Below are 57,671 nucleotides of genomic sequence, written 5' to 3'. Positions count from 1 at the left end.
TTGAAAAACAAGGACGCCCACTAGAAGAAGTGCTTAAATCCATGGTTAAGAACTTCGGTGGTCGCAACAAAATCTTTGCATCTTGGGGGCGAGATGACCTCATTCTTCTAGAAGAGTGTAAGCAAAAAGGTATTGAAGCACCGTTCACAGAGTTCATCAACTTAGCGACACTCTACCGTATTCAAAATCGTCTTAAAGATAAACGTATAGGCCATCGAGCCGCTCAAGAAGCAAAAGGAATAGACTGGGAAGGGCGTCAACACTCTGGCTATGTAGATGCATATAACTTAGCTAAGCTTGCTTTGACCATGTTTTAGTTATTCGAACCTAGCTAGCTTGTAATTAAATAATCATCCAACCATTGTTGTTTTGTCATGCAGTCTGTTTAGTGTGGAAAGAGCTAAACACATACCTTGACCAGTATTTTAATAACAATGTCGTTGGCTTATTGAAAAACGCGCAGAGTGCGCGTTTTTTTATGGCTACAGAAGCGATATCTGTTGTCATTCTAGGGGTAGCTTAGAGTTAGCCAGCGACTTATATACTCATCTCGTCACTTTACTGAGACTGTAACTTCGCTCGAATGAACTCGCTGTGATCAACATAGAGTAGCTCTGCTGTTTTACGGATCACCGCGTCTTCTAGCGGGTCAATTTCGCCGTCTGCGTAAGCGACTTCCCACATGCTTTTGATTAAGTTGTAACGAGTTTCTTGAGTCAGTTCTCTTAGTTGAGAGGTAAAGTCGTACAGCGAAGCGGAATCTTTTATTTTCTGTTGCGCTTGCTCTAACAAAGTATTTGATTCCTCTTCATTTAACGAAAGCAGTTTCATCAATAAAGAGCGCTTTGTTTCTTGTTCTCTATCATCGACACTATGGTCTGCGCCAGAAACTTCACAAAGCAAACACGCGATAGCCATGTTAGGGGAAAGTGTGTTGGTTTGGCTTAAATCAGAGCCATCAATGAGTTGTTTAAATAATGATGTGAGAGAATTAAACATAATGAACACCGAGCTATTGTTTATTTGGTTAACATGGTAATAAATACGGAAGATCTCAAGGTGCGATACCAAATTTAGCACGCCGTTGACATTTAAGAACGGCCACTTTCTCCCCAAAAAAACCTAAACTCCTGAGTTAGTTCAAGGTGACTTGCCTCTTACAAAGGGCAAGTCATTTTGGGATTGATACTCAGCTTTCAGCACGTGTCGGTGGAAAATGAACTTCGTCACCATCACTCGTCAGAATACTAATTTGACTTGGTTTGCCTTCATCATCAAGGCGTAGCTCACCAATGGCACTATGGTTAACCAAGCGATAAAAGTTGTGCGTACTTGGTGCGCGTTTGTAAATCTTGAGTCGTTTACGTTTTGTGAACCAGTTTAAAGGTGAGCGAGGGCTGTATAGCAGTCTATCTAGGCCATCACACATATTGAGCAGTTGTGTAGGGAACTGATTTTTAATTCCACTACAGGTGATTTGATAGATATTCGGACTGTTTTTTCGATAGCGGAGCTTAATATCGTATGCAAAAGAGTAGTGCACGTCGCCAGAGAGAATAACAAAGTTAGTTGGTGTCTTTGTGTGTGTGAAAATACTAATAAGAGTATTCGCACTTCCGGGGTGAGCCATCCAGTTTTCAGCATCAACCATCAATGGTTTACCAAGCATGGTCACCACACGTTGTAGTGCTTCGATAAATTTCACACCAAACATTGGCGCGGCAGAAACAATAACAACCTTGTCTTGATGCACGAGCTCCTGATGGAACTCAATCATCGCTTCCCAGTCCATTAAGCCAGAAGGTTTGTTCATTTTAGACTCAGAACGCCAGCGTCTGGTTCGTGTATCTAGCACGACAACTTTTGGTGTCGTAGGAATAGTGTAGTGCCAATTCTCAAAGCGATACAAATATTGAATAAATGCATCTTGGGTTTGCGAGGTTCGCTCATCGATAAAGCGTTGAGCGAGGCTCATAAATTCATCATTGAATTTTTCTGGCGCATTTCCCCAACCTTGGCAAAGCCAGTAAGCAATCAAGCTATTACCGATAATGCGTTTTGCAAACGTGTTGCTGTATGCGGCTTGTTCCCAGCCTATGGTGAGATTCCAATCGTCGGTGACATCGTGATCATCAAAAATCATATAGGTTGGAATGTGAGCGAGTAAGCGTTGAACCTTGTCCAGACCTGCGACGAATTTATCAATTTGCTTTTTTTCTTCGCGCCATTGCTGCTGCCATTTGGGTTCAAGAACTTCTCCGCCGACAGTAAATTCGTTTTCTAACAAACGATCCGTTCGAACAAGCTTCCACAAGGTCGGAGACCAAACCAATAAGTACATTGCAAAGCACTCAGCAAAGCTTATTAGGTGATTCTCACACTCTTTGGCGCTGAATATTGGTGTCCCTCGGTGTGGAAAAAACTTACTTAGTAAACTGTCATCACTCACATAATGAGGCAACAATTTATCTCGACCATAATAGCAAGCAGGGTGTTGGTAGAGCTCATTGGTATTTTTTATCGGAGCTTGATCGAATTCTTCGCCTGGCAAACCCAATAAAGCTATGACTTGCTCAATGGCATCGAGAGTGGGGCCTGCAACATGGTCTGCATAGATTTGATCACCACTCATGATGAGCATATCCGGTCTTTCTTCAATGGATTGAGACGCGATTTTATGATCCGCAGCGACCAATGTATCATCACTGAAGTGATGGGGATTACGGCAAGAGCCATGTAGGAGATAATCCGCTTTTTCACTAACGAGGAACTCAATACCCAAGTTTGGCGTATTATCTCGCTCATAAGTCAGGTGAGGGAGCAGTTCCGTCACTAATCCATATTGCGTTTTTATTTGATAGCGTAACGCTTGATGGGTTGGAAACTCGCCTTCTAATTTAAGTAAGCAACACCACGCATTGAGGCCGATTTGAAGCTGTTCTTTTTGTTCACTTAAAGGGGCTTGATAAAGGATGGAGGCATTTTCATCCGTAATTTGCACCATACCCTCCAAGCGTTGGGTGGTGACTAGCCAAATATTGATTTCAGTTGCGGTCACTTTACGTAGGATCGGACCTGCAACGACAAGAGGAAGTGAAGAAATTTCAGTCGTGTTCATCAATGCTGGCAAAACGGCTCCTTATGTGTCAGCTTCTTCTTCTAATATTTCGATAACTTGCGAGCTACTAAGTTCATGTCCCATAAGGAACAAACCAAGCATCGCATCGGCTTTTGACGCGTTATTACTGTCTTCATCCAAAATTTGCTGAAGCCGAGTTCTAATTAGGTCGATTTCGTGTTCGACGAAGCCACGCCCTTCTTCGTCACCTTGACCATCTTCTGGTGCATTATCAAAGTGCAAAAACAACATGTCACCATCGAGTTGAGTCCCTATCAACCTCTCTGGCAGCCATGCTTCTCCCATCACAATGTCTGGGTCTGTGTCTGCGGGTAAATGATTCAAGGTAGAGATGAGTTCTGATGCTTTCACTTTTTACTTCATTATGTTTGATTTAGAACTAAGCTAGAGTTTAAGCGCTTGTTGTAATGGTAAAATATTCGCAAACAAGCTCACCTAGTCGTGCAATATTAATATGATCTTGGGACTCAAACTGTCACGAGGATGACAACATTTGCCATTGTAACGGCTATCATCAGCAGAACATAAGCTTTTAATGGCAAATCATTGATGTTTGCCTGCTTCTCAACCAACATTTTTCGAACTCATGAAGAGATTAATTCTAACAACACTCGCTTTACCTTTAGCTGCGGCAGTTTCTTCTGCGCATGGTGCAGACGAACAAACGTGGGGGATTGCTGCGATGTATCGCACAGCATCGATTCCGTTTTACACCGCCGATAATGACTCTACGGTGAGTACATTTGTACCAATGATGTTCTTTGAAAACGAACATGTGTATATCAATGGCATTGAAGGTGGCGCTTTTTTGTATAACGAGAGTGATTCCGACTGGCGCGCGAGCGCACTCATGCGATTGAGATTTGTCGATATTCCCATGTCGCTACAAAATGCTAATGAAGGGGACAGAGTCGATTTCGGTGGGCAAGTGCGTTATAGCATTAACGACAATTGGCGCGCAGAAGTAGAGTTGATGGCGGACGACGAACTCCAGTTTCACTCTAATTACCGCCTTGCTGCCAATTATGTATTTGGGGATTGGGAATTAGAGCCATCGATTACGATTCGATACAAAGACGCTGATTTCAATAGTGAATATTATTCCTTTAAGGATATTACTGGCGAGAGAATTGGAGCTGGGCTTGACACCAATCTTGGTATTAAAGCGCGTTACCATGTAACTTCAAATTTGTATTTATTGGGTGAGACGAGTGTTACTCGCTTAGATGATAACACCTACAACAGTCAGCTTGTAGAAGATCGATATCAGGGAGAAGTGTTTGTCGGTTTTGGCTTTTTCAACGATAAAAGCAAAGCTCCGAAACCGACACTGAGCAATAAAGCATATCTACGTATTGCGCATGGTTGGGCGACGCCTTCGAACATCGGTGAAATATTTAGCTTTGAGAGAGAAAAAGACCCATACGACAATCAACTTACTTCATTGTTTTATGGGCATCCATTAACGGATGAGCTGTTTGGTTTTCCTCTTGATATTTATTTAACGCCAGGGTTGGTTCATCACTGGTCGTCCAGTGTTCAGTCTGCGAGCACAGAATACGTCATGGCGATTAAGGCTTATTATACGGTTAATTGGCCTACGACTTGGCGATTTGGTGTAGCGGAAGGTGTGTCATACATTGATAGCATTACCTATATTGAAGGCACAGAAATGGAAGACAAGGGTTATACACCAAGCAAGTTGCTCAATTACTTAGATTTCTCGTTTGATGTCAATGTAGGCGATCTCTTCAACCAAAAGAGCTGGAACAATATGTGGGTGGGCTATTCATTGCATCACCGCTCGGCGATTTTTGAAAGCGCTTCCCAGTTTGGGCGAATTAAAGGTGGGAGTAACTACAATACTATTTATTTCCAGTTCGAGTTTTAGCGCATCGCGAGATGCATATAAGTCGGATTTGCAACTGACTTATTTATCGCCCATTATGAGTAATGATGAATAATACTATGCTGCTTTCAACGAGAAATTTCGTATATCGTGCCAGAGTTAAGGCTGTTTGTGATGCATCTGATGAGTCGGATGGCATGAGCACCATGAGTATCGACTCCTCATTCAATCTTCAAATTGAAGCGATAAATTGTACCAACGCTGAATTTGCCAAACGCTTTTTTGCCATTCACGGAGAAGGGCATTTGGAGGGCGATGAATGGTTGGTGTTGTACGTCAACTCTCTTGACGTTAAGGCGGGAGACAATATAGAAGTCCGTAGCGATGTCGCGTTTAATGCGATGATCGAGAACATGATATGCGAAGCTGAGCGGTCTTTAGAAAAAGTCTACCTCGATGCAATACGTAACTTGGAGAAAGTGAATCGTTTTTGACGATGTAAGCGACCCTATAAACACGATCAAGGCATCTTGATCTAAAAAGGGATTGGCGCGAACCAATCCCTTTTGTATTCTGGTTTATTCTAACTTACGCCATTGTTGCAAGTTGGCTTTGCGCTTCTGAAATGCCTTTTGCAGCTGCATCTTCACCCATGTTTAGCGCTTCTGCGTAAACAAATTCCACATCAGTGATTCCTACAAAACCCAGTACAGTGCGTAGGTACGGCGTAACGTTGTCAGTTGGTGAATCTTTATGAATACCACCACGAGTCGTTACTACAATCGCCTTTTTACCTTCAATCAAACCTTGAACACCGTTTTCTGTGTATTTGAATGTCACGCCTGCACGAGCAATCAAATCAATCCAGTTTTTAAGCTGAGTCGGGATGGTGAAGTTGTACATTGGAGCGGCAATAACCAAAGTGTCTGTGGCCTTTACTTCTTCAATAAGGGTGTCAGACAAGTCGACTACCGCTTGCTGTTCTTGTGAAAGATCTTCCGTAGCGCGCAGTGCAGTCGCAACGGCGAAGTCCAAAACAGGTAGCGGGTTTGCAGCCAAATCACGAACAGTAAGCTTGTCTTGGTCTACATTTTTGATGAAGTCTTCAACCAATTTGTTTGATTGAGAGTAATCGCCAAGGATGCTTGATTTTAGAGCTAGTACACGAGACATAATGGTTATTCCTTAAATAAGTGCTTTCGACTATGGGAGCCATTATAAGCAACGTAAGTGAGTTCAAAAGCCTAGCGATTCGCTGAACATGTTCGAAAAAATTGAATGAGCTTTCGGTTATCTTGTTACAGATCTTGTGTGATACAATCCGCGCAGTTTTTGTAATGAAAAGAATAGGAAACGCTTTGACTTCGTCACAGCCCCCAAAAAAGAATCTAGCTGAAGAGCAAGCGACACCGTCAAATGGTGCGCAAAAAGCGACAGCGAAACAAGCTCAAACACCTCAGGCTCAAGTGAATAGTGCTGCATCTCTGCGTAAAGCGCTGAATCAGTGCATGATGCGCGACCGTTTCCGCTTGAGTAAACGTATTTCTGGTGCAAGCAAAATTAAGAAGGACGCAGCGCGTAATGCTGTGTTCGACGAAATCGCATTAGACATCGCAAAATCCATGATGGTTGCAGAGCAGCGCAGCAACTACAAACCAACGATTGAGTACCCAGAAATCCTGCCTGTAAGCCAAAAACGTGACGATATTGCGAAAGCGATCGAAGAAAACCAAGTGGTTATCGTCGCGGGTGAAACCGGTTCTGGTAAAACCACTCAGCTACCAAAAATCTGTGCTGAGCTTGGTCGCGGTAAATTTGGTCTGATTGGTCATACTCAGCCTCGTCGTCTTGCAGCGCGTTCGGTTGCTAACCGTATTGCCGAAGAGATGGAAACCAAGCTTGGTGAGTTTGTTGGTTACAAGGTTCGATTCAACGATCAGATCTCTGAAAATACCCAAATCAAATTGATGACGGACGGTATCTTGTTGGCTGAAATTCAGCATGACCGTTTCTTGAATCAATACGACACCATCATTATCGATGAAGCGCACGAGCGCAGCCTCAACATCGATTTCATCTTGGGTTACTTGAAAGAGTTGCTGCCACGTCGTCCTGATTTGAAAGTGATCATCACGTCGGCAACCATCGACCCAGAACGCTTCTCAAAACACTTCAACAATGCACCAATCATTGAAGTATCGGGTCGTACTTACCCGGTAGAAACACGTTACCGCCCACTAAGCGGTGATGACGACAATGATCGTGACCAGCTTGAAGGCATCTTCGAAGCGGTAGATGAACTGTGCGATGAAGGTTTAGGTGACATCCTGATTTTCATGAATGGTGAACGTGAAATCCGTGATACCGCAGATGCATTGTCCAAACGTAATCTGAAGAGCACGGAAATTGTGCCGCTTTACGCGCGTTTGTCGGCAGGTGAGCAGAATAAGATTTTCCAACCTCATACTGGTCGCCGAATTGTACTGGCAACCAACGTGGCAGAAACCTCGCTAACTGTTCCGGGTATTAAGTACGTTATCGACCCGGGTACGGCGCGTATCAGTCGATACAGTTACCGTACTAAGGTTCAGCGTCTTCCAATTGAGCCAGTTTCTCAGGCGAGTGCGAACCAGCGTAAAGGTCGTTGTGGTCGTGTGGAAGAGGGTATTTGCATTCGTCTGTACTCAGAGGAAGATTTTGAGTCACGCCCAGAGTTTACTGATCCTGAAATCCTGCGTACCAATCTAGCGTCGGTTATCTTGCAAATGACGGCACTTGGTTTGGGTGATATTCAAGCGTTTCCGTTTGTGGAAGCACCGGATAAACGTAACATCCAAGACGGCGTGCGTTTGCTGGAAGAGCTTGGTGCGATTAACTCTGAGGTAAAAGATCCGAAAAAACGCCTGACTTCCATTGGTCGCCAATTAGCGCGTTTGCCAATCGATCCGCGCTTGGCGCGTATGGTATTGGAAGCGCCAAAATATGGTGCGCTTAAAGAAGTGATGATCATCGCAGCTGCCTTGTCGATTCAAGATCCACGCGAACGTCCTTCAGACAAACAACAATCGTCAGACGATAAACATCGTCGCTTCTTCCATGAAGAGTCGGACTTCCTGACATTTGTGAATTTGTGGGAATACATCCAAAAGCAGCAAAAAGCCTTGTCTAGCAATCAGTTCCGCAAACAGTGTAAGCAAGACTATTTGAACTACTTGCGCGTTCGCGAGTGGCAAGATGTGTACTTCCAAATTCATCAGTCGATGCGTGAGATGGAATTCAAGCTTAACGACGAGCCCGCTTCTTACCATGGCGTACACAGTGCCATTTTGGTTGGTTTGCTGTCGCACATCGGCATGAAAGACCAAGAAAAGAATGAATATCAAGGCGCGCGTAATGCTCGTTTCCATATCTTCCCTGCATCAGGTCTATTCAAGAAACAGCCTAAGTGGATCATGTCTGCTGAGTTGGTGGAAACCTCAAAACTTTGGGGTCGTATCATCGCAAAGATTCAGCCAGAATGGATTGAACCGTTAGCTAAACACCTTATTAAACGTAGTTACAGCGAACCACATTGGTCGAAGAAACGCGCTGCGGTGATGGCGCACGAAAAAGTGATGCTTTACGGCGTACCAATCGTACCGAAACGCTTGGTCAACTACGGCAGTATCGATTCGACCGTAAGTCGCGAAATCTTCATTCGTAGTGCATTGGTTGAGGGGGAATGGGAAACCAAACACGCGTTCTTTAAGCAAAACCGTAAGCTTCTGCAAGAAGTGGAAGAGCTTGAGCATAAATCTCGTCGTCGTGACATCTTGGTGGATGATGATGAGCTGTTTGATTTCTATGACCAACGTGTTGGTACTGAAGTCGTTTCTGGCAAACACTTCGATACGTGGTGGAAAAAGGCATCTAAAGAAAATCCGGAACTGCTGAACTTTGAAAAAGAGATGCTGTTCAAGGGTGATGCTAGCCATGTGACCGATTTGGATTACCCGAACTTCTGGCATCAAAATGGTTTGAAGCTCAAATTGAGTTACCAATTTGAACCAGGCGATGATAGTGACGGTGTCACAGTGCATTTGCCGTTGCCGATTTTAAACCAAGTTGAACCAGCGGGTTTTGATTGGCAGATCCCAGGTTTACGCCATGAGCTTGTGGTTAGCTTGATTAAATCGTTGCCAAAGACAATTCGTAAGAACTTTGTGCCTGCGCCAAACTATGCCGATGCATTCTTAGCACGTGTCACGCCAATGGAAGCGCCGCTGCTAGATTCATTAGAGAAAGAGTTGCGACGCATGACGGGCGTAGAGGTACTGCGTGAAGACTGGAACTTGGAACAAGTACCTGAGCACTTGAAAGTCACGTTCCGCGCGGTTGATCATCGAAATCGTAAACTGAAGGAACATAAAGACCTTCATGAACTGAAAGAAAGTTTGAAAGACAAAGTTCAAGAAACGCTTTCCAAAGTTGCGGATGACGATATCGAACAGCAAGGTCTGCATACGTGGAGTTTTGGCGAATTGCCGAAAGTGTATCAACAAAAACGTGGCGGCTACGATGTAAAAGCGTATCCGGCGCTTGTTGATAGCAAAGACAGCGTTGAAATCAAACTCTACGAAACCGAATTTGAGCAGATCACCGCAATGCGCGCTGGCCAGCGTCGTTTGATTTTGTTGAATGTACCGTCTCCAATTAAATATTTGCACGCTAACTTACCGAACAAATCGAAGTTGGGGTTGTATTTTAACCCTTACGGCAAGGTGCTTGATCTGATAGATGACTGCATTGCCTGCGGTGTCGATAAGCTTATTGAAGAGCAGGGTGGTTTAGTTTGGGAGCCAGAGAAGTTCGAAGCGTTGAAAGAACACGTTCGTGCTGAATTGGGTGACACCGTTGTAGAGATCGCTCAACAGGTTGAGACTATTCTGACCACGGCGTTTAGCATCAATAAGAAGCTAAAAGGCAAGATCGACTTCACAATGGCGTTTGCTCTGTCCGATATCAAAGCACAAATTGAAGGCTTGATCTTCAAAGGCTTTGCAACGGAATGTGGCTGGAAGCGCTTGCCGGATATTCTTCGCTACATGCGCGCGATAGAGCGCCGTATGGAGAAGTTGCCAATCGATCCAAACAAAGATCGTTTACATATGCTGAAGATTGAATCTGTGACTCAAGACTATAAAGAGTTGCTGAACAAGATCCCGAAAGGTGTGGCCATTCCTGAAAATGTAAAAGAAGTGCGTTGGATGATTGAAGAACTTCGCGTGAGTTACTTTGCTCAACAATTAGGCACTCCTTATCCTGTTTCTGATAAACGAGTCAAAAACGCGATTGATGCTTGCTAATCAACCAGTAAAATAGTGTCAGATTTGTAATTATCGCTTAAGAAGTTGCTGGTACACTAATTGCTAGTAACTCAATAAGCATTATTTTTTAGTTCTGGGAGGCAATAGTTCGCCTCCCTTTATTTGTAGTACCAACGACTGAGTTATGCAGACGTGGGAATAATAAAGAGTAAAGGTAGATGATGAAAAAAACTCTATTAGCAGTGGCGCTACTTGGCGCATCTTCTGCGGCAATGGCGGATTCTTGGATTTACGGTGGTGCAACAGTAGGTCAGTCTGACTACAAAGGTGAAACGGACACATCATACTCTGTTCACGTTGGTACAGGCATTCTACCTATCATTGGTGTTGAAGCTGGTGTAACACAACACGGTGAGTTCAACGTAAATGGTCAAGACACTAAGCTAACTTCTTACTACGCAGCACTTAAGCCAAGCATCGACTTCGGTCCGCTACACGTGTACGCAAAAGGTGGTTTCCATCAGTGGGACAAAAAAGTGAAAGGCGGCAAAGACGATGACGATTTGGACCTAATGTACGGTGTGGGTGCTGAGTACTTCATTTTTGGCCCAATGTCTGTTGGTGCTAGCTACATGAACTACACTGCTGGTAAAGACGATATCAGCACGTTCTCTGTTAACGCAACACTACATTTCCTATAAGCGTCAAGCTTTCTAACACCATATGAAACACACCGGCTTTATGTCGGTGTTTTTTTGTCTGGAAGTCACAAAACAAAAGTTGAACATAAATTATTCACTTTTAGAGTCTTAAAATGCCTATGCTTTCCAATATATAGTGGCGATTAAATGCGCATATTTGCGTAATGTTTCGCTTAGGAATCGATCAGGAAGGGATAGTATGAAAAAAACACTCTCGTTATTCGCTCTAACGTTGTGCTCAACGTCAGCAATGGCTGACTCTTGGATTTACGCTGGTGGTCAAATTGGTCAGTCCGATATCGACAGCGAAAATGATACAACTTATGGTATTCATGTCGGTACTGGTATTTTGCCATTCATTGGCATTGAAGCAGGCTACTTTAACCACGGCAAAGTGGATTTATCTTTGAGTGGCAGCAGGGGTAGTGCTGATTTTGATTCATTCTATTTAGCGGCGAAACCTAGTATCGACTTCGGCCCGTTACACGTTTACGCAAAAGGCGGCATCAATGCATTCAACGTTGATTATGACGGCGGACTGAGAAACTTAGACAAAGATGATGGCGTCTCTTACATGTATGGTGTTGGTGCCGAATACTTCTTGCTTGACAATGTGTCTGTGGGCGCGAGTTATCAAGCGTTTGGCGTGGATATTGAAGGCGATAGCGATACCGTTAGCAGCGTAACAGGGAACATCACCTTCCATTTCTTATAACGCTCGCTGGATGAAAGGTTTGCTGATTTGGTTTCGTCGTTAATTGTGAAACCAAATCAGCGCAGGTCTTCTCTATTTGCGCAGTGACTGGCTATGAACTTAAGTATTTCTTGTGTCTTTTCTAGTCTACAACCTACGACAAAATCAATCGTTAGACCTCATAATTTTTGTGTTGATATTATTTCCCCTTCATCTGTCTTGAATTGAGCTTAAAATGCAATAAATCACGACTTTTTGCAAAAATATGTGATTGCTGCTAAAATTCGTCCCGCTTTAAAACTTTAGAGTTCAAATTAATGGAGGGCGGTATTGGAGTTCTTCTCACCTGAGGGGCGTTTCAAATTCACGTTAAATTTGTATTTATGGATAATGCATTTAAAAAATATAGTATTGATACAACCGATTATCAGGTTGGACAGGATAACGTTCAAAAGTGGGGATTCGATATACATAACCCGGTTTTTGGCATTAGTGCGGGGCTCGTTGTTTTCTGCCTGATTTCACTTCTTCTTGTTGAGCCAACCACTGCTCGTGACGTATTAAACGGTCTAAAAAACGGAATTATCGAACAGTTTGATGCGTTCTTTATGTGGTCGACAAACTTCTTCTTATTGTTCGCCGTTGCTCTTCTTTTTTCTCCGCTAGGTAAAATCCGCTTAGGAGGCAAAGAAGCAACGCCGGATCACTCAACCGTTTCTTGGTTGTCGATGCTTTTCGCCGCGGGTATGGGTATTGGTCTTCTGTTCTGGAGTGTGGCTGAGCCGACCGCGTATTTCACTGATTGGTGGGGAATGCCACTTAACGCAGTACCATACACCGAAGAAGCAAAATCCCTCGCGATGGGTGCCACTATGTTCCACTGGGGTGTACATGGTTGGAGTATTTACGCACTCGTTGCACTAGCATTAGCGTTTTTTGCCTTTAACAAAGGTTTACCACTTTCATTGCGCGCGGCGTTCTATCCAATTTTTGGTGACCGTGCATGGGGTTGGTTAGGTCACGTTATTGATATCCTTGCCGTTTTGTCGACGCTATTTGGTCTTGCAACGTCGCTAGGTCTAGGTGCTCAGCAGGCGACCAGTGGTATTAACCATGTCTTTGGTCTAGAAGGCGGCATTGGTACACAAATGATTGTGATCACCTTCGTTACCTTTATCGCGGTGCTATCAGTGATTCGTGGTATTGATGGTGGTGTTAAGCTACTGAGTAACGTCAATATGGTGGTTGCGTTTGCGCTGCTTATTTTCATTACCTTCATCACGTTTGATACGGCGTGGAGCTCGCTACGCGACACAACAATGGCTTACATTGAAAATATTATTCCATTGAGTAACCCTCACGGTCGTGAAGATGAAACTTGGATGCACGGCTGGACGGTATTCTACTGGGCTTGGTGGGTATCTTGGTCACCGTTTGTTGGTATGTTTATCGCGCGTGTGTCTAAAGGTCGTACGGTTCGAGAATTCTTATTCGCAGTCATCGTTATTCCTACAGTTGTTACTTTGATTTGGATGTCTGTGTTTGGTGGTATCGCGCTTGACCAAGTGGTGAATAAAGTTGGTGAGCTAGGTGCAAATGGCCTAACTGATATTTCATTGACTCTGTTCCATGTTTACGATGCGCTTCCGTATAGCTCAGTGATTTCAATGCTTTCTATCGTGCTGATTCTGGTATTCTTTATTACATCGTCAGACTCTGGCTCGCTGGTTATCGATAGTATTACCGCCGGTGGTAAGATTGATGCACCAGTACCGCAACGCATTTTCTGGGCGTGTATTGAAGGCGCAATTGCAGCCGTAATGCTGTGGGTTGGTGGTAAAGAAGCCTTGCAAGCATTGCAATCAGGCGTTGTTGCAACAGGGTTACCGTTTACTTTTGTTCTGCTGTTGATGTGCGTAAGTTTGGTGAAAGGGTTAAGAACAGAACTGCCAGCTTACAAATAAATACAACACGATCCATGATTGAGTTTAAATGCCGAGCCTAATGTGCTCGGCATTTTTTATTTCTACTTTTCTTTTCCAATAATTTCGTTACAGTTTAGGCTTATTCCCACCTCATTAAACTGTATTATGTCACTGGCTAAACTCATTCTTATTCGTGGACTTCCGGGTTCAGGTAAAACAACCTTAGCAAAACAATTGGCAATAGATCTTGGTGCTAAGCATTTTGAAGCTGACATGTATTTTGAAAATGATGAAGGTGATTATCACTTTGAACCAGTTCAATTACCTCAAGCGCATGAGTGGTGTTTTCAGCAAACTAGAAAGTGGTTGAACAGAGGGAAAGTTGTGATTGTGAGCAATACGTTTGTTCGACATTGGGAGATGAAGCGTTACATGGACTACTGCATGAAGAAGCGCATCGAGGTGGAAATTAAAGTGTGCCACGGAGCGTATCAAAGCATTCATGATGTGCCACCAGCGACGATAGAAAAGATGCGCCGCCAGTGGCAAGAGTGACCGTTACCAGAACCGGAAGTTATTGACCTCGTCCGTCAATCATCACAACGAATGTTTTGCTCATGATTGAAAGGTCCATTGAAATCCAAGAGTAAAACGAACCTAAGCTTAGTGCGTAACTGTGGTCAAACCCAACTTTGCGTCTTACATCCTCAATGCATGCATCATAGCCTTGGTTAACCTGAGCTAAGCCTGTGATACCTGGTAACACGCCATATGTGCGCTCTACAAAATAGGGGATTTCATCTTCCAATTTCTGGTAGAAAGCTGGGCGTTCTGGGCGCGGCCCAATCATCGACATTTCACCTCTCAACACATTAAACAGTTGAGGTAGTTCATCTAAACGTGTTTTGCGTAAAAAGCGTCCTACTGGCGTGATGCGGGGATCATTTTCAGTTGCCCATACTGCGCCAGAGCGTTGCTCTGCATCAATATACATGGTGCGAAACTTCATGATTTGAAAAAGATCCATTTTTTCTGGTGTGCAGCGTCCTACTCGCAATTGGCGATAAATCACAGGGCCTTTCGATGTGGTTTTGATCGCTAGCGCGATAAATGGGAAAAGTGGTGCAGTGACGACCAAAATAAGCATTGCAACCAGTACATCAAACGTTCTTTTCGCGTGGCATACATTTGAATCGTAGCGTGAGTTTTTCATGATGCTTTCCTTATTGGTTGACGCGTTTCCAACGTCCATTTTCCATTCCGAGCAAATACTTCATACCGCCGATAAAGTTGGCGAGATGACCAATGACGATGTAGCTAATCAGCTTAAAAGGTTTAATAGTGTTAAGTGCTGGCATTAAGTAAGTAATAAGCGCGATGCTGTAAATACCAACTTGTGCGAACAGCATTACTTGAAACAGTGGATTGTGTGCCAGTAGTAGTGAGCAAATAAAGCAAACAATCATCAAATAGGGTGTTGCTAAGCGCAGAACCTTTCCCGATAGAAATGCAAAGGCAGTGCCACGATAACGAGGTAGCAGTAATTTCTTTAATTGCATGAGCTGCTGCATGTTACCCGCTGAAATTCTTAGGCGCCGCTTGAAATCTGCGTTGTCTGAGCTCTGTTCTAGTTCAAGAGCCAGCATGTTTGGCTCGTAAATAGCGCTATAGCCTCGCAAAACGATTCTCATAGGGAGAATAAAGTCGTCATTAATGGTGCTAACTTCCAGTGGTTCAAATAAGTGAGTTCTGAAAGTGTAAAACGCACCGTGGGAACCAATCGTTGAACCTAACAAAGATTCTTGGTGCTTTACTCGAGACTGGTATTGCCAATACGCCGCTTCACCTTGGTTATCAGTGCTCATTATTTGATATGTTGCGTTAACCACTCCAACGTTCTCATTTTGATAATGCTGACTAGCTAGCAATAGAGAATCGCAAGAAATCAATGCCGACGTGTCACTCAGTGCGGTAATGTCCGAGCTAACATGACGCATTTCTTCGTTGAGTAGGGCAACTTTACCGCGATTGACTTGGTGATCATTAATAATGAACAGAGTATCAGAGCAGATTGCTTCTTGAATTGTCGCTTGAGCAATCTCGGCTGTGTTATCTGTGCAGCCATCACATGCGATCACTACTCTTAATTTATCCCTCGGGTAGTCTAGGCTCGCAAGGTTACGGATCTTCTCTGCTATCCATTGTTCTTCATTGTAGGCGGGCACGATGACAGTAATAGAGGGTAGCTGGCTGTCTGTTTTGGAGGCTTTGTAAGCTCGCTCTACAAATGGTGCTTTGGTTTCGTCTTGCTGTTTTAAAGGAAGCCACTTAAGGAGCAGTGGGTACCCAACGTGATGATAGACAATCAAAAACGCGGATAAACCAAACCCTATAATCCAAAGTAAATCATTCATAGCTAGCCTCCTTGGCCAAACGTGAGTAGCGACTCACCATGTCTCTGATATCAAAGTGTTTGAGAATAAAAGTTCGAGGAGAATGGTGTGATGATTCCATTTGATGTGATAACGCTTCGGCCAACGAAAACACACGATTTGCTTCAACCAGTGTGCTGTTGTTCGGACAGAGTGTCTCTTTCACGCCACCAACATCGGTTGCGACACAAGGAACGTCACATGCTTGAGCTTCTAGTGTTGAGAGGGGGAAACCCTCTTGAAGCGACGGTAAACAAAATAAATCGAGGCTTTGGTAAAAGCTGGGCATATCGTCGACCAAGCCTAAAAAGGTAACGCGATCCTCAAGTTTTAACGTTCTAACTTGTGCTTCCAATTGAGCTCGCTGAGAACCATCTCCAGCAATGGCTAGGTGTGTGTTTGGCGTAAGATGAGAGAAGGCTTCGATAAGCGCTTTATGGCCTTTAACTGCTTCTAGACGCCCGGCAACGCCAATCACGATTTTGTCGGTTGGAAGTTCAAACAAGTGTCTTGTTGCCGTTTGGTCACCGCTTTTAAACTTCTGACAGTCAACCCCGTTATGGATAGTACAAACTTTGCGATACTTTAACTTAGTCTGTATTTGATGGGCGACAAAGTTAGCATCGGCAACCACTTGCGGGCGAATCATCGTTAGCAAAAGGGACTGTAGTTGAGCTGATTTTTTGTTATTAAGGTGCCATGCGTCGTGCTCGGTATGAATCACTACAGGTACGTGCGCTAAACGTGCAGCAATACCACCATACAGAAGTGGGCCGATATGATGGGTGTGGACCACGTCTGGTCGCATTCTTTTTATCATTGAAGTCAGCGTAGCGATGGTCTTCCCGCTGAATCCAGGTCTTTTATTAAGAAAGTGTAGTTGGCCTTGGTAGGGCAACAGTTTTTGCCAGCCTTGTAGTGCATGTTCTTTGCTTCCTTCTAAGCTCACGACAAAAACGGAATGGTTGGGCTGCGCAAAACGAAGCATTTCTAGTACGAGCGTTTCTAAACCACCAGGAGCTAAGTGTTGCACGACGTGTAATATCACTTTTTTGCTGTGCTTAGTGTTATTGTGTTTTTGTCTGAATTCCATTTTCAAACCCTCGTTGAGTTCTTTGTTTATTTAGGAATTGCAGACTGCGTGCCAAAAAATTAATCATTTAAAAACAATAAGTTAATATTGATGTTTGTGAGGATTTATGTTTATTCTCAATTTGAGATTCATATTAGTGGACATGCTATGAGGCTGTATAAGGCAGTAGTAAAAGAAAAGCACTCGCCGACCGAGTGCTTGTAAATGAGTTCTTATGGCGGTTAGTTTCCGTACACTACGTTGGGTAAAGTGGTGATGACAGGAACACCAAGGTGTTTTTCTAATGCTCTTTTAGAGCGGATAGAGTTATCGGCTAACTCTAGTATCGTCGCTAATCCAATGCCTAAACCAGCGCCACCAATAAATCCTAAAATGACAAATACAAAACTAGGTAAGTTAGTTGGAATCGTTGGCGTGAACGGTTCATCAATGATTTTTACGCGCTTATTCTCTTCAAACTCTCCCAAAGAACCCGTTAGTTGGGCCATCTCATAGCGTTCGACGAGTTCATCATACATTTCTCTCTTCACTGCGACGTCACGAGCTAAGCGGTTGATTTCTGTTGCTGTGCTCCCAAATTGGTGCGCATTTCGCTCTAATTCTTGGATCATGTCTCGCAAGCTGTTGGTTTCTTCCGTAAGTGCTTCAAAACGTCCGCGCATCATTTGTAATTGATGTAGTTGGGAGACAAGTAGAGGCTGTGCTTCGCCAAGACTGTTTACTGTGGTATTGCTCGCGATATCCCATAGTTGAGCACTGTTTAGTTCTGGTTGTTTAGAGTTCAAGAGTACCGAGCGTTCCTGCTCCAACCGGTTTAATTCTCGCAACTTACCTTGCACTAAACTATGCGCCTCTGTGTATTTAGCGCGAAGCAGGGTAAGTTCACTACGAATGTCGATGATTTGCTCTTCCAGTTTACCGATAACCGGGTTCGTTTTGGATAGTTGTTGATCCAAACTGCCTAGACTTCGTGAAACACCAGCAAGCTCCGCCTCCTTTTCGGCTAGCGTTTGTTTGAGGCTAGCAAGGCGAGTAAGGCTTTGAGCTTGCATTTCGGGTGTCGCGTCTGAGTAAGTATTTTTATACTCTGCAAAAGCTTGTTCAGCCTTGTCTAGTTCTTCCCTGCGTTTGTTGATATGGATAGTCAAAAAATGGCTCGAATCTTTAATCGAAGAACGCTCAGGTGCCAAAAGTTGTTCGACAAAATGCTCTCTGACAGACAGCAGCATCGACTCCATTCCTTCTGATTTACCACTTTGCAATTGAATTTGAATGAAGTCTTTACCGAGTGGCTGAACAGACAGGCGCGACGCGAGATCTTTTATGATGAACTCTTGCTCTTTTGCACTCATCTCGTCATTGATCAACGATTGTTCTTTTGCGACAGAATACAAAACGTGTCGGCTTTTTAGCAGAGTACTGAGTGCGCTCAATCGGTCTTTAAGCATTGTTGAGACGGCAAGGTCTTGAAGGAACGGGTTCATTTTCGCTGTCTCTTGAATAAGCATGCTGGTATGAGCAACATAAGTCGTCGGAACCAGCTTACTTATGATGAAACCCAGCACCGGTAAGACAAGCATTGGTATAACGATCATGTAACGACGTCGCCAAGCGCCATGTAGTAATACACTAAGGTTCTCTCTCAAATCGTTCATAGCGTCCTCACTAATTTCTCAACTTGGTTGGCTCTTGCTTCCCAGCTTTGCTGTTGAACAAATGACTTTGAATCTGTCGGTGGAGGTAAGAGGTGATCGAGACTGGCACGCACGTCTTCGACATCTTGAACCACATGAAGCATATGTTTGTAGGGCATTAATGCAGGAAATGGTGTGCTGATAACAGGGGTTCCTGTTGCCAAGTACTCAAGAAGCTTGAGGGGGTTACACGCTTTGATTTGAGCGTTACTAACAAAGGGCAACCAACTGGCATCCCAGTGTTGGGAGTAACGTGGCAGAGTGTGATGCGCTCTCGGGCCCAGGTAGTATACGTTGCATCTTTGTGGAAGTGGATTATCACTGAACTCGTTAGGGCCGATGAACACGAGATCCCAGTCAGGCGCTTGGTCTGCGACTTGGGCAATTAAGTCGTAATCTAACCATTCAGACAAACTACCATAAAAGCCCAGCACTTTGCGGCCGTTGTCAGGCAAGTCTTTGGCCTTCGGTGCTGGCTCAGAAAACAGACTAACGTTGACACCATGAGGCAAAGTGACGGTTTTATGTGATGGAAACTTGGTGGAGAGTGTTTCGCTTGCCGTAAAGATAACGTTGGCCGCATTAACAAGAGTACGTTCGTGCTTTGTTACCGTGTCGTGGTCAACACCAGCTAAAGCGCTAAAGTCATCGCCACAATAGTAAATCAGTCCACGTGGGTTCATTTCTGCACAAACATCGGCAGCAGTCGGGAGCGACGTCCAAAATACAGGCTTATCAAAACCAAGAGCTTGTAATTGTTTGTTGAGTTGGTGTTTCATCATCTTAGCGGCCACTTTTCTTGCTAATGCAGAATTAGGGGCAGGAATGGTGAGCAAGTTGATGATGTGAATGTTTGGGTTTGTTTCAGAGTCCAATGTTGGCTTGTGTGAGCCTACGTTATGAAATACACGAGTGAGTTTGTTTAACGCACGCTGTATGTCTTTAGAATCCAGCTTAGGTTGACGAAGGCCAATGGAGTTCACCCAAAGGATTCGATGGTTCGCTGCTAGTCGCTTGACAATATGCTGAGTGGAAGAGGGTAACCCACCAAAATCTTCTCCAAATACTACGATGTCCGTCATGTGGCTCTCCTTGAGTCTTGGTTATTTGATTACTAATTAAGTGAGTAATCACAATGCGTGCCAAGGAATTAGCCATTTTAAAACAGTGAGTTATGGGTTTTGTTTATGTTTGAAACTAGGATTTCTCATTTTGACAGTCACTTTGAACAATTCGGCTAACGACAACTGTTAATGCCGCTAGAATGTAAATTGGCCAGGTGAAACCTTGAGTCAGAAAAGTGCCTGATACGATGGTACCGATAAGCCCACTTAACACGGCGTTTGCTCCTACAGAGAGGGTGTAATCTGATTTTGGTGTCAACAATGAGATGGAATGCAAAGAGGTGCGGATCAATGACACAATTAAAGTAATGAACACCGCGAGCCCGACAAAACCCGTTTCTGCTAACACGCCAAACCAAGTGCTATGGACGGCGTGGTTGATACCATCCCAGTGTGGGCTGTAGAAATAGTAATTAAAGTAGAAGTTATCTAGACCTACGCCAGTCAACGGGTGATGCAGCGCCATTTTAAATGCCGCTTCCCACGCATAAAGTCGCCCCATCGCAGAGGCATCTATACCATCCTCAGCGGCTCCCCCCGATTCTCGTCCTGAAATACCAGCGAATGCGTAGAGTACGATCGCTGCGATAGCGCCTAATACCAAGACTAATGTTTTGCTTTTGATGTGTTTAAAAGCAAAGTAGGCAAATACAGACAGTGAACCTAGTAACCCCCCGCGGCTCTGCGTCTCAATGATCGCAAAGAACAAAACCAAACAGGTGATAAGGGCAAAGAGCCTGAGATGCTTGGGGGAATGCTTCTCCATCAATTGACTAACGGTAAAGGCAAGGGGAAACATCAGCACTAGTGCCAAATCGTTAGGATCGCCAAGTACTGAACCTATGGATCGTCCTATCGACACGCGCGTCCCTTCAACCAAATCAATGCCATTCGCAGCGTTTTGTAATGCCACTAAGCCAATCAATAATCCGGCGAAAATAATTGCTTTTGACATCTGTGCGAGCTGTGAAGGTTTAGTAATAAGCCAGGTGATGGCCAACGTCATAATGATGATTTTCCAATAGGTGTTTTTGAACACCGTTATTGCGATATCACGACTGGAAGCGAATATGATTCCGATGATCACCAGACCCCAAAATATACACAGCCACTTTAATGAAGGGTGCCAAAAAGCTGTAATCTGGCGGCTTATAAGAAGGTGAAAAGCGAGTGCGGCGAGTGCCCCCAGTGATAAGAGTAATGGGATCTTGAAGTTATAGATAACAGGAAAGGCTTCGTGAATACGAAAGAATGAAAAAATAACGAACAGTGTGACAAGCCAAAACGTTTGATTGAGAACAAACAGTAACGCGAGTGGTGCGAAACACAACGCAACAATCAAAATGGGATGAGGCATAACAATCCAAAGCAGGCCGATACAGACAGTGATCGTCAGTGCTGCGATGGACTGTTTTGTTCTCACCTTGGTTTCATTCATAACGAGTATCTCTTCACCTGTCCACGCCGTTTCACTATGTATCGAGTGAGAGCATTGAGCGTCTCTTTACTCATGTAGCGAGTGGCTATCCCTGCCAGCAAACTGCATGTCAAAATGCAAATTGCGATGGCGATGCCTATTGATTGTGAAGAGTGAAGCAGGAACAGTGCCACACCGGATATAATCTGTAATAAAACCATCAGACTTAGGTGAAAAGGCAACGTCATACATTGTTGGCCTACTACATAAGTCAGGCCCAGCTTACACAGTTGTGCGTAATAAAGCGCAATGAACACACCATAAATACCCAGAGAAGATAAGCCAAACAGCAAAGCAATCGCAACGCACGCAGAGACGACATTTATACCCAGTAGCCAGCGAGTACGACGCTTGTACAAAATGGAGATGTTAATCAGCTCGCTCCATTCTTTTAACATGGCGATAGGTAGCAAGAATAAGCTGAATAGTACCGCCTCATGATAGGTTTCTGGCAGTAAGTGGGTGATCATCACCATTGCTAATGTGCCAACCACTACACTCAAACCTGTAATGTAAATCATACCTAAGTGTGTGATGCGCACTGCTTCAGTGTTCTTGCGCCCTTCTAAGTAGTTAAATCGACGTGGCATCCACCACATGCCAAACGGCTGCACTAAAATACACATGCCCACTGCAAATTTTACCGCTATCGCGTAAATCCCTAACGTCGCAAGAGAAGTGTTGGCACCAATGAACCAGCGTTCAGCGCCATTGAGACAAAATGCTACTAAACCGGCCATCATCATTGGTAGGCAGTAGTTTAGGTATTGTTTTGCCAATGTCAGCTTAGGAAGAGTGACGTTGTAATGGTTAGCGATGTGCAGCCAAACAAATTGAGTAATAGCAGCCAACAAGCCCCCCCATAAAACAGAAATAACATGGGGATGAACAGACAGCGCCGCGACGATAAAAATGACCTGAAAAATGGTGGTAGTGACCATGACGTTAAGCAGAGTTCTTGCTTTGTCGTCTTGTGTTCTTAACCAGGCAGTGCCGATTGCAATACTGCCTTCTAGAACGATGGCAAACATAACAATAGCAAATTCGACTCGCGTAAAAGGCGCGGGAATGGGGGCGATTAAAATGATAGTGAGCAAGCTAAGAGCGACGACGCCAGCGATGAGTAAAGCAAGTGAGTACAGCTGGTTTAGTAGGCTTGTGCGCGTATTTTTATCCTTTTCAACGCCGACGAATCGATAAAGCGCTTCATGCAAAGCGAAACTGACGAATAAGGTCGTAACAACACCAAAGGTTGTTAGAAGCTCAAGCTTGCCCATTTGTTCTGGTGAGAGAAAGTGGGGCAATACAGGCAGCATGATTAGGCTGATGCTTTTATTGATCACTAAGGCGATAGCAAATAGCGTCATGTTGGTCATTGCTTTAGACATGATCATATCCTTTGATGTCTTGCGGTGTCTTGAGTGTGCAATCATTGTTGGTAGCAATTTCGCTAGCGAGGTACTGGGCGATTGGTAAATAACAACGTTCGGCTGTGTATAGTTGAGAAACATTGAGTGCTTCGATACCCATCGTTACTTTCATCCACGGCGATTCATTCAAAAGGCGAATTGCGTTGTGTAACGAAGCCACATTGTTAGGCGTGTATTTAATACAATTTCGGCCGTGAGTTAACACGCGGTCCCAATAACTATCATCATGTGGAATGACGACACACATACCTGCAGCGAGAGCTTCCAAAATAGATAACCCAAAAGGTTCGTTGAGACTGGTGGAAACAAACACACCACACTGTGAACGCAATTCATCTAAGTTGTTTGGGCACTCATGCCATTCAACACCTTGTGTGTTGAAGTCCGGTGTTGAATATTCCACACCTGCCACATTAGGTTTGATGTAACACACGGTGGATTTGATCTTTTTCGACTCATCAAGTGTTAAAGCATCAAGCAAAAGATCGATGTTCTTCCATTTTAGTAAGCTAGCTGCCCAGAAAACGCGGCTTGAAATCGGATTCGCTTGTTTTGGCCAGCGATCTTTCGATAATCCATTAACAAACGTAGATGTATTCAAACCACACCAATAACGTTCGGTGGCTGGCTTCTCTGTTTTGAGGTAGGCCTGTAATGCTTCTACCATTGATTCGCGGGTGTTTGCCAAGTAGTAAATTGCCGATGCTTTTACTAAGCAGTAGCCAGCAGATCTCGATCGTCCAATAGGACCATGAACCATCTGTACCACAGGCTTTTTGCTAATTAATCGTAGTAAGTACAAAGGCATATCATTACTTGGGCAAGATAGGCCCAAAAAGCTATCTATTTTTGGCAGCTTCATGCACGCGTAGAGAAGTTGGAGAAAGTAGTAAGCGTTCATCAACCAGTAGGTCAGGCCATGAGTCGAGTTAAATGGTGATGGTTTTATTTTTATAACTTGCACACGCGGTGTATCACTAAGCAGTGACGCCCAATGCTCTGGATTTGTAGTGAGTAGATAACCAATCACGTTCAGCTTATCGCACTGCTTAAGGAGCTCTGCATTCGCGATTTTGGATCCACCTTGCATTGGGATGGCGTCGAACATCAATACACGTTTCATGACCGGGCTCCTCAATTGATGCTCAACCAGCGTGAAAGAGGCTTCATGCAGTGAGTCATTGGCATTGGTGTAATGGCGTTATTATTAAGTTCACCTTCGTAAATACGTTCAATAGCGTTGATAGATGCAGTCGTCGTTAAGTGCTGGCTAGCATGTAGGTAAGCGTTTTCCGCCAGCTTGTTTCTTAATGCCGCGTCTTGCATGACTTGTTGAATCGCGTTTAACAGGCTCGCCATTCCACTGTTCTGGTACAGCAATGCAGAGTGATTATGCTCGAACAACTCAGGAATGCCTCCCGTTTTAGGAGCCACGATGGGCAGTTGAGCTAAAGCCGCTTCCCCGAGCACGAGACCAAAGGCCTCTTCATAGGCGCCGCTAATAAAAGCGTCTGCATTACCACACATCCACGCTCCAGCATTGTGTTGCTCTCCGACAAAGTGCACTCGTTCTTGGATACCAAGATCTGCGGCAAGCTGTTGCAATGCTTCTCTTTCTTCGCCGTCACCAACAATAACAAGGTGAGGGTTGTGGTGGTGGTAGTTGTGCATGCGCATTGCCCGAATAAGGCGGTCAAACCCTTTGCGCTTAATCAGCGAACCCACCGACAGAAAGGTAAAGGCCTGTGATGGGATTCCGAGGCGATCTTTAATGTCTATGGGTGTATCCACGCCTTGAAGTGAAACGCCGTTGTGTACGACATGAAGTTGGTTTTGTGGGTAGCCGTCCTGAAGAATTTCGCGTCCAACATCTTTGCTAACGCAAATCAATTTTGGAGAGAGGTGAAGTCCGAGAGAGAAGCGATCGCGCAATGTATAATGGCAATGAAGTTGCGTGACAAGTGGTATATGATTCATGCGAGCAGCCAAACACATCCATTGACAAGGGCCGCCGCTATTGACGTGTACCAAGTCGATGCTGTGCTTTTCGATCAAATCTGAGCCTTGTTTGATAAGGCTATTCCACCCGCTAATATCCCAGCGTGGAGCGCTCCAACCACCAACCAAATTGAAGGCTGAATGTTCCGCTTCAATTCCGAGCGATTGGCACTTATCGATTAATGGTTGGCAGTTTGACCATACGAAAGGCTCAAACTTATTGCGGTCGATTCCTGAAATGAGATCCAGAAGCACCACTTCACTGCCGCGAATCCAATTATCACCATAATGAACATATAGAATGCGTTTTGGCATAGTCATAAGTCACCTCTGTCTCATCATTAATCTGCGTTAACTGCTGAGCTGCAATAGAGATGCCAAAATATGCCATTAGTTTATGTGATTGAATCTTATATGATATTTATATTTAGACCTCATCATTCTCATATTGAGAACCAATATGGATTAGTGATCCGTTTCAATTTGATATTTTTGTAGCAATACGGGAATCACACTTTGCGCTGAAAAATCATCAATGATGGTTTGTCGAGCATTCTGGCGAATGAGTGATTGTTGCGCTTCACCAATCGACATCCAGTCATGAAGACATTTAGCAAGAGAGGGAATGTCTTCGACGATAAAACCATTTTTACCCGTTTGGATAATATCTGGAAGACGACCTACACGTAAGCTCATCACGGCAATGCCTCTCGACATGGCTTCAAGCGCCGCCATTGGAAGACCCTCATAACGAGAAGAGATAATAAGTACGCTGATATTTTCCCAAACACCTTCCATATCGGTTTGATGGCCGAAGAAAGTCACATTTTGAGGGGCAGTTTGATTAAGCGACTCTTTTTCTGGGCCATCACCGTACACACTAAACTGTAATGTTGGACAGAGCCTCGCTACCTCAATAAATTGATCGGCGCCTTTTTCCTGGCTCAATCGGCCGACAAAAGCGATCTCCTGATAGTTGAGTTGACTGTTGGGAATCGAAACAAAGTTATTCAGCAGTTCTGAAGAACAAAAAACTTTGCGCTGAATACTTGGACTGACAGCAAAGCAATAGTCAGATAGGCTGCCTGAGCTTCTATCAAGCCAATCGTATAGCCATAGCTTCCCTGAGGACGATTCACCAGCATGATAAGTTGAAATCAAACGAGGAAACGTACGGGTGAGCAGTTTGGCGCAGCGCGACAAAATCGACGCTTTATAACCATGGGAGTGAACCACTGAGGGTTGGTGATTGGCGACGGCGCTTGTTAGGTGTTTAATTTTTAAAGCTTTATTGGGCTCGCCAGACAAATAGTTTAAGTAACTCACAGGGATCGCGGCTTCTTTTGCCTTCTGTACAATCTGAGCGGCTGGCGAATACTCAGTGGTTAGCACAACTCGAGCTTTGTTTCCAAAGGCGATTAATCCCCGAGCTAGCTCGATAACGTGACTTTCAATGCCGCCGAATAGACGGCTATCAAGCAAGATCCAAATTTCACCAATGGCAGGTTTATCAAGATTGTTCGAGATTAATTTCATCCGCTTCCCACGCTTGTTTTTTTCGGTAAACCGTAGATGGGCTTAACTCCAGCATGACAGCGGCGTTGAGGACGTTGCCATCACAGTACGCGATTGCGTTTTGAATTGCTTCACGCTCTACTTGCCACATAGGACGAATGGTTCCATCAGAGTTAAAGTACGGTGAGGTAGCAGCAGAGGACGGTGTACCAGGCAGCTCCGCTGCGGTAATCGACGGTTCGACCGCAGAAGGTGAAGGTTCCTCAGTATAACCAGGTGGTGGTGTGATTGGTGCAATGTTTGCTGACTCTTGAGCAACATGCGCAGGCGTCGTTGTTTTCGTCACTTTAGACTTTTTAGTGAGTTGAGCGGGTAGGTGGCTCACCGTGACTTTTTCGTCGTTATTAAGCACCACAATGTTACGTATGATGTTTTGTAGTTGCCTTACATTACCCGGCCATTCGTAATGCTTGATGATATGTTGAGCTTCACTGTCGATTGTTGAGAATTTCTTTTTGTCCTGTTTGGCGTAAGTGGTCAAGAAGTGCTTGGTAAGCGTGACGATGTCACTTCCTCGTTCACGTAATGGGGGCATATCAATAGGTATAACGTGCACACGGTAGTATAAGTCTTCACGAAAACGACCTTCTTCTACTTCTGTTAATGGATCTCGGTTAGTGGCACAAATGATTCTCACATCCACTTTCATTTCTCGAGTGCCACCAAGAGGGGTGTAAGTGCCCGTTTGTAGAAAGCGGAGCAACTTCTTTTGCATCTCAAGTTCCATTTCACACAGCTCATCAAGAAAAAGCGTACCACCATGTGCCAGCGTCGCCGCACCTTTTCGATCTGTTGTCGCTCCAGTAAAGGCTCCTTTAACGTGACCAAAAATCTCACTTTCCATCAAATCTCGTGGAATAGCCCCACAGTTAATTGCAATAAAAGGCTTGTCTTTACGGTCGCTCTGGCGGTGGACGGCTTCAGCACAAACTTCTTTACCTGTGCCGCTTTCTCCCACAATAAACACACTGGCAGAAGTTGGCGCAACAGCATCAATGGTCTTGTATACCGCCTGCATCGGGAGACTTGAACCGATGAATCCGTGATAGTTGTGGCGATCAAACTTGGACTGAATATTTTCCACCAAATCTTCCAATTTGGCGCGTTTAAGGTGCAATGCAACTGACGTTTTTAGGCGATCAGCGTTTATGGGCTTTTCTAAGAAATCTTCCGCACCTTTTTGAATTAGATTAACGGCTAAGTCGACGCTGCCGTGCGCCGTAGCAATAATAACGGACGTAGGAATGTCATTCTGGTTGATCCAATCCAGCACGTCTTCGCCAGACATGTCGGGCAGTTTCAAATCGAGAATGATGAGCTGAGGTTTGCTTCTTTCAATAAATTGAATCGCTTCGCGACCTGTCTCGACATGAAAAATGTCATAAGGTTCGTCTTTAACATACTGCTTATAAAGTATGGCTAGTGAAGTAGAGTCCTCTACCAGTAACACCCTTGGTCTCATAGTCCCATCCCAACGTAGTTTGTTTCATTTTTTATGATTTTTGTCAGCACTACTATTTGGCGTTATGAGTGGTTTATTGCTCTCTAGTGCTGAAAATTCTCAATTTGAGAAAAGCGTTATTTAAGTATTAGCACAAGGTAGGAAATTTGCGAAAAATCCATACTTTTTAATTGATTAAGTTATGCCCAAATAATTTCAAGGTGTGTGGCTTGGCGAGGGTGACTGAATTTGGAGTCTAAATTTCTGAGATGATGTCGGCATCGCGCTTTATCAAACGCGATGCTTCGCTAGGGAGTAAGACACTGATACTACTCAAACCCTTGAGCTTTTCGCTTTTCTAACGCATCAAACGATTCATTGGCGAGTTGAGGAAGTGTTTCACAAAGCTCCAATGCTTTTGGTATTTTTCCTTCGACACAGTACTTCTCAATCATTCTTGCTTGTCTTGAAAGCGTTCGATTGCCTAGAGCGAGAGCAGAACTGCCCAGTGTGTGAACCTCGAACTCTAATGTTTGAAGATCTTTTGTGCTTAATGCTTGCTCTATTTTCTCCATGCGATCACGTGACTCTTCGACATAGTGATCAATCAAGGTAGGGATGATTTCGGCGCACGTATCTTTGATCATTTGCTGAAGAATATGCTCATCCACTAATTCTTGCTCGATAGTCAATGTGTTATTTATCGTCATAATAGCGCTCCCTATAACATAAACAGTTCGCTTTTTTTAATTTGCTGAGACAGTTTTTCTTTCCACTTTTTTGGTAAGAAACGCAGCTTGGAAACTTGGCGGATTAACTCATCTTTCAGGCTTGGAGTGTGCTTCATGTTCAGTACAGAACCAATCAAGTTCGCATCGCTAGCATCGAGTAGCTTTTTGGCTTGCTCGAGCTGGGTTGCAGTCGTAGAGCCATAATGCGCTACTAACAAAGTAGCATCACATACGCCAGCAATCACTTGAGGCGCAATATTGCTTCGGTTGACACTAAGAAGTGGTGATGTATCTATCACGACGCGCTCGTACTGCGTTAACCATTGTGCAATGTTTTGTTTCAGCGTTGTTGGGTCTCGGTACGCTAACTGAGTACTGGCGAGAGATGGAGCTGGGAGGCCGACTAAAGTTTGATGTGTATTCTCTCGTGTGATCAAATGGCCAACCTTCTCGTCATCATCAAATTCGTGAACAGTGTGATAAGCGGGTTTGAATAAGTTGAGGTCTACATACAAAGTATTGTGGCCTGCTAAAACCAAGCGCTCTGCAAGAGATGAAGCCACGGAAGTGACACCATCTTCAGATTTACAACCCACAACACAAATCGTTTTGTGGCCTTTCTGTTCACTCTGAAGATAAATTTGTTCAATCTCAGCGTGAGTTGCAGGAATAGTCATTACAACGCTCCTATTAACACGATGGTTGTGGTGATTTGTAAAATATCTCTTAATCCGGCCCTCGCTTTTTCAATAAAGCTTTCGTCTTTATGGGGAATGTAAATCGTGTCGCCTGCGCGAATGACTGGCAGCTCATAAATGTTGGCTGTTTTACTAAAGTTCACCAAATCAAATGTTCGGGCTTGGCCCTGGCAGCAAGACATATTGACCACACTGATCTTTTCAAGGTAGGCATTGTCAGTTGGTCCTCCTGCTTCCGCTAACAGATCAAGCACAGTCATGTTGTCATTGAATACGTATCGCCCTGGGTCTCTTACTTCACCTAATACGCGTACCGTGGACTCTTTTGAACGATCTAACCAGTTTTTGTTTTTTTCTGGAATGTAAATGGTATCACCAGGACGAACGTGGGGCAGAATTGATTCATCACCTGTTTCAAAGTACATCGATAAATTCAATTTACTCACTTTGGCATAACCTAGGCCTCGGTGTGTGACACGGATGTTGTGAATATCTGCATCCATTGTCGGTCCATCGGCGGCAGACAAAATATCCAGAAAATGCATATCTTCAGTGAAACGATAGCGCCCAGGTGCATTGATTTGCCCGAAAACGTATATCGATGCGTCAGAGCTTTGGCTTACCCATTGCGATTTATTATCGGATGGGTCGTCAGGCAATGCATGTACCCTTACGACTGTACCTGCGGAAACTTGAGGTAGACTTGATGTTGGTGAGCCATCCAGAATGTATTGGTCTAAGTCAAATTGTGTCATTTGACCGTTATTGGCGACTTCAATTTTGGTGGTATCAGCTCGTCGAGTTGGGCCTCCAACGTGTGCAAGCAGATCAATCAAATCCATTTCGTCTGACCACTCGATGCGTCCAGGGCGAACAACTTCTCCCATCACTGCGACCGCTCGACTAGGTGCTACTTTTAACCAAGACTTCTCATTGAAATCGGTTTTCTCCGGCACGAAAATCGCGTCTCCCGGTCCAACATTTGGTGGTCTGGCTGAAGATAGTCCTTCTGTATGCGCGGTAAGATCGAATTTGATGACTTTGCCATCGGCTTTTATAACGCGAATTTGGCGAGATTCTGCGTAGCGAGTGGGCCCGCCAGCGTTGGCGAGGATATCCATGAAGCTAGCGCCTTGCTTGCCTTCGTATGCCCCAGGATGGGCGACTTCACCCATCACGTAAACCACATTTGCACCTGCTTTGATTTCTTCTTCCTGTTTTGGGACAAAGATGGTGGCACCTGGCAGGATCTCTGGCAGTAGGCTTTGGTCTCCAGTATCAAGGTACTTTTTCAGGTTAAACATGGTTGGGTTATTGTTTGTTATCACTCGAATTTGCTCAACACTGGCATATCGTGTCACGCCGCCAGCTCGCATTACGACATCAACTAGCGTGGTGTTTGGCTTGTATGAGAACGAGCCAGGTGCGTTGACTTCACCAAAGACTTTGATTGCACGAGCGGAATCTGCGCTGTCACCTGAATTCGCGAGTTTTGCTGCATCAAACTCTTGCTCAATATTCCCAACGAGTGGGGAAGCGGGGACAAATAAGACATCCAGTGATTCTAGTTTTGGCAGCTGGCTATTGTCACCCGTATCAAGGAAGCGTTTGTAGTCAAATTCAATGTTTTTATTTCCACGTTTCACGATCATTTTATCAAGCTGAGCCCCTGCGCGCAGGCCGCCAGCCTCGTACACAAACATTTGAATGTTGGACCCAGAAGGTAAGGTATATTCACCGGGTTTGACCACGTAGCCTTGAACGGACACTAACAACTGTTGCTGTTTAATAAAAACTCGAGCGTTGTTAACGTCACGATACACGGTCTTTAGCCTGTCGATAATCACGTCTTGGAGTTGTTGTTCATTGTAGCCGGCCACTAATACAGGGCCGACTTCTGGTAAATTAATTCGTCCACGACGATCAACCTGAAACCCTTGGTTTAACGACGCCTCTCCGGGTAAGTTAATCTGTATTAAATCACCGACCTTAACAGTATTGCTCTCATCCGCTATGGAAGATGGTACCCACGCGACCAGACACAACAACATTAAGAGGATAAATGGTTTCATCGTGTTCATAGCGCGCCTCCTGCCGTTGGGTTGCGGTTTATTGAGGTATCGCTATCTGAATTAGGGCTAATAACCTCGATGCTTACTCGACGATTAGTTAAACGCACGGCAGATGTTTCACCTTCATAGAGTGGCAGGTTATCTCCGACAGATTTGGTAGTGACTCTCTCTGAAGTGATACCAAATACGGTTAGGTAACGCTTTACTTGTTCCGCACGCGCTTGAGCAAGTTTCTGGTTGTAATCGGGTGTTCCAGTTGCATCCGCATGCCCCGTTACTACAAGAGATAGGTTAGGGTGGTCACGTAAAATGTAGGCTGCTTCTGCCAAATGTCCCATGTACTTCGGGTTGATTTCTGCTGAATCGACAGCAAACTGGTTGTCGATATTAAGTAGTGCATAGATATCCGAGACTATGTTTAGGTCGCTACGTAGTGCTTCAATATCATCGGGCGGTGTGCAAGTGGTTTGGCTCAGTACGTAGTCGAGTTGTTGTTCGAGCTGGTTTAAGCGTCGACGCTGAATCACAAGGTCGTTGGCAGCGTCGAGTAAAAGCCCACCTTCTAACTCGCGCGCAATTCTATTTTGTTTTTCAAGGGCCTGAACAACTGCCGCAGGAAAACACCAGCGCGCGCCCTCTTGGATTAGTGCGTCTAGATGTAACTTGGTCAATTGCCAATCAAACCTTAACCCATGTTCTGGACCTAAAGGCTCGTCAGGCATTACTGGGGAAAACTGATAATTCTCGATCGAGATATCTTGATAGCTTTCCGCCAAGCCACCTTTCCCGTGTTCTGGGTAGTCAAACGACGAACAACCAAACATGCCGACAACAAGACCGCTTACTGCATATCGTCGTAAAAGATTTACCATGCCAACCTCCGTTTAAACCGGTATTTTTAGTGTCCTTTTGAGTTAACGGGAATGGCATGGTTGATACGAAGCAAGCTCATGATTTCTAAAGGTTGGCCTGATACGTTTTCAATACTCATGCTTCTTTCACGTTCAACTAGACGCTTATATAAGTAAACAATGGCACCAATCCCTGAAGAATCAAGAAATTGGACGTGCTGTAGGTTAATTTCGACTTCTTTGTGATGATTGTTGTGAATTACTTCATCAATGTGATGTTGTGCTTGTCGACAGCCGCTTGCGTCTAAGTCACCAAAAAACTCAATGGCTAACTTGTCTTGATTGATTTCTAGTTTGCGTAATTCCATGACTCTGTCTCCGTTTGTTTTTCTAATTGGATATAGAGCAGGTAACGTGCCAATTTGAAATTAATGAAAAATCAAACAGTTAAATATTGTTAATGATATTGTTCAATTTGAGAAAGGACTGATTCTCAAATTGAGAATCAAAAACGCACAGAGAAATGGTTTGCTTATAAGAGATTTTGAGCCGAAAGAAGTCGTTAGACCGGGGGAGGCACGTCATGATTAGATTCCAACTCGATTGACGAACCATCCGCCTTACGAGAATAATGTGTAACGACTAAATGCAAAACCTGTCTAAAGTTTATGATTATCTTTGCAAATTATTACTAATGTTGATTGTTATGAGTCGAAGAATAACTAGTAATAAATAGGTCATCGAGAGGACTTACGTTTCAATAAAGGCGATTTTTTGTACAAGGTCTTCTTATGCCATTAAAAATGACATTAATTGCGCTGGCTGTTATGGCAGCGTCTTCACAGCCTCAAGCGGATACTTCTCTCGCACCACCAGTTTCTCTTGCACAAAGCTATCAGGATGGCATTGATGTGTCTGAATATTGGTATAGCGAAAAACTTGATGGTGTTCGCGCTTATTGGACTGGGCAACATCTCGTGACGAGAAATGGTAATCGAATCTACGCCCCAGATTGGTTTACAGGACCTTTGCCTGATTATCCGTTGGATGGTGAACTTTGGGCTGGGAGAGGTAACTTTCATCTTGTTCAGCAAACGGTATTAGATAAAACTCCTGTAGAGTCTGCTTGGCGACATATCGACTTTATGATCTTTGATATGCCATATTCCGCTGGTGATTATCGGAAGCGTTATTACAACATCAAAGATTTAGTGCTTGAAGTCGACCAGCCTCATATCAAATATGTCGAGCACCGAGCCATTCAAAATGAAGCTCATCTGTTTACACAGTTGGATAAAATTTCAATATCCGACGGTGAAGGGGTGATGTTGCGGAAGGTATCAAGCCGCTATCAGGCTGGACGCGGTAGTGATTTGCTTAAACTAAAACGATACGCAGATGATGAAGCGTTAGTTGTGGGTTATAAGCCAGGAACAGGGCGCTTATTAGGTATGATGGGAGCAATGTTAGTTCGCTTACCAAATGGCATTGAGTTTTACATCGGTAGCGGATTTACCGATGAAGTGCGTCGCCAGCCTCCGAAAATTGGTTCAACCATTACATTTAGATATAACGGTTTTACACATACTGGTAAACCACGTTTTGCTCGATTCTTGCGTGAAAGGTTGAAGGAATAGAACGCTCTGCACTTACTAGTTGCCAACGGTTACGCCACATCGTTTGAAGAGACCCTGCCAAAACTGAACGTGGTTTAGGGTTTCTTGCCTAAATGTCCTATGTGCCTCAATGATGCCATACTGGTGACCATGGAGTTGCATACGGTTCTCCACCAAAGTGGCACCATCATTAAGTTGTTGATAGGTACTGTCTAAATAAGCCAAATAAGGTTGCACTTCTTCAACGTAAATGGATTGAAAGACATTTCTTAAGTAGCGGAACTGAGTGGTGTCTCTGTTCGGCCCGCACAATACATTGCTCTGGTTCTGCTCAAGTAGCTGAGTTGTCGCTTTTAACCAAAGGGATGTATTTACCATTGAATAGTAAAGTCGTCCGAGTAAACGAGATTTCTCTAACTCTTCTTGATATTGCGTAACTTCCACATCGGGTAGACGTGAGACCGCGCGGTGGGGTAAATCATACATTTCGCTGAAAATACGATAGACATCGTTAATGCGTGCAATATCATTCGTCGTGTCTTGAGATAGCCAATCAGAGGCAGTTAGTTGCTTTTGCATGGCATCACTTACGAGTAGTAAGTTGTCGAGATGAATGTCTAAATGTTGCCACTTGGTTGCGTAAAGCTCTGTCAATGTCGCGCGTTCTTCATCGCTAAGTGGAAATTCGGATAAACATCGATTCATGACTCTTAAAAGGGCAGTTTGATAATCAAAATCATGAAAGGCATCCTGCACCTTTCCAAGTTGTGAGTTTTTCTCGGCAAGTAAATTAAAGAGTCCGCACTGTCGTAATTGATAGCTCTCTAGCAGGCCAATAGATAGCCTTGGCAATGGCTCGAACAAAACGCGTTTCGCAGGAATCGTTACCGTAGACTGTAATGTTATTGGAATAGCAGGAGCTTCCAATACATTGGCTACACGTTGATGATACTTATCAAACATGGCGTTCTCTGGATTAAACCAGTTATCACAACCATTAAGAATCAAGATTAAGAACAATAAAATAGACCGCACAAATATCCTTTTTTATAACTTCGTATCCGTTGTCTAGAGAGCAAAATCAACCGCTTCGTAATCTTGTTATAAGTATACTCAACCGTGTGATTATTCGATCAAAAAAGCCAGCGGATGCTGGCTTTTTTACTTTTTATTGAACTGAAAAGTTCAATTGCACTTCTGGCTCTTGGCGATGCATCCAACGCATTCTGACGCCTAACAGAAAGGCCGCAGAAGATAGGCCGATGATAAAACCAAGCCAGAAGCCTTGTGCTCCCATTGGCTCGACAATCCAGTCTGTACGGCCAAGGACGTAACCAATTGGCAGCCCAAGAATCCAATAAGCAATAAAAGTACGGTTGAAGATAGCTCGCATGTCTTTATAGCCGCGTAATGCACCAGCTGCGATCACTTGAACCGCATCCGTACATTGATAAACAGCGGCAAATACGAGCAGGTGCATCGCTAGAGTGATTACCTCTGGGTTGCTAGTGTAAAGCTCGGCGATCCACTCACGAGACAAGACGGTTAAAATCGCTGTGAGAACGGACAATGCTAGACCAACCATAATGCCGACTCGTGACGCTACGCGCGCGCCATCTACGTTTTCTTCACCAAGTCGATGGCCGACACGAATGCTTACTGCTGCACCAATACTCATTGGTAGCATAAATACCAACGAGGAGAAGTTAATCGCGACTTGATGCGCTGCCACAATGATAGGACCCAGTGGTGAAACGAGCAGTGCAACGACAGCAAACAGTGTTACTTCAAAAAACAGCGCTGCTGCAACAGGAAAGCCGAGCTTGAATAGACGAACTTGCGCTTTCCATTGTGGGCGATGCCATTCTCCAAATAGGTTGATGCTTTTCAATCGCTCTGATGTCATCACATACAGCAATAGCATGGCAAACATGACCCAGTAAACAATCGTGGTTGCTACACCACAGCCAACACCGCCTAATTCAGGTGCACCAAACTTGCCGTACACGAAAATCCAGTTTAGAGGAATGTTGAGCAGCAAACCGATAAAGCCAATAACCATTGCCGGTTTCGTCAATGACATACCATCCGTAAAGCTTCTAAGCGTTTGGAAAAGTAAAAAAGCGGGTACTGCTAATATAACGGCATGAATGTATCCCACCGTTTTTTCAGCCATCAGTGCTTCAACATCCATCAGCCCGAGAATAAACTGGGTTTGAAGCAGGACTGCAATTATCGGCACACTGATCAGCAATGCCAAAACGACGCCTTGCTGAATTTCAAACGGGATTTTCACTCGACGACCAGAGCCATTTAACTGTGCGACAACAGGGACCAATGCCATTAATAAACCCACCCCAAACAAAATGGATGGTAGCCAAATACTTGAAGCGACAGAAACCGCAGCCATGTCGGTGGCGCTAACGCCGCCAGCCATTACGGTATCAACAAACCCCATACCAGTTTGAGCGACAGATGCGATCAATACCGGGGTCGCCAATTTGATAAGACTTGATGCTTCTTCTTTATAGCGATGCACGAAAAATACTCCAGAGCGGAACAATAAGTTGAAAGAATGAGAGTACTCGAGGGCAAAAGATGTGGTGAACGGATCTGATGATTGATTTTAGTCACGATAAGGTGAAAAAATGCCTCGGAGAAACTCCGCGCAAATGATAAACAATTGTATGTTCATATTCCATAGCTAGGTAGCGAATAGTCGATAACACTGACTGGACGCTCTCCACGCTAAGGATACGCTTTTACTGAGAACAGCAGCGAATCATGGTAATGTTGAAGCATGCATGAGAACAAACCAGTGTTCATTAAGCCATGGCTTTATCGTCTGCGGTCTTTATTTCCGACCTGTAGCGCAGTGTTTAGGGCTTAGTCTTCGACTACAGTTGGTATTAAATCAATAGGTAAAAAGAAATGTTTACAGGAATAGTTCAGGGTACGGCGAAGGTCGTTAAAATTGATAAAAAAGAACGCTTTCAAACGCACGTTGTCGAGTTAAGCGATGAACTTTGTAAAGGGTTAGAAATTGGTGCATCCGTTGCACACAACGGATGTTGTCTAACTGTGACTAAGATCGAAGGCAACCTTATCAGTTTTGATTTAATGCAAGCGACATTGGCTCTTACTAATTTAGGTCGGCTGGTGGAAGGGGATAGCGTAAACATTGAGCGCGCGGCTAAGTTTGGTGACGAAATAGGCGGGCATAGCATGTCTGGTCATATTAGTTTAACGGCAGATATTGTCGATATCATCGATACGCCCAATAACCGCACGATTTGGTTCCAACTGCCGCAAGAATCAATGAAATATGTATTAGCGAAAGGTTACATTGGTTTAGATGGCTGCTCGCTAACTATTGGTGAAGTTGAAGCGTGTCGTTTTTCGGTACACCTAATTCCAGAAACCTTGCAGCGAACGCTTTTCGGAGTGAGACAAGTAGGGGAGCGTGTTAATATTGAGTTTGATCCTCAGACTCAAGCAATTGTTGATACTGTTGAGCGCGTTCTTGCAGCAAAACAGCTTTAGAATGAGAAAAAGGAGCCGAGTGCTCCTTTTTCATTTAAGCGTTTTTATATTTCTGATGTTCACATGCTCGAGCTGCTATTCGTAATTGTCATCGATAAATAGTTCGACCTTGTCTTGTAGCTCATCCACTCGCATATTTAGGTGGATAGCGTGGCAACAAGCTGGGCAATCATCATAAAATTCTTGGTCACCATTGCTTGCATCCAATGTAATGCTGATAGAATGTCCGCAATGCGGGCACTTTACATACCTTTCGGTATAATTTTTCATACAACAACTCCTAATCTCGCAGGGCTTTTAAACACACTATTCATCAAGGAAGTACAGCCCTTTACTTACTTTGCCTACAAGGAAAATAGGCACAATCCAAAGTTAAGTCTCCTTTGATATTAGGTCGAGTTGTTGCTAATTGAGTCGAAATAAGTACAAAACTTGACCCCAAACTCAACCTTGAGCTTAGGGTGATTTTCTGTAGTGATGTGCCTCGAGATTTTACATCTTGAAATATGCAGTGGCTTCCAAATTAATAAGAAATGATTTTATTAATAACCAGTTGAGCCTGTTCCAAGTAATGGCCGCCAAACAAATTACAATGGTTGAGAACATGGTAAAGGTTATAGATATCTTTACGCTCTTCATAGCTTGAAGAAAGTGGTATAACCGATTCGTAGCCTTGATAAAATTCTGGTTGAAATCCACCAAAAAGCTCTGTCATCGCAATATCACACTCCCTGTCCCCCCAATAGCATGCAGGATCGTAACAGATAGGACCGAATGCAGTGAGTGCCGCATTTCCATTCCATAAATCGCCATGCAACAAAGAAGGTTCCGGAGCATGGTTTGCTAGCCGCTGTTTTACGACGTCGATAAAGTCATCGATATCAACCAAGGTGACGCCTTTTTCTTTAAGGAGCTGTAATTGCCATCCTATGCGTTGCTCAGCAAAGAATACACACCATTTCTTGTGCCATTTGTTGGGCTGTAGAGTCGAACCGAGATAGTTGTCGGTATCAAAACCAAACTCTTTTTGCTCGCCCCACTGGTGTAGGTGAGCTAATTGCTGCCCAAATTTAAAGCTGTTGGGACCATCTTCTAATGGTTTCGTTGGAAGGTAGTTAAGAATTAGGAATGAGGCATTTTTGGTTTTACCAACCAATACCACCTCAGGTACAAATAGGGTTGATGTTTCACGCAAAAGATGCAGGCTTTCAGCTTCTACCTCAAATTTAGACAAAAACTCGCGATCGTTAATTTTCACAAAATAACGTTGCTCGCCATCATTGATCATGTAGCTTTCACTGATATCCCCACCAGACAGCCTTACTTTTTCCGTGATCTGGTAATCGAACAATAAAGTATCAGAAAGCTGTTGCGATATTGCTTGCCACATACAAAACCTCGCGAATCTATTTGACCACCAATAGTTTAGGATAAATAGCAGGGAGTTGGCGCTATGTTGAGCATACTTAGTAAAGAAACCTTCCTCTTAGTGTAGTCAATTTGTATAAATGTGAATCAAATCGCTTATAAGCCTCTGATTTGTTGGCTTAGCATATGGAGATGAACGTTTACAACAGGTATTATGATTTTTTTGACGTTAGTTCCATTGGTGGCATGAAAATACTGATATGTGATGACTCAGCTGTTGCAAGAAAGCTTATTGCGCGTTCTATCGTACAAGATACATCATTGCATCTTATTGAAGCGCAAGATGGTTATGAGGCGCTTAATATTCTTGCTGAGCAAAATATCGATATTTTGTTTCTCGATTTAACGATGCCTATAATGGATGGTTTTGAGGTCCTCGAATCATTACCTGTTAGTCAGTACCCGACCAACATCGTCATTATTTCTGGAGATGTTCAACAAGAGGCAAAACAGCGCTGTCTCGATCTTGGTGCTCAAGCTTTTATCGCTAAGCCTCTGACAGAAGAGCAGGTGCTCCCACTATACGAACAATTAGGACTGCATTATGCGTTCAAACCTAGTCATTCGGTTGATTCTAAAAACCAGGGTTGCGAAGAGCTTTCCTTACTAGCCAAATTCCGTGAAATTGCGAACATTGCCCTTGGTAAAGGGGCTGCGATTATGGCCGACCATTTACATGAGTTCATACAACTTCCTGTTCCTCATGTTGGACCGTTGTCCTACGGCGAGCTTCATATGACACTGGTTGATGTGGTTGGGCGTGACAGTTCCGTTGCGGTAGCGCAGAGGTTTGTCGGTGGTGGTATTCACGGAGAGGCACTGGTGTGCTTACGTGGTAGGGATATCAATCAGATTGGGGAAAAATTAGGTTACCTCCTTGAGTTTACGCCTCATAATGAAATCATCTTGAATATCTCTAACCTACTGGTTTCGTCATTTCTCACATCATTGGGCGATCAACTCGACAAGCAGTTCTCACTTCGTCAGCCAGGCATTGTGGATACCTTAACACCTTATTGTGAAGAGCAAGGCGAGTTGGGTGAGCTCTTTACTATCGAATACACCTACATGGCAGAAGCGCTCGATTTCGAGTGCGAGGTACTGTTTTTAATTGATAAGCCATCCGTAGAAATAATCTATGAAATCATGGAGCTAATCTAATGTCCGATATCACGCTGGACATAGCAGACTTTCATTGGGTCACACAAATTCTCGATACGATGGATTCAGGGCTTATTGTTTTGGATCAAGAGTATAAAGTGTGTGTGTGGAACAGTTTTATGCAGTCATACAGTGGCATTCTATCACAAGAAATTCTTGGTGAATGTTTATTTGAGCATTTTGAAGAGCTGCCAAGAACTTGGCTAGAAACCAAGATAAAAGCTGCCGCCGATCTGGAAACTCGTTCTTTTTCTAGCTGGGAAAACCGACCGTATCTTTTTAAGTTCAACAATTTTTCTCCGGTTTCAAACAGCAGTGATTTTATGTATCAAGATATCGTGATCACGCCGTTAATTGGGCTCTCAGGAGAGGTCAGCCACATAGCGATTCAAGTCAATGATGTTTCTGAAACTGCGAGAAATCGCATTCATTTGAAATAAACAAATCAACATTTGTCGGAAATCAGTCGCAAAGATGGTTTAACAGGTTTATTTAATCGCGCTTATTGGGAGCAATCATTGAAAGATGAGTTTGCTCACTTAAAAGTTATCGACGGACCATGCTCATTAGTAATATTCGATATCGACCACTTTAAGAAGGTGAATGATACTTATGGTCACCCGACAGGGGACGAAGTCATTCGTCGAACCTCTGCCTTGTTGAGAAAAACAGCAAGAAGCAGTGACATCTGCGGTCGTTTTGGTGGTGAAGAGTTTACCGTACTACTTCCTCACACAAACCAGGAGCAAGCTTGCTATTTCGCAGAGCGTTTGCGCAAAAGAATTGAGCAAGAGATCGTGAAAGTGGAAGATTTTTTGATTAATTACACGATAAGTATTGGTGTTTGCGAGTATAAGCCTTATTTTGAAACTCACACTCAATGGTTAAAGAGTGCCGATGCTGCGCTGTATCGTGCAAAAGAAAATGGTCGTAACCAAACCTGTTTGCATGAAAATGGCTGAAATATAAAAAGGTTTGAAGAAACCCTGTATCCGAATTCAGTGAAGCAAAGCTCAATTGTTTGAAAATCATCCAGTTGGTTCGTGAATGTTTGTTAATATGAAATAAGTTAATGAAATTTTCTCGGCATGTCTTACTATTGAAACTATTCTGCTTTCAGCTTCGAAGGCTTGCAATAAACGGAGAAAAACAGTGGTTTTAGAAACCGATGGATATCTCGCTCTTATCGAGCACTTGTCTCTAAATCTAGATATTTTTACGACCGAAATTGGCGACACTGGATCCGAAAGCATCGAAGATGTTGTCACCGATATGGTGGCTTCAAACATCATGGCGATTTTTGAGCAAAATCCAGAACTTCACTCGAGCGTACGTTTCAAATTGTTGAAAGAGGCTGATGCAGTTGTTGAAGATCTTGGTGAGATATTGGCTGGGGTATGGCATAAAAAAGCGACCAATGAACAGATCACGTTCCTTGATGAATACATCGCTCTGGTCAAAAATCTGTTCGATAATGCTGTTGCGACTTACGACTGATATTGTTTTAACTTACAGCAATGTCCGGTTAAGAGTAAGAAGAGTTACATTGTAACTCTTCTTATTTGCCAAAACTTAGATGCCCAGTATGGGTTGTCGATTCTTGAAATAATCACACCTCTAGACGTCGATGCATGCATGAACTGCTTGTTACCCAAGTAAATTCCGACATGATAAGTTGTACGTCTTGTTTTAAAAAACACTAGATCCCCTTGCTTGGCATCCGTCCAACTTAACTCCACACCTTGCGTTGATTGCTGCCTCGTTGTCCTTGGTAACGAGAGCTGATAAGCCTCAATAAACGCTTTTTGTACAAATGCTGAGCAATCAATTCCAGATTTCTGTGTCCCGCCTAAGCGATAAGGCGTGCCGTGCCACTCTGTGTAAAACTCGAACAAGTCGGGGTTGTCCGACAATAGCTGATTTGTAGGTGCTGTCACTTGAGCTTGCTCACTAGGCTCAGGCCCAGAAGAGCAGGCGCTTAGTAGCACACTGATTATCAAAGGAAAATATACTCGACGCAAATCACCACCTGTCATCTCTATGACTCACAACTGAAATATTAGTGTCATAACCAATCCATAGTATGGGCTGCAAATCACGGTTTTGTCTCACAAATGTGACGGAATCACTGCAGAACCGATTCAACCTTAAGAAAGAATAAAAATTGATTATGGCAAAGCGAAAACGCTCACGCACATCACTTTCACTGATTCAGGCTGTCAGTGCAACATTTTTAACTATCATTACTCTTGTTATAGCCCTTTCTGTCTCAAGTTTCAAAGGAATGGAACAGGTAGGGGAACAATTTGAAGACTTGTCGCAAAAAGCATTACCAATCGCGATGGCAAACGCAAAGTTAACCAGGAATGTATTGGAGATGGTTAAGCTACTCAACCATGGTATGCAGATTACTGAGCCGAAAGAGTTGCCTCTCGTAAAAGAGCAAATCGACTCTCTTGCAACTCAAAGCACAACTTTGGTTGTGAAAGCGTCTGGTGTAGCTCAGCAACTCTCGGAGGAGTTAGACACCAAACTAGCGCGTTTACATAACATCACGCAGTCCATTTTGTTGAAGCAATCTTCGGTGATACAAATTCAAATGGATATTGATGCCGCTGTTGGTGGTTTTCGCTATGGGCTTAGCTCTATCGGCCCGGAAATGAATCGAATCAGTTCGTTCCTTAGTGCTGATAATCCTGAGTCGAGCGATGCCGCTAACCGTTTCATTGCTTCTGCAAGCTCAATGGAAAGTACGTTCTTAGTCATGATGATGCACTCAGAATTAAACAAAGCCGAAAAAGAATACCGAGAAATGCGAAATCGCATAGCAGGTATTAAACTCGCCTATGAAGACTTCCAATCTTTCCATCCTGAAGTAAGTGAATATGCAAGCTTAACCGCACCATATGAGATGGTGAAACAAGGCTTTAGTGAAAAGGGCGTGCTGCGTTTGATCCTCGCCAAACTAGAACAAGGGGAATTGCAACGTTCAGAGTTTAAACAGGCTTCGATGCTTGCGGATGAAACCATGCGGTTACTTGATCAAATCTCCCAAACCGCTGGTCAGTTGATCGATGAAAAGGAGCGGGTGGTCAACGAGACCATTGAATCGGTGAGCGTTGTGCTCGTGTTTGCGGCGTGTGTGATTTCTTTTATTATTCTTGTTACTTGGTTTAGTCTCAAGTCATGGACAAACCGAGGGTTAAGGAATGTACTAACGCGTCTTTCAGCACTTACCGAACATGATTTTCGTGACAAGGCAGAAGAAGTTGGCCCCTATGAGCTGAAAGAAGTAGCACGAAAGTTGAATCAAGTAATCGATTCCACACATGACTCCATTCAAACGGTGACGCGCAATTGTGAAACGCTTTATCAGACGGCAGAAGTAAGTCACAGTGCAGCCGAACAAACAAGTGATGGGTTGGCAACACAAAATGAAGCGTTGTCGAGTATGATCACGACCATAACGCAGCTTGAAGCCTCTATTCGTGAAATAGCAATGGTGACAAATGCATCTTCACAGGACTCGCTCCTTGCAACCCAACACACTGAAAAAGGGGTTCAAGTCGTGGAACAAAACCGCGAACGTTTGGAGTCATTAGAAAGCTCTTTGGATGTAAATGAACAGTCAATGTTAGAGCTAGACCAGCGTGTTAAACAGATTCGTGAAATGGTGGATATGATCAGTGGGATCGCGGACAACACCAACTTACTTGCTCTCAACGCGGCAATAGAGGCTGCCCGTGCTGGTGAGCAAGGGCGTGGATTTGCGGTTGTCGCTGATGAAGTTCGCAAACTTGCAAGTGATACCTCTCAACAAACTACGAACATCCGAGAAATGATGAGCGAGCTTATTACTGCCGCAGAGCGCTCGCGCCAAGCAGTTAATGATTCAAGAGAAGAAATGACCCACGCGCTACAGTCCAGCAATGAAGTGAAATCGACATTCTCTGATATCAACCTCGCGGTTAAGCACATTCAAGAACGTGTTGAGCAAATCTCAGTTGCTACAGAAGAACAAGAACGAGCGACGGCAGATGTATCTCAATCCATCACACATATTTCTGATCTTGGCGAACGCACAAAGCTGCAGCTTGAGTCTATGGTTGAGAGTTCTGAGCAAGTGGCGGAAATTGCTGGGCACCAGCAAGCAATGCTGCACAAGTATGAGCTTCATCAGACCAAGTAAATGAGATGTTTCCACCGACAAAAAGCAGAACCTCGGTTCTGCTTTTTTGTTACGGCTACTCATTTAATGGCTCCTATTTGCATCGCAAAAGTGAGTTACATCTCATCTCGTTCATTTCTAAAGGGTTTAGTTATCACAACGTGATGTTAATGCTTTGTTCGAGGGACTCGTTGACTAGAATGTCGCCAGAATTCAAAGGAATGAATCATGCAGCTTCATGCGATTTTTTTATATCCAGAGAAAGCTAAAGCCATAAGAAGGAGTGGTTTTGTGATCGATAAAGTTTGCCCCGTCGTTCTACGTAATCAAAATCAAGAGATCCTACTTTTTAAACATCCGTTGGCGGGTGTTCAGCTCGTCAAGGGCACTGTTGAAGTGTTTGATGAAAGTTACATCATAGCGGCCAAGCGGGAGCTCGCTGAGGAGTCTGGTATCACACATGTTCGTTCCGCACGATATTTATGCTCATGGGACAGTGGCTTTCAAAATCAAGCATGGCATTTTGTTTTGTGTGAGTGTGCTGATCTCGCTAATTCATGGCTGTTTCATACGCAAGACGATGGTGGACATGATTTCGCGTTCTTCTGGCACGATGTCGAGAGCGGCCTTCCCGCGAATGCACATACTGTGTTTCAGCGCGGGCTGGAAAAGGTACGAGAGTTGCTAAACCAAGGCGTGATTTAAAGGAGGATTCTGTCGTTGCATTGGCGGATTTGGGACAATGACAAAGCAAACACTATGCTTCTACTAGAAGCAAATAAAGAAGGTAGAGTAGCCGTTACTGTTCTCATCGTGTTGATAATGGCACTGTCGATCTCAAAAATGGCGATGAGATTACAAATGTTTAAGTGACTTCTATATGCTTTGCTCATTCATTCAGATAAGGAAACGGTAATGGATAAATTCGTCTTGTTTCTCTTATGCCTTTTTATGACAGTTGGCGGAGTGGTTCATCTTTATGACAACATTGTTGGTGGCTTTTTACCTTACGATTTTGCGCCACGCTGGTTGAATATGTATTGGAGCGCTTTGGGACTATTGGACTTATTAGCAGCGTATCTATTGGTCAAGCATCGCCGCTCTGGCATAGTCGTTATGTTATTGATTCTTATAACCAATGTTATCTTTAGTTCCCACGCTCACTATACATTAGAAATATTAGATAACAACGTCGCCCTACAAATGAAGACACTGTTTTTAGGGTTCTCATTTGGGGTATCTATCTGGTTATGGAATGCGCGAAAACATAGTCAATCGCGCCAAATATTTCGTTAATTATTATTTTCACAACACTCGATTAAGGATTGTAAACAGGGACTCGTTATGAACGATTTTAAAGACTTGGCCAGTTTTGCTGGTTTCAGCGTACTGACAGGTTTGAGCTTTGCCACCACTTTCTTCAGCCTTGCTTTTCTATACAGCTCAATAGAGGCACAGCAAGTAATGAACACCAATGCTTTGGCATGTGCAGTGCTTGGTGTTGTTGGTTTATTTGTTGGTATTACTCAGTTAAACAAAAAGCGTCAGCTAGCAGAAAACTAATCTGTTCTTACACATCATGAGGATGAAGTAGTGTTTAACAGGGGTTTAGGCTTGGTCTATTCGTTTTGTTGACATACTTCATCCAACAATATTTTTTCAACCATCACTTCTTCTCTTTATTGTAGCGAAAGGGCTGCGTTAACAGCTTATCTAATCTTTGCTCTTCTTCGTCTCTAATTTCCGGCACACCAATAACAACATCTTCATGACCCAACTTAGGCTGAGCTCGGTATGTCCCAAAAAAGCGGTCCCAAACTGAAAGGAAAAAACCAAAGTTTGAGTGGGTCTCTTTTACTATCACTGAATGGTGCACGCGATGCATGTCTGGTGTAACGATGACGTTTCGCAGTTTTTGGTCCATAGATAAAGCCAGTTTTGCATTACTGTGATTAAACATCGCGCTCGCATTAAGCACAATTTCAAATACCACAATTCCGATAGGTGAAACACCTAAGATAAACACGGCTGCAATTTTTACTCCCATTGAAATGATTATTTCGAAGGGATGAAAGCGTGCGCCTGTGGTGACGTCTATGTCGAGATCGGCGTGATGCATTCGGTGAATCTTCCACAGCGGTTTTACATGATGAAAGACAACATGCTGAGCGTAAATGACGAAATCAAGCAAAATGACGGTTAGAAAAATATTTAACCAAGCGGGGAGGGACAGAATATTCAGCAGCCCCCATTGTTGCTCCTGAGCTATGACCGCAGCTTGAAAGGCGGCGATAGGCATGATTAAAGCAATAACTAGGCTGTTAAAAGCAACCAATGACAAGTTATTGACCCAGCGAAACCTGCGCGAAGCGGTCAGTGTTTTTCTAGGCAATTTGTTCTCCCAAATGGCACAAAGCAATAATACGCCAAGGAAAAAGCCTAATCTGAGCCATGAGGGTTCTTGAAATGTCGTTTCTGTCACTGTCATTCCCTTATTTATTTCTTTATCTATGACCGAGATAAGAGTGAAATTATTTCAACACACTGCTGATGGGCTTATCTTGAGGCGAAACCATAATATCAGTAGAATCGCGCTCTACTTTTTACTTGGCATTACTTACCATGAGAATTCACGCTTTCCACCGTTTATATCAGTACCGACAATCTATCTCAACCAAGCCTTTCAACGCGCGTGGATGTAAAGTGGTTCGTTGCCAATATTGCCAGGTTTCTGAGCAACACTGTTTGTGCGACCTTCAGCCAAACATCAAGGCCAATATTGCATGTATGTTGATTGTTTCTGAAAACGAAGTGTTTAAGCCAAGTAATACCGGTCGTCTAATCGCTGATACGATTCAAGAGACTTACGTGTATCAATGGAACCGAACAGAACCGTCTGAAGAGATGCTAGCGCTACTACAGGATGACAGTTACCAACCGGTGATTGTATTTCCTGCAGACTATGTGGATGATCCCTCTCGTTTAATTGAAGATCTAGAGCCAGGGCGATTGGTAAAAGAAGATGTCGAGAACAAAAAATGGTTGCTGATCTTTATTGATGGTAGCTGGCGTGAGGCGCGAAAGATATTCCGTCGTTCTGATTTTCTTAAATCTTTGCCTGTGCTTTCCATTGAGCCGGAATCTCTGTCTGAATACATCATGCGCCGCTCCGAGAATGAGCAGCATCTTTCAACCGCCGAAGTCGCGACATTAGTTTTAAAACAAGCTGGTGAGCCGAAAGCTGCGGAATGCCTTCAATTGTGGTTTGAAGCCTTCAGAGAAACTTACATGCTGAGCAAGACTCGAGTCAAAAGCGACCCTAACCAGCCACACTTGAAACGTTTCAAAGAGTGGATGAAAACCGAGAGCTGACTCTAAGGAATGAGCTTTTGTTGATGGTATGTTGTTCAACTGGCTTCGGTGAGGGGATAAATCTGCATTCGGTCACGGTTTGCAGGCGTACAGATATGGATAATGCCATCAGTTTATACTTTTGACTCTAGCCATTTTTGAGAGTCGTTTGAAGCATTTTTTAGGAGAGAAATACATGTATTACGGCTTTGATGTCGGCGGCACTAAAATTGAATTTGGTGCATTTAACGAGAAGCTTGAGCGTGTAGCGACGGAACGTGTACCTACACCAACAGACAACTACGAGCTGCTGGTTGATACCATTGCGGAATTGGTGAACAAATACGATACAGAGTTTGGCTGCGAAGGTACGATTGGTCTTGGCCTACCAGGTATGGAAGACGCCGATGATGCAACGGTACTAACAGTTAACGTTCCTGCGGCAAAAGGCAAACCACTTCGTGCTGATCTGGAAGCTAAAATCGGTCGCAGCGTAAAAATTGAAAACGATGCAAACTGTTTCGCGCTTTCTGAAGCCTGGGACGAAGATCTTCAAGATGAACCATCTGTACTAGGTTTGATCCTTGGTACTGGTTTTGGCGGTGGCTTTATCTACGAAGGTAAAGTATTCTCTGGTCGCAACCACGTAGCGGGTGAGGTGGGTCACACACGTCTTCCTATCGACGCATGGTTCCACCTGGGCGAAAACGCACCATTACTTGGCTGTGGCTGTGGCAACAAAGGCTGTTTAGATAGTTACCTATCTGGTCGTGGTTTCGAGCTTCTTTACGCGCATTACTACGGCGAAGAGAAGAAAGCGATCGACATTATTAAAGCGCACGCAGAGGGTGAAGAGAAAGCAGTAGAGCACGTCGAGCGCTTTATGGAGCTGCTAGCGATCTGCTTTGCAAACCTGTTTACTGCAACAGACCCACACACCGTTGTACTTGGTGGCGGCTTATCTAACTTCGAATTGATTTACGAAGAGATGCCAAAACGCATCCCTAAACACTTATTGTCTGTGGCTAAGTGTCCTAAGATCATCAAAGCAAAACACGGTGATTCAGGTGGTGTACGCGGCGCTGCGTTCTTAAACATCAAGTAATGACTTAAACCTTACTCGATATAAAGTAAGAAGAAATTTAAAGCCCCGCTTAGACTTTCAAGGTTAAACGGGGCTTTTACTTATATACCTAAGTAATTTCGGTATGCTCGGGTATAGATCATGAACAAAAGTAGCATGCATAAAAAACTCACGACGAATCGTGAGTTTTCTGTTTGCAGCTAAGCTTATTTGTTCTTTTTGCCTACGCCCAGGTTTTCTTTTTGAGCTAGGGTGATTTTGCTAAAGCCTAATTTTCTGAAGTAGTTGTCGCGGTAGTTTCGCACCGCTTTAGTGTCAGACACTGCTTCGATTTGTTGCTCCATCTTTAGGAACTCAGTGATATCGATACCTTCGGCTTCTGCAACTGCTTCTTGAATGTTGCGGTGCTGCTGGTATGAGAACGTCAGTTCTTTGTCTTGGTCTTTGTAAGTGTAAAGAATGGTGCGAGCCATAGCTGTCTCTCTGAAAAGGTTTCTGTATTAAACAAAAAGGCCAGACTCGCTGACCTTTGAATTTCTAGTTTGAGCTAGATTCTGCCTTGAAGTGGGATAATTGTCACGCTTTCTCCCGCTTTTACTGTATCAATAGCTGGGGAGATTTCGATCAAACAGTTCGCCTCACTCATTGAACGCAGAATACCAGAACCTTGCTTGCCTGTTGTACGAACGGTTAAACGGCCAGTTTCATCCAGCTCATAGACGCCACGGCTAAACTCGGTACGACCTTGGCGAGAGCGAAGATTCTCAGTCGCGATGGCATTCACTTTCAGAGGGTTCCAGCCTTGTTCGCCTTGCATCTTACGCAGTGCAGGCTCAACAAAGTTGATGAATGAAACCATCACTGCCACAGGGTTGCCCGGCAGACCAAAGAACGGCTTGTTGTTGATTTGACCAAACGCTAATGGACGTCCCGGACGCATGTTGATTCGCCAAAAATCTATTTGACCAAGTTTATCCAAGGCAAGTTTGATGTAATCCGCATCACCAACAGATACGCCACCAGAAGTCATAACCACGTCCGCTTGCGCCGATGCGTTTTCCAACGCTTCAATCATTAACTGTTCGTTGTCTTCCAGAATACCGAAATCCAAGATCTCGCAGCCGAGCTTTTCAAGCATGCCCATGATGGTAAAACGGTTGGAATCGTAGATAGAATTCGCTTTTTGCTCTGTTCCCGGCGCTTGTACTTCGTCACCGGTGGAGAACACGGCAACTTTCAATTTTCGGAATACATTCGCTTCACCAAAGCCAAGCGAAGCGATCATGCCCATTTCTGGAGAGGCGAGGCGAGTGCCTGCGGTAAAGACGTCACTGCCGATAGCGAGATCTTCACCTGCTTGACGAACGTTTTGGCCTGCTTTGATATTCGCACCGTTAAAAGTGACCTTGTCACCTTCTTGAATGGCTTGCTCACGCATGACCACTGTATCGCCGTTACGTGGTGTTGGTGCGCCAGTCATGATCTTCACCGCTTGACCAACGTCCAGAGGTTGATCGTAAGCATGGCCCGCCATCACTTCAGCAACCACTTGGTAGCTATCACGGTCAACATCATCACTGCGGATGGCATAACCGTCCATCGCGGAGTTGGTGTATTGCGGCACATTTACTAGTGAAACGATATGTTCCGCAAGAACGCGGCCATAGGCGTTTTCAATCTTGCATGCTTCTATTTCCGAAACCGTGTTCACCAAAGAAAGGATTTTCTCTTGGCCTTGAACCACAGAAAGGAAAGCAGGAGAAAGGGTATCGCAACATGCGGCTTCTTTCTCTTTATTTTTTGGTGCTTTCGCTTCTTGAACATACTGAATAACGAACTGAGCAATCGCTTCAAGATCATTGATGTTCATTTGTGGCAGTTCAGAGTCCAACTCGCCGCCGTCTGAAGCGATAGCGATGATGTTTTCATCGTTTGGATAAAGCCAAGGCTTGCCGACTTCTTCACGGTGCAATTCGATTTTAGGAAACGCGATGTTTTTGCAGCCTTCGACCAAAACCACATCAAGCATGTCTTCATCAAAACGTGTTAATAGGTATTCAAACTCCGCTTCGGCTTCTGGCGTTTCTGTCATTAACGCAAAACGGTTGCGAGAAGCAATCAGCATTTGAGATGCGCCAGCTTTGCGTAAACGGTAGCTGTCTTTACCCGGCTTATCGACATCGAAGTTGTGGTGCGCATGTTTTAGCATGCCAATGCGTAAACCTGCTTCGGTCAGCTTTGGCAATAGGGCTTCAAGTAGCGTGGTTTTGCCTGTGCCTGAATAAGCTGCAAAACCAAGAATAGGAATGTTTAGCGTGTGTTTCATGATTCTAATTGTCCAAATTGCGCCAGTTCTTCCGGAGTGTTCAAGTTGACGAAACAGTTTGGTGAGTCGCTAAAGTCAACGTAACTGGTGTTGCACTCTTTGTAGAGCAGAATGATTTTGCGGTCGCCACGTTCTAAAAACGCGGTGAGTTTTGGCAGTACGCGCTTGTGGTAGAGCGTAAAAACAGGTTGCTGATGGTCACCATCATGCGCGACCAAAATATCGCTGTCTTCTTTGACGGCCTGGCAGAAACGCTCGACAAGGTCGGTGTTAATTTGTGGACTATCGCAAGGTACAAATCCGACCCAGTCGGTTTCAGAATGCATCAAACCCGCGTGAATACCGCCCATAGGCCCAGGGAAATCTTTGAATTGATCACTAAATACGAAACCAAATTTGCTGTACGCATCTTGGTTTCGGTTGGCATTAATTAAAATGCGTGGAGTTTGTGGAGATAAACGTTCAATAACGTGTTCGATGAGTGGCTTCTGATTTAACTCAATCAGACCTTTATCTTTTCCACCCATACGGCTGGCTTGGCCACCAGCCAAAATGACCCAACTAGTTTGTGTTGGTTGAAGCATATGCATTCTCTTGGGATGTTTCTTTTGGTATGACATACAACAGAGGAGACTCTATCAAAGTCTTGTCTTTAATCCACCACTGTTTTTTACATAAGTCGGTCAGTGCGTTGGCCTGATGGCTTGTCACCACGATACTGGAACCACGATCCAAAAGATCTTTCGCCATCACTACCAATCGTTCAATGGATTCTTGGTCTAAAGACGCACTTGGCTCATCCATCAATAAAATCGACGGTTTTAAAATCCAAGCCCTTGCCATGGCAACGCGCTGTTTTTCACCGCCGGACAACACGGAAATATGTTCGTCCGCTAAGGTTTCTAAACCTACCATGCGCAGCGCGTGAATAACTTGAGCTCGCTTATCTTTTTGCGTGTCTTGTTGATATTTCACTCCATAGACTACGTTTTCATATACAGTGCCGTCAAAAAGGTAAGGGGATTGATGGAGATAAATCACATCGACACGACCATTGCGACACGTCAGTCTTTTCAGCCACGTATCTTTTGGCGCAACAACATCGCCAGTAGAGGGTTTGAGCAAGCCAGCAAGGATTTTGAGTAGGGTAGTTTTGCCCACACCATTGTCACCCTTGAGATAAATGGCATCATTTGGGCCGATGGCTAACTCAGGGATGTGGAAAAGCACACGCTCTTTAAAGCGCATGGATAACTGTTCGGCGGTGATTTTTATAGTCATAATTCGCCTCGACATGGGGTTAATGGTGAGTCGTTTGTTTGCTTCATGTTCTATGTTCTGAGGTAGCCTTTGCCTCTCATGCTTGATAAGAAGAAGTTTAGAGCCAACGCTAAAGATAGTAATACAATTCCTAATGCAACTCCTTGCGCAAAAGCACCTTTACTGCTTTCCATTGCGATAGCCGTGGGAATATTTCGCGTCACGCCCATAATGTTCCCACCAACCATCATTGAGCAGCCCACCTCGGTCACGATACGTGAAAACCCTGCAATGATAGCCGCAAGTAGAGGAAAGCGGGTTTCCCAAATCATCGTAGCTGCCAAGCGCGGAATGGAGACGCCCAGCGTGATGGCAGTTTCCACTGCACGACGGTCGCTAGATTGTAATGCACCATGCATCATCGATACCAAAACAGGGAAGCAGATCACCATTTGGCCGAAGATCATTGCCTTCTGAGTGAACAGCATTTGCCAGTCTCCCCAAGGGCCAGCACGCGACAGCAACATGTACAGCAACAGGCCAATCACGACGGTAGGGACCGCTTGCAGCGTATTTACGATCGACAACAAAAACCATTTACCGCGAAAGTCGGTATACGCCAGTACAAAGGACATCAAAATAGCCGGCAATACCACTAGGGATATTGCCGTGATAGAAACACTAAAGGAGACCGCAACGATCTCCCATAGGTCTGCATCAAAATTTACCAGTAAGCGAAGCGCTTCCAGTGTTGTATCAGCAAGATTCATATTGCGTTATTTGCTCTCAGCATTCGCAACAAACAGTTGTTTACCGTTTAGGCGGAAACCATTGATAAGTTCCTGTCCGCGAGGGTTCACCAACCAATCACTGAAAGCTTTCGCGCCTTGGTAGTTGATTGTTGGGTAACGCTCAGGGTTAACAAGAATAACTTGGTACGGGTTAAACAGTTTTTCATCGCCTTGGAACAGAATTTCTAGATCCAATTTGTTTTGGTAAGCCAGCCATGTGCCGCGATCCGTCATGGTGTAGCCTTGCATTTCAGACGCCATGTTTAGAGTTGGGCCCATACCTTGACCTACGCTACGGTAGCCACCAAAGTTCGGTTCGATTTTAGTTTGAGCCCAGAAGCCCATTTCTTTTTTGTGCGTACCAGAATCATCGCCGCGAGAGATGAACGTTGCGTTTTTGTTTGCGATCTCTTTGAATACATCTAACACGCCTTCGTCATTTTTGATTGTTGCTGGGTCAGCTTTCGGGCCTACAATCACAAAGTCGTTGTACATTAGCTTGCGAGGTAAAACGCCGTAGCCTTTCTCAACAAATGCGCCTTCAGCTTTTGGTGCATGTGTCATCACCAAATCTACGTCACCGTTTTCGCCCATTTTTAAGGCTTTACCCGTACCTGCAGCAATAACATCGACTTTGTAGCCCGTGTCTTTTTCAAATTGTGGAAGCAGGTAATCAAGTAAACCTGAATGGTAAGTACTGGTTGTGGTTGCAAGGCGAACATGTTCTCCGTCTTGAGCAGAAAACGCAGAGTAACTTACAAGCGTGATAGACGTTGCAGCCAGAGTTAGCGCAATTTTTTTCATTTTTATGTGTTCCTTTCCAATGATTCTTTGGAATCTCCCAGGTTTTAGGGAGAAGCCTTTTTGGACGAGAGCGATTAGCGTAATACGCAAGTTGTCTTAGGGTGTTGGAATAAGCAAACATCAACATCCTGAGATCACTTAAATGCGCTCCGTATCCACCTTATAGCAAACAAGATGCCAACCTTTTACAAGCTTAAAGTGCTTGGTTTATGCACTAAATCATGGGGTTATTTGCATAAAAGTTTGCGTTGGTACAAAATGTCGCACTTTTTGTAGGGTATCTCTGTTTAAACTTGGTACACTCTGTCCCATCGAAATCCATCTGGGGTAAATATGTCTACTCAATCCCATCTTAGTACAAACCAACAATATAGCGCCTTTTCCGTACTGGTCGTCGATGATGAATTAGGCATGCAAGCCATCTTGAAAAAGGCATTGGGTAAGCTTTTTTCACATGTCGATACAGCTGGTAGCATCGAAGAAGCAGAACAACTGCGTAATTCTCGACATTATGATCTGATCTTACTGGATATTAATCTGCCAGGGCGTTCTGGAATTGAGTGGGAAGAAGCGTTTGAAGATGATGACAAACGTGCCGATGTGATTTTTATGACGGGTTATGCGGATTTAGAAATTGCCATTCGAGCGCTACAGCTCGGTGCTTCCGACTTTATCCTCAAACCATTCAACCTTGAGCAGATGTTAAAAGCGGTCAGTCGCTGTATGGATCGCCGTTTGAACGAACGCATGCAGTACGCCATGACACGCGATTACCAACGTCACAATACCTCAGAGATCATCGGCGGCTCAGAAAAAACGCGTCTGCTTAAGCAACTTATTAACCAATTTGCACCATCACGCGCTTCTGTTTTGGTTGAAGGTGAGTCGGGTACGGGTAAAGAGCTAGTTGCACGAGGTATTCACCAGGCGAGTGGGCGAACGGGCCCGTTTGTGCCAATCAACTGCGGTGCGATTGCACCAGAGCTTTTAGAAAGTGAGTTGTTTGGTCATACATCGGGCGCGTTTACCGGTGCAAAAAAATCGCGTGAAGGTTTGTTCCGTGTTGCGAACGGTGGCACCTTATTTCTTGACGAAATCGGGGAGATGCCACTTGCAATGCAGGCATCACTATTACGTGTGTTAGAGCAGCGTACGATTCGCCCTGTCGGTTCAGAAAGAGAGATCAGTATTGATGTCCGTATCGTAGCGGCAACCAACCGAAACCTGCAAGAAGAGGTCAATCAAGGTAATTTCCGCAGTGACCTCTATTACCGTTTAAACGTTCTGAAAATTGAAGTGTGTCCGCTGCGAGAGCGCAAAACCGACTTATTTGAGTTGGTGCCATTTTTCAGCAATATGCTGACGCGCGAGCTCGGTATGCCTGCGCCCAAATGGGCTCACGAGGATATGGAAGCCATGAGTGAGTACGATTGGCCGGGAAACATTCGTGAGCTGAAAAACTTGATTGAGCGTTGTATCTTGCTTGGCAAACCACCTGCACACTATTGGCGAGAGCTGAATGGCGGGCATTCACTGCCTAATGTATCGATTACTGTTTCTCACTCTGCTGAGTTACCAACCTTTAGAGAAGGCAAAGAATTTACTGGCGAAGGCTATCCAAACAGCTGGACGTTAAAAGAAGTCGAGAAAGCACATATTAAACAAGTCGTTAATTTGCATGAAGGCAATAAGTCTGCCGCTGCTCGCGACTTGGGCGTAGCTCGCAAGACCTTAGAACGTAAATACAAAGAATGGGATTCTGAGGATGAGGAATATGCCGACTAACGGCCCACAGTACAAAGGATTGTCAAAATGGACGCACCGTTTTAAAACCATGGTGCGTTATCGCTTGTTATTCTTAACCTCTGCGCCGATTTTCCTCACATTGTTAGCTCTGATCGGCATTACCATTTATTGGTCTATTCATTACACGTGGCAAAATGCGCTGCTTGATGTCTCGGAACGTCTTGGTGTTGCAAATAACAGTGTAACGTTGTTACAGCAAAAGCAAGCCAATTACGTGCGGGCGTTTGCCGATTCGTACGATTTCCGTATTCGCATTAATAAAGGACTGCCACAAGGTGACCTGCAAAAGTGGGTCACAGAGCAGAAGAAAAGATATGCTTTAGATTTTCTCTCTTTCCAACGCGTCAATTCCATGGAAAACAAATTCCGCTTTATGGATCTCACCAAGCGCGAATCGTTTTTTGATGTACTCAATAAAGAAGAACTCGAACGCCTCGATCCTGAACTCGCCAAACGAGCAGAAGTGCCTATTCTTGCTGATGGTGACAGGGAGGCGCGTGGGTTAGTCAGTCGAACCGTGATTCCGGTATACAGCCAAGCGAACGATTTGATCGGCTTTCTTGATGGTGGTTTGCTCCTTAACAACAGCACAGTGCTGGTGGATCAAATCCGCGATCTCATTTACTTAAGTGATAATGACCGCCTTCGCCCTGTGGGTACGTTGACGGTATTTCTCGATGATTTGCGTGTGAGCACCAACGTTCCTTTAGACAGCGATCATAGACTAGGGCGCGCTATAGGCACTCGCGTGAGCGCCGAAGTGTATAACCAAGTACTTTCTAAGGGTGAACAGTGGGTTGATCGCGCTTATGTGTATGACGCTTGGTATATTACGGCGTATCAACCAATCAAAGACCAATACGACAATGTTATTGGTATGCTTTATACCGGTTACCTCATGTGGCCATTCGTTAAAGCCTACATGACCAACATTGCCGAAATCAGCTTGATTACGGTTATGTTATTGCTGGTTTCTGGCGTGATGGTATATCGCGGTTCTTATGATCTGTTTCGACCGATCGAACGCATTCATAAAGTGGTGAAGCAGGTCCAACAAGGTAAAGAAAAACGGATTGGCCCGTTAGGATTAGATGCCGATCATGAACTTGCGCAGTTAGCCAGACAGTTTGATGATATGTTAGACGCGCTAGAAGAGCGCAAAATTGAACTGAAAAACTCCGCAGCTCAACTTGAATGCAAAGTTCAAGAGCGTACGGCAAGCCTGAGAGAAAAAACCCAAGATCTTGAACTGCATATTCAATTGCTCAACCAAACCCGCGACAAACTCGTTGTTCATGAAAAACTGGCAGCATTGGGAGAACTCACCGCGGGGATTGCTCACGAAATTAATAACCCAACCGCCGTGATTCTTGGCAACGTAGAATTGATCCATTTTGAATTGGGTGACGATGCAAGTCGAGTACAAGAGGAGATTGATGCGATTCACGCGCAAATTGATCGTATCCGCAATATCACGCGCAGTTTATTGCAATACAGTCGCCAAGGCGGTGTTCAAGATGAAATCACTTGGCAACATGTCAATCCTATCATTGATGAAAGCATCACCTTGGTTAAAACTGGCACCAAGAAACGCGACGTTGAGTTTGTGACTGACCTACAAGCGCATACGTCCGTTGAGATAAACCGTCACCACTTGCTACAAATCTTAGTTAATTTGCAAATGAACGCCATTCACGCAATGAGCGGTAAAGGAACTTTAACAGTAGTCAGTGAAGACTGGATTGAAGAGGGCGAAGTGAAAGGAGCCGCGATTCATGTTATCGATGAGGGCTGCGGTATTAAACCAGAAAACTTGAGTCGAATCTTCTCGCCATTTTACACAACTAAACGAGAAGGCACAGGGTTAGGGCTATCGGTCTCCCAAAGTATTCTCAGCCAAACGGGTGGTGAGTTAAAAGCAGAGTCTGAATGGGGAAAAGGCAGTAAATTCAGTATTTATTTACCTAAAAAAGCCGAACTGATCCTAGAGGTGACGAACATCGCTTAGTCACTTTTTTGAAGTATTTGACCCGTCCTGATATGGGTTGACACTTTTTAACTAAAACGCTCGATGTACTTCATCGGGCGTTTTGTATTTTAAAG

52 protein-coding genes and 1 pseudogene (1 of these 53 running past the window's edge) are annotated in these 57,671 nt (G+C 44.2%); 21 read left to right on the top strand and 32 right to left on the bottom strand.

Annotation, left to right across the window (positions count from 1 at the left end):
* On the top strand, positions 1 to 317 hold the 3' portion of the coding sequence (locus tag R7127_RS12920) for a 3'-5' exonuclease (RefSeq protein ID WP_005377684.1). The gene continues 214 nt to the left of window position 1, outside the view; only the last 317 of its 531 coding nucleotides appear in the window; its start codon lies off the left edge, out of view; it ends in the stop codon at positions 315 to 317.
* A 241-nt stretch (positions 318 to 558) separates the two neighbouring features.
* Here the strand turns inward: R7127_RS12920 and R7127_RS12915 are convergent, their stop codons facing one another.
* The 3 genes from R7127_RS12915 to R7127_RS12905 form a co-directional block, all read right to left on the bottom strand.
* A complete protein-coding gene (locus tag R7127_RS12915) occupies positions 559 to 999 on the bottom strand; it encodes a TerB family tellurite resistance protein (protein ID WP_017820644.1) in 441 nt (146 codons plus the stop codon).
* A 190-nt stretch (positions 1,000 to 1,189) separates the two neighbouring features.
* On the bottom strand, positions 1,190 to 3,130 hold the full coding sequence (locus tag R7127_RS12910) for an alkaline phosphatase D family protein (protein WP_025766686.1): 1,941 nt from the start codon (positions 3,128 to 3,130) through the stop codon (positions 1,190 to 1,192).
* A gap of 9 nt (positions 3,131 to 3,139) precedes the next feature.
* Positions 3,140 to 3,490, bottom strand: coding sequence for a hypothetical protein (locus R7127_RS12905; RefSeq protein ID WP_017634942.1), 351 nt, complete (start codon positions 3,488 to 3,490; stop codon positions 3,140 to 3,142).
* Between the two features lie 235 nt (positions 3,491 to 3,725).
* Here R7127_RS12905 and R7127_RS12900 point away from each other — a divergent pair, with 235 nt between their 5' ends.
* Positions 3,726 to 5,030, top strand: coding sequence for a MipA/OmpV family protein (locus tag R7127_RS12900; protein ID WP_172563275.1), 1,305 nt, complete (start codon positions 3,726 to 3,728; stop codon positions 5,028 to 5,030).
* Positions 5,031 to 5,095: 65 nt separating this feature from the next.
* The gene (locus R7127_RS12895; RefSeq protein WP_104975299.1) at positions 5,096 to 5,482 is read left to right on the top strand and encodes a hypothetical protein; all 387 of its coding nucleotides are present in this window, start codon (positions 5,096 to 5,098) and stop codon (positions 5,480 to 5,482) included.
* A gap of 94 nt (positions 5,483 to 5,576) precedes the next feature.
* Here R7127_RS12895 and R7127_RS12890 read toward each other — a convergent pair whose 3' ends face one another.
* Positions 5,577 to 6,161 carry an FMN-dependent NADH-azoreductase gene (locus R7127_RS12890; RefSeq protein WP_172563274.1) on the bottom strand — a complete coding sequence of 195 codons (585 nt, stop codon included), beginning with the start codon at positions 6,159 to 6,161 and terminating at the stop codon, positions 5,577 to 5,579.
* 185 nt (positions 6,162 to 6,346) lie between these two features.
* Here R7127_RS12890 and hrpA point away from each other — a divergent pair, with 185 nt between their 5' ends.
* The 5 genes from hrpA to R7127_RS12865 all read left to right on the top strand — a co-directional run bounded on the left by hrpA (position 6,347) and on the right by R7127_RS12865 (position 14,169).
* A complete protein-coding gene (hrpA, locus tag R7127_RS12885; protein ID WP_206971435.1) occupies positions 6,347 to 10,333 on the top strand; it encodes an ATP-dependent RNA helicase HrpA in 3,987 nt (1,328 codons plus the stop codon).
* A 182-nt stretch (positions 10,334 to 10,515) separates the two neighbouring features.
* A complete protein-coding gene (locus tag R7127_RS12880) occupies positions 10,516 to 10,995 on the top strand; it encodes an outer membrane beta-barrel protein (RefSeq protein ID WP_021033871.1) in 480 nt (159 codons plus the stop codon).
* 199 nt (positions 10,996 to 11,194) lie between these two features.
* Positions 11,195 to 11,710 carry an outer membrane beta-barrel protein gene (locus R7127_RS12875; RefSeq protein ID WP_005377661.1) on the top strand — a complete coding sequence of 172 codons (516 nt, stop codon included), beginning with the start codon at positions 11,195 to 11,197 and terminating at the stop codon, positions 11,708 to 11,710.
* A gap of 362 nt (positions 11,711 to 12,072) precedes the next feature.
* Positions 12,073 to 13,653 carry a BCCT family transporter gene (locus R7127_RS12870; RefSeq protein WP_005377659.1) on the top strand — a complete coding sequence of 527 codons (1,581 nt, stop codon included), beginning with the start codon at positions 12,073 to 12,075 and terminating at the stop codon, positions 13,651 to 13,653.
* A 126-nt stretch (positions 13,654 to 13,779) separates the two neighbouring features.
* A complete protein-coding gene (locus R7127_RS12865) occupies positions 13,780 to 14,169 on the top strand; it encodes an AAA family ATPase (protein WP_053303090.1) in 390 nt (129 codons plus the stop codon).
* Positions 14,170 to 14,188: 19 nt separating this feature from the next.
* Here the strand turns inward: R7127_RS12865 and R7127_RS12860 are convergent, their stop codons facing one another.
* From R7127_RS12860 to R7127_RS12785, 16 genes are all read right to left on the bottom strand, one after another.
* Positions 14,189 to 14,827 carry a sugar transferase gene (locus tag R7127_RS12860; RefSeq protein ID WP_005377654.1) on the bottom strand — a complete coding sequence of 213 codons (639 nt, stop codon included), beginning with the start codon at positions 14,825 to 14,827 and terminating at the stop codon, positions 14,189 to 14,191.
* 10 nt (positions 14,828 to 14,837) lie between these two features.
* Complete coding sequence (locus R7127_RS12855; RefSeq protein WP_064376584.1) at positions 14,838 to 16,028, bottom strand: glycosyltransferase family 2 protein; 1,191 nt, start codon at positions 16,026 to 16,028, stop codon at positions 14,838 to 14,840.
* Positions 16,021 to 17,139 (bottom strand): glycosyltransferase, encoded by a 1,119-nt coding sequence (locus tag R7127_RS12850; RefSeq protein ID WP_064376585.1) that lies wholly within the window; start codon positions 17,137 to 17,139, stop codon positions 16,021 to 16,023. Before R7127_RS12850 ends, R7127_RS12855 begins: the two co-directional genes overlap by 8 nt.
* Positions 17,140 to 17,360: 221 nt before the next feature.
* Entirely contained in the window at positions 17,361 to 18,794 is a 1,434-nt protein-coding gene (locus R7127_RS12845) for a GumC family protein (protein WP_054579477.1), read from the bottom strand.
* The gene (locus R7127_RS12840) at positions 18,791 to 19,915 is read right to left on the bottom strand and encodes a glycosyltransferase (RefSeq protein ID WP_064376586.1); all 1,125 of its coding nucleotides are present in this window, start codon (positions 19,913 to 19,915) and stop codon (positions 18,791 to 18,793) included. Before R7127_RS12840 ends, R7127_RS12845 begins: the two co-directional genes overlap by 4 nt.
* A gap of 115 nt (positions 19,916 to 20,030) precedes the next feature.
* Positions 20,031 to 21,395 (bottom strand): O-antigen ligase family protein, encoded by a 1,365-nt coding sequence (locus tag R7127_RS12835; protein WP_005377645.1) that lies wholly within the window; start codon positions 21,393 to 21,395, stop codon positions 20,031 to 20,033.
* Entirely contained in the window at positions 21,392 to 22,822 is a 1,431-nt protein-coding gene (locus R7127_RS12830) for a lipopolysaccharide biosynthesis protein (protein ID WP_064376588.1), read from the bottom strand. Before R7127_RS12830 ends, R7127_RS12835 begins: the two co-directional genes overlap by 4 nt.
* The gene (locus tag R7127_RS12825; RefSeq protein ID WP_064376589.1) at positions 22,815 to 23,987 is read right to left on the bottom strand and encodes a glycosyltransferase; all 1,173 of its coding nucleotides are present in this window, start codon (positions 23,985 to 23,987) and stop codon (positions 22,815 to 22,817) included. The genes R7127_RS12830 and R7127_RS12825 overlap by 8 nt, the downstream gene beginning before the upstream one ends.
* A gap of 11 nt (positions 23,988 to 23,998) precedes the next feature.
* Complete coding sequence (locus tag R7127_RS12820; RefSeq protein ID WP_064376590.1) at positions 23,999 to 25,183, bottom strand: glycosyltransferase; 1,185 nt, start codon at positions 25,181 to 25,183, stop codon at positions 23,999 to 24,001.
* Between the two features lie 144 nt (positions 25,184 to 25,327).
* Positions 25,328 to 26,398 carry a glycosyltransferase family 4 protein gene (locus R7127_RS12815; protein ID WP_064376591.1) on the bottom strand — a complete coding sequence of 357 codons (1,071 nt, stop codon included), beginning with the start codon at positions 26,396 to 26,398 and terminating at the stop codon, positions 25,328 to 25,330.
* On the bottom strand, positions 26,373 to 27,899 hold the full coding sequence (locus R7127_RS12810) for a sigma-54-dependent transcriptional regulator (protein WP_262585085.1): 1,527 nt from the start codon (positions 27,897 to 27,899) through the stop codon (positions 26,373 to 26,375). Before R7127_RS12810 ends, R7127_RS12815 begins: the two co-directional genes overlap by 26 nt.
* 308 nt (positions 27,900 to 28,207) lie before the next feature.
* Positions 28,208 to 28,588: an Hpt domain-containing protein gene (locus R7127_RS12805; protein ID WP_005377636.1), complete on the bottom strand. Its 381-nt coding sequence runs from the start codon at positions 28,586 to 28,588 to the stop codon at positions 28,208 to 28,210.
* An 11-nt stretch (positions 28,589 to 28,599) separates the two neighbouring features.
* Positions 28,600 to 29,286 carry an AAA family ATPase gene (locus R7127_RS12800; RefSeq protein WP_005377635.1) on the bottom strand — a complete coding sequence of 229 codons (687 nt, stop codon included), beginning with the start codon at positions 29,284 to 29,286 and terminating at the stop codon, positions 28,600 to 28,602.
* Positions 29,286 to 31,388 (bottom strand): SLBB domain-containing protein, encoded by a 2,103-nt coding sequence (locus R7127_RS12795; RefSeq protein ID WP_318148406.1) that lies wholly within the window; start codon positions 31,386 to 31,388, stop codon positions 29,286 to 29,288. Before R7127_RS12795 ends, R7127_RS12800 begins: the two co-directional genes overlap by 1 nt.
* Complete coding sequence (locus R7127_RS12790; RefSeq protein WP_017634930.1) at positions 31,385 to 32,251, bottom strand: OmpA family protein; 867 nt, start codon at positions 32,249 to 32,251, stop codon at positions 31,385 to 31,387. Before R7127_RS12790 ends, R7127_RS12795 begins: the two co-directional genes overlap by 4 nt.
* A gap of 26 nt (positions 32,252 to 32,277) precedes the next feature.
* Positions 32,278 to 32,598 (bottom strand): STAS domain-containing protein, encoded by a 321-nt coding sequence (locus R7127_RS12785; RefSeq protein ID WP_017634929.1) that lies wholly within the window; start codon positions 32,596 to 32,598, stop codon positions 32,278 to 32,280.
* 423 nt (positions 32,599 to 33,021) lie between these two features.
* Between R7127_RS12785 and R7127_RS12780 the strand changes: the two genes are divergently transcribed.
* Positions 33,022 to 33,867, top strand: coding sequence for a DNA ligase (locus R7127_RS12780; protein WP_017634928.1), 846 nt, complete (start codon positions 33,022 to 33,024; stop codon positions 33,865 to 33,867).
* 15 nt (positions 33,868 to 33,882) lie between these two features.
* On the opposite strand, the gene R7127_RS12775 is transcribed toward R7127_RS12780, so the two are convergent.
* Positions 33,883 to 34,881, bottom strand: coding sequence for a DUF3080 domain-containing protein (locus tag R7127_RS12775; RefSeq protein WP_053303081.1), 999 nt, complete (start codon positions 34,879 to 34,881; stop codon positions 33,883 to 33,885).
* A 133-nt stretch (positions 34,882 to 35,014) separates the two neighbouring features.
* Complete coding sequence (locus R7127_RS12770; RefSeq protein ID WP_053303080.1) at positions 35,015 to 36,385, bottom strand: MATE family efflux transporter; 1,371 nt, start codon at positions 36,383 to 36,385, stop codon at positions 35,015 to 35,017.
* A 392-nt stretch (positions 36,386 to 36,777) separates the two neighbouring features.
* On the opposite strand from R7127_RS12770, the gene R7127_RS12765 reads away from it, so the two are divergent.
* Entirely contained in the window at positions 36,778 to 37,389 is a 612-nt protein-coding gene (locus R7127_RS12765) for a riboflavin synthase (protein WP_005377625.1), read from the top strand.
* A 75-nt stretch (positions 37,390 to 37,464) separates the two neighbouring features.
* Here R7127_RS12765 and R7127_RS12760 read toward each other — a convergent pair whose 3' ends face one another.
* Positions 37,465 to 37,659, bottom strand: a complete 195-nt coding sequence (locus tag R7127_RS12760; RefSeq protein ID WP_047102257.1) for a CPXCG motif-containing cysteine-rich protein — start codon at positions 37,657 to 37,659, stop codon at positions 37,465 to 37,467.
* 253 nt (positions 37,660 to 37,912) lie between these two features.
* Positions 37,913 to 38,779, bottom strand: a complete 867-nt coding sequence (locus tag R7127_RS12755; protein WP_047102259.1) for a fructosamine kinase family protein — start codon at positions 38,777 to 38,779, stop codon at positions 37,913 to 37,915.
* 224 nt (positions 38,780 to 39,003) lie between these two features.
* Between R7127_RS12755 and R7127_RS12750 the strand changes: the two genes are divergently transcribed.
* The 3 genes and pseudogenes from R7127_RS12750 (at position 39,004) to R7127_RS12740 (ending at position 41,475) form a co-directional block, all read left to right on the top strand.
* Complete coding sequence (locus tag R7127_RS12750) at positions 39,004 to 39,978, top strand: response regulator (protein ID WP_042523017.1); 975 nt, start codon at positions 39,004 to 39,006, stop codon at positions 39,976 to 39,978.
* Positions 39,978 to 40,940 (top strand): annotated as a pseudogene (locus tag R7127_RS12745) (diguanylate cyclase). The gene R7127_RS12750 and the pseudogene R7127_RS12745 overlap by 1 nt, the downstream one beginning before the upstream one ends.
* Before the next feature lie 190 nt (positions 40,941 to 41,130).
* Complete coding sequence (locus R7127_RS12740) at positions 41,131 to 41,475, top strand: DUF3802 family protein (RefSeq protein ID WP_005377620.1); 345 nt, start codon at positions 41,131 to 41,133, stop codon at positions 41,473 to 41,475.
* Positions 41,476 to 41,519: 44 nt separating this feature from the next.
* Here R7127_RS12740 and R7127_RS12735 read toward each other — a convergent pair whose 3' ends face one another.
* On the bottom strand, positions 41,520 to 42,014 hold the full coding sequence (locus R7127_RS12735) for an NlpC/P60 family protein (protein ID WP_005377619.1): 495 nt from the start codon (positions 42,012 to 42,014) through the stop codon (positions 41,520 to 41,522).
* A 134-nt stretch (positions 42,015 to 42,148) separates the two neighbouring features.
* Here R7127_RS12735 and R7127_RS12730 point away from each other — a divergent pair, with 134 nt between their 5' ends.
* The 4 genes from R7127_RS12730 (at position 42,149) to R7127_RS12715 (ending at position 45,709) form a co-directional block, all read left to right on the top strand.
* Positions 42,149 to 44,167 (top strand): methyl-accepting chemotaxis protein, encoded by a 2,019-nt coding sequence (locus R7127_RS12730; protein WP_213895591.1) that lies wholly within the window; start codon positions 42,149 to 42,151, stop codon positions 44,165 to 44,167.
* A 270-nt stretch (positions 44,168 to 44,437) separates the two neighbouring features.
* Positions 44,438 to 44,851 (top strand): NUDIX hydrolase, encoded by a 414-nt coding sequence (locus R7127_RS12725; protein WP_025766662.1) that lies wholly within the window; start codon positions 44,438 to 44,440, stop codon positions 44,849 to 44,851.
* 210 nt (positions 44,852 to 45,061) lie between these two features.
* Positions 45,062 to 45,442 carry a hypothetical protein gene (locus tag R7127_RS12720; RefSeq protein WP_025766661.1) on the top strand — a complete coding sequence of 127 codons (381 nt, stop codon included), beginning with the start codon at positions 45,062 to 45,064 and terminating at the stop codon, positions 45,440 to 45,442.
* 48 nt (positions 45,443 to 45,490) lie between these two features.
* Positions 45,491 to 45,709, top strand: a complete 219-nt coding sequence (locus R7127_RS12715; RefSeq protein ID WP_005389537.1) for a hypothetical protein — start codon at positions 45,491 to 45,493, stop codon at positions 45,707 to 45,709.
* 103 nt (positions 45,710 to 45,812) lie between these two features.
* Here R7127_RS12715 and R7127_RS12710 read toward each other — a convergent pair whose 3' ends face one another.
* Positions 45,813 to 46,628 (bottom strand): sterol desaturase family protein, encoded by an 816-nt coding sequence (locus R7127_RS12710; RefSeq protein ID WP_031777247.1) that lies wholly within the window; start codon positions 46,626 to 46,628, stop codon positions 45,813 to 45,815.
* A 140-nt stretch (positions 46,629 to 46,768) separates the two neighbouring features.
* Here R7127_RS12710 and R7127_RS12705 point away from each other — a divergent pair, with 140 nt between their 5' ends.
* Positions 46,769 to 47,518 carry a tRNA-uridine aminocarboxypropyltransferase gene (locus R7127_RS12705; protein ID WP_213895590.1) on the top strand — a complete coding sequence of 250 codons (750 nt, stop codon included), beginning with the start codon at positions 46,769 to 46,771 and terminating at the stop codon, positions 47,516 to 47,518.
* Positions 47,519 to 47,693: 175 nt separating this feature from the next.
* Entirely contained in the window at positions 47,694 to 48,602 is a 909-nt protein-coding gene (nagK, locus tag R7127_RS12700; RefSeq protein ID WP_005377586.1) for an N-acetylglucosamine kinase, read from the top strand.
* Positions 48,603 to 48,787: 185 nt separating this feature from the next.
* Here nagK and R7127_RS12695 read toward each other — a convergent pair whose 3' ends face one another.
* The 6 genes from R7127_RS12695 to R7127_RS12670 all read right to left on the bottom strand — a co-directional run bounded on the left by R7127_RS12695 (position 48,788) and on the right by R7127_RS12670 (position 53,762).
* On the bottom strand, positions 48,788 to 49,054 hold the full coding sequence (locus R7127_RS12695) for a DUF2960 domain-containing protein (protein ID WP_005377584.1): 267 nt from the start codon (positions 49,052 to 49,054) through the stop codon (positions 48,788 to 48,790).
* Positions 49,055 to 49,128: 74 nt separating this feature from the next.
* Positions 49,129 to 50,907 (bottom strand): bifunctional molybdopterin-guanine dinucleotide biosynthesis adaptor protein MobB/molybdopterin molybdotransferase MoeA, encoded by a 1,779-nt coding sequence (locus tag R7127_RS12690; RefSeq protein ID WP_172563271.1) that lies wholly within the window; start codon positions 50,905 to 50,907, stop codon positions 49,129 to 49,131.
* Positions 50,904 to 51,491: a molybdenum cofactor guanylyltransferase MobA gene (gene mobA / locus R7127_RS12685; RefSeq protein WP_005389527.1), complete on the bottom strand. Its 588-nt coding sequence runs from the start codon at positions 51,489 to 51,491 to the stop codon at positions 50,904 to 50,906. Before mobA ends, R7127_RS12690 begins: the two co-directional genes overlap by 4 nt.
* Positions 51,469 to 52,188 carry an energy-coupling factor ABC transporter ATP-binding protein gene (locus tag R7127_RS12680; RefSeq protein ID WP_017820675.1) on the bottom strand — a complete coding sequence of 240 codons (720 nt, stop codon included), beginning with the start codon at positions 52,186 to 52,188 and terminating at the stop codon, positions 51,469 to 51,471. The genes mobA and R7127_RS12680 overlap by 23 nt, the downstream gene beginning before the upstream one ends.
* Before the next feature lie 50 nt (positions 52,189 to 52,238).
* On the bottom strand, positions 52,239 to 52,937 hold the full coding sequence (locus R7127_RS12675; RefSeq protein ID WP_005389524.1) for an ABC transporter permease: 699 nt from the start codon (positions 52,935 to 52,937) through the stop codon (positions 52,239 to 52,241).
* A gap of 6 nt (positions 52,938 to 52,943) precedes the next feature.
* The gene (locus tag R7127_RS12670) at positions 52,944 to 53,762 is read right to left on the bottom strand and encodes a substrate-binding domain-containing protein (RefSeq protein ID WP_005389522.1); all 819 of its coding nucleotides are present in this window, start codon (positions 53,760 to 53,762) and stop codon (positions 52,944 to 52,946) included.
* A 333-nt stretch (positions 53,763 to 54,095) separates the two neighbouring features.
* Here R7127_RS12670 and R7127_RS12665 point away from each other — a divergent pair, with 333 nt between their 5' ends.
* Both R7127_RS12665 and R7127_RS12660 read left to right on the top strand, forming a co-directional pair.
* Positions 54,096 to 55,547, top strand: coding sequence for a sigma-54-dependent transcriptional regulator (locus tag R7127_RS12665; RefSeq protein ID WP_017820677.1), 1,452 nt, complete (start codon positions 54,096 to 54,098; stop codon positions 55,545 to 55,547).
* Entirely contained in the window at positions 55,537 to 57,576 is a 2,040-nt protein-coding gene (locus tag R7127_RS12660) for a cache domain-containing protein (protein WP_172563270.1), read from the top strand. The genes R7127_RS12665 and R7127_RS12660 overlap by 11 nt, the downstream gene beginning before the upstream one ends.
* Positions 57,577 to 57,671: the final 95 nt, after the last annotated feature.

The sequence above is a fragment of the Vibrio sp. 1159 genome, assembly GCF_033340395.1.
Lineage (GTDB): Bacteria > Pseudomonadota > Gammaproteobacteria > Enterobacterales > Vibrionaceae > Vibrio > Vibrio alginolyticus.
The sequence above is the reverse complement of the archived record's forward strand: the minus strand, read 5'-3'. Positions and strand labels throughout refer to the sequence as shown.

Bases quoted from the DNA above. Each gene is read 5' to 3' on its own strand.
- R7127_RS12830 (WP_064376588.1), bottom strand. From the start codon at position 22,822: ATGTCTAAAGCAATGACCAACATGACGCTATTTGCTATCGCCTTAGTG.
- R7127_RS12795 (WP_318148406.1), bottom strand. From the start codon at position 31,388: ATGAACACGATGAAACCATTTATCCTCTTAATGTTGTTGTGTCTGGTC.
- R7127_RS12680 (WP_017820675.1), bottom strand. From the start codon at position 52,188: ATGACTATAAAAATCACCGCCGAACAGTTATCCATGCGCTTTAAAGAG.
- R7127_RS12815 (WP_064376591.1), bottom strand. From the start codon at position 26,398: ATGAAATTAATCTCGAACAATCTTGATAAACCTGCCATTGGTGAAATT.
- R7127_RS12860 (WP_005377654.1), bottom strand. From the start codon at position 14,827: ATGAAAAACTCACGCTACGATTCAAATGTATGCCACGCGAAAAGAACG.
- R7127_RS12665 (WP_017820677.1), top strand. From the start codon at position 54,096: ATGTCTACTCAATCCCATCTTAGTACAAACCAACAATATAGCGCCTTT.
- R7127_RS12785 (WP_017634929.1), bottom strand. From the start codon at position 32,598: ATGGAATTACGCAAACTAGAAATCAATCAAGACAAGTTAGCCATTGAG.
- R7127_RS12750 (WP_042523017.1), top strand. From the start codon at position 39,004: ATGAAAATACTGATATGTGATGACTCAGCTGTTGCAAGAAAGCTTATT.
- R7127_RS12705 (WP_213895590.1), top strand. From the start codon at position 46,769: ATGAGAATTCACGCTTTCCACCGTTTATATCAGTACCGACAATCTATC.
- R7127_RS12780 (WP_017634928.1), top strand. From the start codon at position 33,022: ATGCCATTAAAAATGACATTAATTGCGCTGGCTGTTATGGCAGCGTCT.
- R7127_RS12760 (WP_047102257.1), bottom strand. From the start codon at position 37,659: ATGAAAAATTATACCGAAAGGTATGTAAAGTGCCCGCATTGCGGACAT.
- R7127_RS12800 (WP_005377635.1), bottom strand. From the start codon at position 29,286: ATGACTATTCCTGCAACTCACGCTGAGATTGAACAAATTTATCTTCAG.
- R7127_RS12690 (WP_172563271.1), bottom strand. From the start codon at position 50,907: ATGAAACACACGCTAAACATTCCTATTCTTGGTTTTGCAGCTTATTCA.
- R7127_RS12900 (WP_172563275.1), top strand. From the start codon at position 3,726: ATGAAGAGATTAATTCTAACAACACTCGCTTTACCTTTAGCTGCGGCA.
- R7127_RS12695 (WP_005377584.1), bottom strand. From the start codon at position 49,054: ATGGCTCGCACCATTCTTTACACTTACAAAGACCAAGACAAAGAACTG.
- R7127_RS12875 (WP_005377661.1), top strand. From the start codon at position 11,195: ATGAAAAAAACACTCTCGTTATTCGCTCTAACGTTGTGCTCAACGTCA.
- R7127_RS12805 (WP_005377636.1), bottom strand. From the start codon at position 28,588: ATGACGATAAATAACACATTGACTATCGAGCAAGAATTAGTGGATGAG.
- R7127_RS12825 (WP_064376589.1), bottom strand. From the start codon at position 23,987: ATGAAACGTGTATTGATGTTCGACGCCATCCCAATGCAAGGTGGATCC.
- R7127_RS12730 (WP_213895591.1), top strand. From the start codon at position 42,149: ATGGCAAAGCGAAAACGCTCACGCACATCACTTTCACTGATTCAGGCT.
- R7127_RS12865 (WP_053303090.1), top strand. From the start codon at position 13,780: ATGTCACTGGCTAAACTCATTCTTATTCGTGGACTTCCGGGTTCAGGT.
- R7127_RS12835 (WP_005377645.1), bottom strand. From the start codon at position 21,395: ATGAATGAAACCAAGGTGAGAACAAAACAGTCCATCGCAGCACTGACG.
- R7127_RS12855 (WP_064376584.1), bottom strand. From the start codon at position 16,028: ATGAATGATTTACTTTGGATTATAGGGTTTGGTTTATCCGCGTTTTTG.
- R7127_RS12660 (WP_172563270.1), top strand. From the start codon at position 55,537: ATGCCGACTAACGGCCCACAGTACAAAGGATTGTCAAAATGGACGCAC.
- R7127_RS12735 (WP_005377619.1), bottom strand. From the start codon at position 42,014: ATGACAGGTGGTGATTTGCGTCGAGTATATTTTCCTTTGATAATCAGT.
- R7127_RS12840 (WP_064376586.1), bottom strand. From the start codon at position 19,915: ATGACGGACATCGTAGTATTTGGAGAAGATTTTGGTGGGTTACCCTCT.
- R7127_RS12765 (WP_005377625.1), top strand. From the start codon at position 36,778: ATGTTTACAGGAATAGTTCAGGGTACGGCGAAGGTCGTTAAAATTGAT.
- R7127_RS12670 (WP_005389522.1), bottom strand. From the start codon at position 53,762: ATGAAAAAAATTGCGCTAACTCTGGCTGCAACGTCTATCACGCTTGTA.
- R7127_RS12810 (WP_262585085.1), bottom strand. From the start codon at position 27,899: ATGAGACCAAGGGTGTTACTGGTAGAGGACTCTACTTCACTAGCCATA.
- R7127_RS12790 (WP_017634930.1), bottom strand. From the start codon at position 32,251: ATGGTAAATCTTTTACGACGATATGCAGTAAGCGGTCTTGTTGTCGGC.
- R7127_RS12890 (WP_172563274.1), bottom strand. From the start codon at position 6,161: ATGTCTCGTGTACTAGCTCTAAAATCAAGCATCCTTGGCGATTACTCT.
- R7127_RS12755 (WP_047102259.1), bottom strand. From the start codon at position 38,779: ATGTGGCAAGCAATATCGCAACAGCTTTCTGATACTTTATTGTTCGAT.
- R7127_RS12715 (WP_005389537.1), top strand. From the start codon at position 45,491: ATGAACGATTTTAAAGACTTGGCCAGTTTTGCTGGTTTCAGCGTACTG.
- R7127_RS12870 (WP_005377659.1), top strand. From the start codon at position 12,073: ATGGATAATGCATTTAAAAAATATAGTATTGATACAACCGATTATCAG.
- R7127_RS12675 (WP_005389524.1), bottom strand. From the start codon at position 52,937: ATGAATCTTGCTGATACAACACTGGAAGCGCTTCGCTTACTGGTAAAT.
- mobA (WP_005389527.1), bottom strand. From the start codon at position 51,491: ATGCTTCAACCAACACAAACTAGTTGGGTCATTTTGGCTGGTGGCCAA.
- nagK (WP_005377586.1), top strand. From the start codon at position 47,694: ATGTATTACGGCTTTGATGTCGGCGGCACTAAAATTGAATTTGGTGCA.
- R7127_RS12820 (WP_064376590.1), bottom strand. From the start codon at position 25,183: ATGACTATGCCAAAACGCATTCTATATGTTCATTATGGTGATAATTGG.
- R7127_RS12895 (WP_104975299.1), top strand. From the start codon at position 5,096: ATGAATAATACTATGCTGCTTTCAACGAGAAATTTCGTATATCGTGCC.
- R7127_RS12880 (WP_021033871.1), top strand. From the start codon at position 10,516: ATGAAAAAAACTCTATTAGCAGTGGCGCTACTTGGCGCATCTTCTGCG.
- R7127_RS12915 (WP_017820644.1), bottom strand. From the start codon at position 999: ATGTTTAATTCTCTCACATCATTATTTAAACAACTCATTGATGGCTCT.
- R7127_RS12850 (WP_064376585.1), bottom strand. From the start codon at position 17,139: ATGGAATTCAGACAAAAACACAATAACACTAAGCACAGCAAAAAAGTG.
- R7127_RS12845 (WP_054579477.1), bottom strand. From the start codon at position 18,794: ATGAACGATTTGAGAGAGAACCTTAGTGTATTACTACATGGCGCTTGG.
- R7127_RS12720 (WP_025766661.1), top strand. From the start codon at position 45,062: ATGGATAAATTCGTCTTGTTTCTCTTATGCCTTTTTATGACAGTTGGC.